Consider the following 57,671-nt stretch of genomic DNA (forward strand, 5'->3'; position numbering starts at 1 on the left):
TTTTTATTTGTCTCAACCTAGGGGGTCAGTCCCCTTATAGTGCCTCGCTTTTCTGATTTAGATCTCTTCATTGGTTGTACTTGTTTTCATACTTGTCGACTTTGAGTTATCATTTTTCTTTCTCAAGAAGAAAGCCAAAATCAAACCGATTGCCGATAGAATAACAGCTGCGATAAATGCAGCACCCATGCCAGTCACTTGCGCATCAGCAGGATTAGTAAAGTCACCATACTTAATTGTGTTGGTCATGATGGTAATCAGAATCGCTGTTCCAATTGAACCGCCGACTTGACGGAATGTATTGTTCATTGCTGTCGCGTGCGGAATTAAGTGGTTTGGCAGTGCGTTGATTCCGGCAGTGGTGAGCGGCATCATAACAAGTGCTGTACCAGCCATACGCAATGCGTAGATAACGATGATGAACGTAAGGGATGTATCCAGTTCAAGAAAAGCGAACGGAACAGTTGTCACAGTCATCAGTAGAAACCCAACGATGGCCAGCAATTTCGCGCCAATTTTATCAAAGATAACGCCGACGAATGGAGAAAGAATACCCATTACGATCGCACCTGGTAGTAGCATCAATCCAGAATGGAATGCACTGACGTCACGCAGGTTCTGCGTATACAACGGCAGGATAGTTTCTGTCCCGATCATCAATCCGAAGACGAGCATACCCATAATAGTTGTAATTGTGAAGGTGAAGTTCTTGAACACCCTGAATTCCAGTAATGGTTTTTCCAGCTGCAGCTGTCTGACGATGAACAAAATTAATGACAGTGCACCTACGCCGAGTGTCCCCATTACTTCCCAATTCACCCAACCATTTGTGCCGGCAGAGCTGAATCCATAAAGGATACCGCCGAACCCGATAGAAGAGAAAATTACAGATAGGACATCGATTTTAGATTCGCGCAACGTTGTTACATTTTTGAGAATGAAAATTGCTAATATCAAATCGATTACTGCAATCGGCAGAACGATATAGAACAAGTAATGCCATGAGAAACTGTCGACAATCCAGCCACTAAGCGTCGGTCCAATTGCTGGAGCAAACGCGATAACAAGTCCGAACATCCCCATTGCTGTACCACGTTTCTCCGGAGGGAAGATTGTCAGAAAGACAGTCTGCATGAGCGGCATCATAATACCAGCACCGATTGCCTGGATAATACGGGCAACTAGCAAGAGGCTGAAACTAGGCGCAACCGCTGCAATCAGTGTACCGATGCTGAAAGTAATCATGGCAAACAGGAATAATCTCCGCGTTGAGTATTTTTCAATTAAGAATGCCGTTATCGGAATGAGTATCCCGTTTGTCAGCATAAAAGCCGTAGTCAGCCATTGGCCTTGATCTGCGGTTATATCAAAATCTTGCATGATATGAGGCAGGGCCGTAACTAATAAAGTCTGGTTCAAAATCGTTACGAAAGCACCGATGATGAAAATCGTTACCGTTGCTTTTCGATTTATCTGAGCCGTCTGGTTAGCCAATTGTATTCCTCCTTATAGCAGTAGCCGAATTGCTCGAATACTTTCTTTCAAATTGTTATGTTGATCTAGGTAAGTTAGCAGCGCGTCAGTTAGATAGGCAGCAGGCGCTTCTTTAGCTAGTTCTTTCTCCAAATGATCTACAGCTTCTGTCAGCGAACTGTCCTGCAAGTCGTTTGCGGTTATCTCGCGCATTTCCAGCATGATTGTATGAAGCAGTTCCTCTTTTCCAGGAGCATCTGGTAAATCAGCATGAAAATGCAACTGGATATGCTTTTCATTTAAAAGGGGAGGCCGAGTTAACTTGTCCGTGACAATAGCATCCATCACTAGCTTCATCTCATGTGCAACCTCTGCAGGATCCCGTAAGATGGCGCCATCTGCCATCATCTTCAGATAAGGGTTCAGCAGCCCAAGCAGGTTCAGCGTCATATCCCATTTGAATGGTTCTACTTTATCTCCATAAAGATTCAACAGCATGTCCTGATGCCACTTGATAAGAATTGCGCGCACATTGTTCATATGCCGCTGCAGCTCCGACGATTCCTTGAAAGGAGGGGAGAACATCAGCATTTGGATGAGATGTTTGTTTTCTTTAAAAGAATCAATCTCCATCACAATCTTCCGCTCAAATCGCGCCTCGGGCGACAAGCTCTTGTCTTCCTCAATCAAGGTAGCCTTATTCGTCAGCTGCTGATGATTATACTGAATGAGCTCATTCAGCAGCGCTTCCTTAGAATCGAACAGTTTATATATAGAAGCCTTTGATATCTTACAAGCTTCCGCAATCGACTGCATCGACACCTGCTGAAACCCAAACTCGGCAAATTTCTGCTTTGCAGCAAGTATAATTTCTGTTTTCCGATCCATCACATTACCTCACTTAAAACTCATGGGTTTTATAAAAACCAATAGGTCACCTTTGGTACTATACGCTCCTTAATTTGGGAAGTCAATGCATTTGTATATGTTACCCGAAAAGACTTTTCCTAAAAGCGTTGACAAGCTCTAATATCTTTAATAGAATAATACAAGACGTTACATTACATATCGATTCCGTAGCTCAGTTGGGAGAGCATTACCTTGACAGGGTAGGGGTCGCTGGTTCGAGTCCAGTCGGAATCACTACATTGAAAAAGCTTGGAATCCTTGGTCCATAGGGATTTCAGGCTTTTTTCGGATCTCAAGTTTCATTCTCGATTTTTTGGAAGGGTATTAATAAATAAGTGGTCACAGTATTAGATAAACTCTAATGCTGTGTTTTTATATTTATGGATAAATAATAATACATAAAGATTCTAAAAACACGCTTTTGTAGATTAATATGTCGTTCGCAAAAGTACACTTATACGGAAGCTATAAATTAAATTAATTAATAATAAAAGAACGTTCAATGGAAGTTTTTTGAACGTTCTTTTTATTGGTCATACTTTTCGGACGATTTAAGAGGAGAGTGACGATATAGTTGAGGTTGATGGAAGTGTAGTTGGCTACAAGTTAACTACACTTTTTTTTATATTACTTAAGCTATAGCGCACCAGCTTATAAATAAACATTAGTTCCGACTTTGAGCTTTGTTACTTGTACTGCGCGTAAGTCTTAACAGAAAAAATTGGTGTTAAGTTTTCTGGTATTTAAATTTAGATTAATTGTTAATGTTAGAACATCAAATTGGAAAGTAGGTATATATAAGTGAGAAAAAATAGATATACTGAATTTAAAGAGCTGCACTATCAAACTGATGTATTGTATCTTTTTAATTGTTGGGACGTAATGTCTGCAAAAATTATCGAGAATAAGGGTGCTAAGGCATTAGCGACAAGTAGTTATGCTGTTTCAGATGCCAATGGATATACAGACGGGGAATACTTGCCTTTTGAAAATCTATTGCAGCTTTCTGAGAAACTTGTTCAAAATTCAAATGTGCCCGTTTCCATTGATGCAGAGGGATTCTATGCAAAGTCTTCAGAGTCACTTCATCAAAATGCACAAAAACTTTTTGGGACAGGAATCACAGGTGTTAATTTCGAAGATCAAAAACCACAATCAAAAGAGTATGCCTTATGGAGTGTTGACGAGCAATCAGAAAGGATAAAAATCCTAAAAAGTGCTGCTGAAGATGTAGATACAGAAATTTTTATTAATGCCAGGACAGATGTTTTCTTCAAAAATAAGAATCATTCAGTTGAACTAGTTAATGAAGCTTTGAATAGAGCGGAAAGGTATGCATTGGCTGGAGCTGATTGTATCTTCATTCCAGGTCTAACTGAGATAAGTTTGATTAAGGAATTCACTAAACATTCTCCGCTGCCAGTTAACATTATGTTGAATTCTTTTAATAGGAGCAGTATCGATTGGAGATCATTAGGGGTTAATCGAGTGAGCTATGGACCGCATTCATATTTCCAAATGAAGGAAACACTGTTAAGTAATCTTGTATTTAAAGTCTAGCAGAGAGAGTGTAAAGCTATGATTAATGATCCATCAAGAATTGATTTTTATTATAAGTTGTTAGTAGAGAAAAACTCAGCGTATGAAGGTACTTTTTATGTTGGCGTTAAAACAACAGGAGTATTTTGTAGACCTACTTGTCCAGCAAAGAAACCCAAAAAAGAAAACTGTGAATTCTTCAGTACAGCAAAAGAAGCTGCATTAGCATCATATAGACCATGCAAGAGATGTCAGCCGCTTAGCTTACCTAGTGTATTGTCACCAGAAGTTAAGAAGTTGGTTATAGCAATAGAAGAAAATCCTCAAAAAAAGTGGACAGATAAGGATTTCGATAATCTTTCTATAAGTGCTAATACAGCAAGAAGGCAATTTAAAAAGCAGTTTGGTATGACTTTCATAGAATATGCGCGATCTCGCCGTCTTGGAATCGCTTTTAATCATATACGAAATGGTAAATCTTTAATTGATAGTCAACTGGACAGTGGATTTGATTCTGGAAATGGATTTAGGGATGCTTTTTATCGAATAATGGGTCACGTACCCAAAAGAACGAAAGATGTAAGACTTTTAAAATCTAAGTGGATTGAAACAAAGTTGGGATCAATGGTTGCTATCGCAGATGATAATGCATTATTCCTTTTAGAATTTGTCGATAGAAGGGGACTGGAGAGTGAAATAAATAATTTGAGAGCCAAGCTTTCAATTGCCATTGTACCTGGGACAAATAGCATATTAGAAAAACTCGAACTCGAATTAAGCGAATACTTCGATGGTGCAATAAATTCTTTTACCACACCAGTCTCTGATGAAATAGGAACAAGTTTTCAAAGGAAAGTTTGGGAAGCATTAAAAAATATCCCCCGGGGTCGTACCATAAGCTATAAAGAATTGGCAGTTCTTGTAGGCAGCCCAACAGCATATCGTGCTGTAGCGAGAGCCAATGGAGCTAATCAAATATCATTGATTATTCCTTGTCACAGAGTGATTAATGCCAATGGAGGCTACGGGGGCTATGGAGGGGGAATCCAAAGAAAAGTCTGGTTACTTGACTTAGAAAGAAATAACATTGTTTTGCCATAGGATAACTTTGTTATTGAATGTCATAATTCATATACTAAGATTGTTCGATAAAGTACAACTTACTGAGGTTACAGAGAACTAGATGATTAATAAAAGAAAGTTTCTCCATACTTTATTAAAATATGGAGAAACTGAAAGATGCACTCTATATGAGTGCACCTTTTGTTTTACGAATTATATATTTCCCTGTTCATATTTACAATATCTTTATTAGAGAGAAGACTAATGTTTGAAACTGATAACCTCTCCATTACCTTATCTCGTAATAGTGGCGCTTTTTCTTTATTTGCCTTTTCTAGTGCTTTCGTTAGTTCATCTTTTGTTAGCTCTGTGCAGTATGCAGGAGTTCCTGGCTGTTGTCTCCAGGAGTCACTTAAAGAACCGCCATCTACAGTATCAAAGCCAATTTGGTTCACTACATCCATGATAATTTGTTTTTGTTCTATGTTATCACCAGCAACCGCCATGGCAATGCGTCCACTAGCACCATCTGGAGTTCCTTCATTTTCTAGAGTATAGGCTAATAAGTTGTTAAAAGCTTTGATGAAAGGTCTGCCTAATTGATTTGAAACCCAAATGCTTTCAACCATCCCGTTCTCAATTTCTTCTATCTTATCGTCTCTGCCAGGATAATAGTTTGAAGTATCGACAACAATTACTTCCTCCCCAACTTTTTCGATAATGTCCCGAACACTTGACAGTGCACGTAAAGGAAGAGATAGTATAAGAACTTCTATATTTGTAATTGCATCCTCTGCACGTACAGGCTTTCCAGCAAGATCTTTTCCTTCTAAGTGTTCCATACCCCGTGCATCCGCAATTTTTACGTCATGTCCGTTCTCAACTAATTTTTTTGAAATAATCGATCCAATTGATCCTGCGCCTATAATTCCAAATTTCATTCTTGTTCCTCCTTAAGAATTTGTATTCCAAAGAATTGGCTAGCTAGCTATAGACATACAAATAGCCAATTATTGAATATATACCTACTTATTTAGATAGTAAAAAGTATTGAGTATTTTTGTTACATATACTAGAATAAAAGCATTTCTCATATTTTTGAAGTAGTCAATAAAAATTGCTGTAGTACATTTTTTCGTACTTAACAGTAGAAAGCGGGTGAAAAGAGTGTCTAGAATTTGTAAGGATGGATTTGATATAGAGTGTATAAAGGGGCAAAGAGAAGTATATGGTATTGCCTATACTCAGAACATACTCTCTGGACGGTGGAAATATCTGATCCTTTGGTATTTGAAATCTAAAAAACGTCGTTATAGTGAAATCAAAGCTTTTTTAGGAGATATTTCACAAGGTTCTCTTACGAAGCAACTTCGAGAACTAGAAACGGATGGCTTAATTAATCGTAAAGTTTATCCAGAGGTTCCTCCCCGTGTAGAGTATTCATTATCCTCTAAGGGGCAAGAATTCATTCCTATTATTGATTTAATGGAAGAGTTCGGGAAGAAGTTTGGGGTACAAATAGACTAACTAGAGCAAGCGTATCAAGGTTAGACTTCAGGGCTATAAATTTACCAAGAACTATTTATCCTTCGTTAAGTACAAAAATATGTACTAAGACAATTATTATTGCCCTATTGAAAAGTTAGAAGAAAATATTATTATTGAATATATAGTTGCAGCGATTCAATTTAGAAGAGAATTCATATTTCTATTGTACTTTTGATTTTTAATCTAGAATGCATTCAGATCGATGTAATGTAAGTTCTCATTAGGTAACTTGACTAATATAATTTCACGGTGTTATATTTAGCTTGCTAAATATATGTCGGGTAGGGGATAGATATGAACGATAATGTTGACTGCGACATTCGTCAGTCTTTAGATAAAGTTTCATCTCAAATGCGTCGGGATTATAGTGAAAGTCTAAGGGAACTTAAGCTTTATGTAGGTCAAGATAATTTACTCGCTCGTTTGTGGCAAGGTGATGGAATAACACAAATGCAACTATGTGAACACCTAAAATGCGAGCCGCCTACGGTAACAAACATGGTTAAGTCCCTGGAACAAAACGGGTTCATATACCGTAAGCGTGATGAGAAAGATGCAAGGGTGATGCGAATTTATCTAACGGACGAAGGCAAAAAATTAGAAGATCCGGTTGACTTCAAATGGAAGCAGCAGCAAGAAAAATTACTGCATTCCATTTCACCGGAAGAACGTTTAATTTTAAGGGATCTAATGAAGCGAATGGAGAAGAACTTATCTTAAGTTTTCTCTAAGTAATTACTTAGTAGGCTAAATAATTAAGAAAGAAGAAGTTGGTATTAACCAATACACTATATCGCGCAGTGGATTATCGTCTTCTAGCCAGTAAGTACTTTAACACTCCCAGCCATCTGCAACATTGCTTACCGAATACAAAGGATTCATTCACAGTAAAAGGAAAACGATAGAGCTGTCTTAAGAATAATCCTCGGTAATTAGTTAGCAAGCTAAATAATTGTTGGTTTTTCAGATACTAAAGCTTAACTTAAATAATCGACTATGAGCTCTAATTTATTATGTGGAGCCTATACAAAATTAAGGAGAAGAAATGAATGAAAAGAAAAGAGATGCAGTTAGCATTACAAATGGTTTCAGGTTACGGAGCTGAATTCAGCGCTTGGAGAATGCCTGGTACCGACCCAGCAGCCTATACAAATACGGATAGTTATGTGGAGCGAGCAAAAATAGCTGAAAAAGGAAAATTTCAAATGATTTTCATAGCTGATACTCCTGCATTGTACAATGACTTAGGTCCTCAAACTCCTATGTTCCCTATGGATCCGATGTTAGCATTGATGGCTGTAGCCAGGGAAACGGAACATATTGGACTAGTTGCTACCCTCTCAACGACTTTCAATTATCCATATAATATTGCACGTCAGTTCAAGGCACTCGATGTTATAAGTCATGGTCGTGTAGGGTGGAATGCGGTCACCTCGTCCCATCCGTTAGCAGCGGCAAATTTTGGTGCTCAGCTTGCCAGTCGAAAAGAAAGATATGAGATGGCTCATGAAAGTATACAAATTGTCCAAGCATTATGGGGGAGTTGGAAACCAGACGCTTGGACGTTAGATGTAGATGCTGGAAAGTTTGCCGACATGGATAAAATTCAGCCCATCAATCTTAAAGGGCAGTATTATGCATCTCGTGGTCCTTTGCCAATCCCGCCTTCTGAACAAGGCCAGCCAGTTATTTTCCAGGCAGGCGGAGGGGATGAAGGGTTGGAATTGGCGGGGAGGTACGCTTCCGGTGTTTATGCAAACCCATATGATATAGAATCTGCACGTGAACACAGACAAGCTCTTCGACAAAGTGCTGCCCGTCTTGGTAGAAACCCTGATGACATCAAGATGTATGCAGGGTTTATGTTTTCCATAGGCGCAACGGAAGAAGAAGGTTTGGAACGGCGAAGACAGCTGATGAGTTTCAATCCTGAGGAGATTCCAAGCAGAGTAAGTTACCTTGGCACCATGGTTGGCTTACCACTATCGGTGAACACGGTAGATATTGATCAGCCTTTAGAAGCGGAAATGTTGAAAAAAACATATGCCAACCCAATGGATCCACGTTCTGCCAGAGCTTTACAGCTGCTGAAACAAGGGCTATCCATTCGTGATGTGCTTGCCCATGGAGTCATTAACTATCATCCGGTAGTTGCAGGTACCCCCGTACAAGTTGCTGACTTTTTGGAAGAATGGTTCTTGGCCGGTGCATGTGACGGCTTCTCGGTAGTTCCGGATATAGCCTATGATGGCGTTGCTGATTTTGTGAATCTTGTTGTCCCCATCTTACAGGAACGCGGTTTGTTCCATAAAGAATATGAAGGAAATACATTACGTGAAAATATGGGAGTTCCTTATCAATACGGACGACTTGAAAATTAAAAAAATCAATTGAGGAGAGGATTCAAATGAACAATACTGTTGAATTACTTCATAATCATACATCTATTCGCTCTTTTACAAATCAACCACTGACCGAGGAACAACGAGATGCGATATTTAAGGCAGCTAATCAGACATCTTCTTTCAGTCTTCTACAGGCCATTTCTATTATTAGGATTTCAGATCCTGATCTTCGGAAAAAAGTGATGCAGCTGTCTGTTAATCAACCTTATATTGAAGAAGCAGCGGAATTTTGGATTTTTTGTGCAGATTTTAATCGGAACCATCAAATTGCCCCCAAAGTAGACCTAGAGTATATGGAGTATCTTTTAATAGGAACATTTGATGCTGGGTTAATGGCTCAAAATGCATTAACTGCAGCAGAATCAATGGGGTTAGGTGGAGTTTATATCGGCGGAGTAAGAGCTAATATCACAGAATTAACCGAGATATTAAATTTACCGAAGTATGTGATTCCTCTAGTGGGACTATGCATTGGACATCCTGCTGGGGAGAAGCCTGGAATAAAACCACGTTTGCCACAATCAATGGTAATGTTTGAAAATCAGTATCAGCCTCTAGATGCAGATGAATTAGCAGCTTACGACCAGAAGATGCTTGAGTATTACCAGGATCGTCCTGTCAAAGCGCCTTTCACAGTGAAGAAGGTAAAAGGATGGAAAGATCATATTGAGGATCATCTTGAAAGAAGCAAACTGCCTTTCATGCTTGAGTATTTAAATAAACAAGGATTAGCAAAAAAATAAACAATTTGTGAATTGATTTACAGGGAGAAATACGAATGAAAAAGCAATACAATACGCGTGCCATCTTAATAGCGCTGCTTCTCTGCGGTTTTGTGGGCATGTTCAGTGAGACTTCTCTAAACATAGCAATAACTAATTTAATGGAAGTGTTCCAAATTAATGCTGCTACGGCACAATGGTTAACAACAGGTTACTTACTAACACTTGGGATTTTAGTACCTTTCACTGGTCTATTATTGCAAATGTATACGACAAGACAACTTTTTATTGTGGCAACCGCTAGTTTAACGTTAGGGATTTTTTTAGCAGCTATATCAATCAACTTCGAAATGCTCATGTTTGCACGGGTTTTACAGGCAGGTGGTATGGGATTATTATTACCTCTCATGTTTAACACAGTGCTTGTGATCTTTCCTCCAGAAAAACGAGGCTTAGCAATGGGCTATATTGGGTTAGTCTTATCGTTTGCACCAGCAATGGGGCCGGCAATTAGTGGAACGATCCTACAATATTTATCTTGGCAATTTATTTTCTGGTTGTTACTACCAGTGATAATAATTGGTATGGTATTTGGCGTGAAGAATTTAGAAAATGTAACAGAAGTACGTAAACAACGTATTGATTTTCTTTCAGCCATTTTATCGACAATTGGTTTCGGAAGTATTGTATTTGGCTTTAGCCATGCTGGTGAAGCAGGCGAAGGGTGGTCTAGTCCCCTCGTTTTGACATTGATTATTATTGGTGTGATTGCACTTACCTTGTTTGTATTCCGACAAAATAATGATCAGCCATTACTAAATTTACGTGTATTCAAATATCCGATGTTCGTTATCGGGGTTTTCCTTGTGATGATGTGTATGGTAATTAATATGTCGACAATGATTGTGTTGCCGATGTTCTTGCAAACAGGGGCAGGTCTATCGGTACTTGTTACAGGTTTAATCTTATTACCGGGCAGTGCACTAAATGGTGTTATACAGATGATCGCAGGGCGATTATTCGATAGGTATGGGCCGAAATGGGTTATAATACCAGGCTTAGTTATTGTGATGTTGGTTTTATGGTTCTTCACATCATTAACGCCAGCTTCATCAGTTGGATTAATCATTGCATTGTATATGATTCTGATGGGAGGGATTGCACTAATTTGGCCCGCCTCACAAACCAATGCCTTAAATCAGCTACCATCTGAATTATATCCACATGGCTCAGCTGTCCTTAACACATTGATGCAAGTCATTGGGGCAATCGGAACAGCTGTGGCGATTAGTATTGTATCAGGAGGAATGAACCAGTATCTAGCTACATCATCTACACCCACAATGCCTGATGAAATCGCAAATGCGATTACTGTAGGGGCGCAAAACGTGTTCTGGACGTTGATGACAGTTTCTGTAATTGGATTTATTATTGGCTTATTCATGCGTCGTTCCAATTACAGAAAAGGAAGTAAAGAGCATGCATAAAAGATGATGGTTAGTGCGGTATGAATGCCTGATCAGACGAATGGCTAATTAATTGCCTTAAATCGTTAAGTTGAAAGGATAAAAAACTATGAGTGATATTGTTATTATTTCTGGAAGTCCTTCTGATACCTCAAAAACTAAAAAGGTTCTTGACTATTTGGGGACAATTCTGAAGCGGGACGGATTTTCAATAAAATATATTTCGGTAAGGGATGTTTCAAAAGATGTACTATTCGAAGGCAAATATGATAGTCCTGAAATTCAAAATATCGCTACTTTAATACAAGATGCGAAGGGTGTCATTATTGGATCACCAATATATAAAAGTGCATATTCAGGGGTACTGAAAACGCTAATTGACCTACTTCCACAAGATGTATTAAAACATAAACCAGTGCTTCCATTAATGACTGGTGGTAGTGCAGCACATCTTCTAGCATTAGAATATACGTTTAAACCACTCTTGGCCTCACTAAAAGCACACAATCTAAAAGGGCTATATTTTATAGATTCACAAATTGATAAACAGGGAGAAATCACTATTATTGATGAGGACACTTTAAAACGTACGAAAAAGCAACTTTATTATTTTGAAAAGTTAGCAAAATAATTCACTGATATTAACTAAGTAGGGATGTTAACTTTTTAAGAGCGTTTATAGAACGGTGGAGCTTATAACCAACAGGAGATTGAAAATAATCAAGCAGGAGTGATTTAATAATGAATAATAGAATATGCGAAATATTAAATATAGAAAAACCGATTATTCAGGGACCAATGTCTTGGATCACAAATGCAGAATTTGTTGCAGCAGTAAGTAATGCTGGTGGATTAGGATTTCTAGGACCGAATGCCGGTCAGACTGATGTAACTCGTTCGCCCGAAGTAACTGCCGAAAGAATGAGAACTGAAATACAAAAAACAAAGGCTTTAACGAATAAACCATTTGGAACGACCTTAATTGTAAGTCATGATTTAACTTACACATGGCCAATTCTAGAAGTAGTTATTGAGGAGAAGGTTCCAGTTGTCCTTATAAATGGTATATTAGATGAGAAAATTTTTAAGCCACTGAAAGAAAACAATATTAAAATTGTTTTTAGACCAGGTACTCCTACTATTGAGAATGCAAAAGCCGCTGAAGAATTTGGTGTGGATGTTTATGTAGCAACTGGATTTGATGAAGGCGGTACCGTTCCAGAACGAGTAATCGGAACATTTTCAATTATCCCAATGATTGCCGATGCTATACATATTCCTGTTATGGCAGCTGGAGGGATTGGGGATGTCAGAGGTGTACGTGCAGCATTTGCTTTAGGCGCTGAAGGTGTGTTTGCTGGTAGTGTCTTTATTCCAACAAATGAAAATCCAGCAGCAGAAAACGTGAAACAAATGATTGCAGATGCTACAGCAGAAGATTTACTAATGTTCCGTACACTACCAGCTTACTATCGGTCTTTACCTACTAAATTATCAAAAAAGCTAGTAGAAATGGATGAAGATGGTGCCAGTCGTGAAGAAATAGCAAAAGGTATGGGCGGATCAGGTGGTATGCGTCTCGGTATGTTAGAAGGTAATACAGAGGATGGCTATATATCTGTCGGCACAGGAATTACCCCAATTAAAGAAATCAGAACTGTAAAGGCAGTGATTGATGACTTAATGCAAGATTTTAATTGAATTGCTATACTAACAGCTGTTAACTAGATTAATCGGAATCGGCGTTTATTGAATAAAGAGCTCATACATATTAGATATATCTAATATGTATGAGCTCTTATTTTATCTATATTATTGCCTGGAATATCTATGTCTAAAAACTCTTTAAAACGACTAGTAACTTCATTCATACAAAAGCCAGAAACCCATGTCTTAGAGGAAGAAGGCAAACTTATCGGAACGTTTTCTGCTTCAACCGTCCAAAGATCATGGGACAAACAAATATGGGGATGGGAAAGAAACAGTTAAAGGGAGTTAAGTGAACAAGAAGTTCTTTTTAGACTCTAAGAATATACATATAACATTAAGTGTAAATGGGGGATGTAATGAACTCGCAAGGCAGAGTATGTTTAATTGTTGGTTGGATAACTTTGTTTCTCATGGGTACTGATTTATTTGTAGTATCTCCGTTACTACCGTTCATTTCGGAAGCTTATAATGTTAGTTCAGTGATGACAGGATGGATGGTAACTGTTTTTGCTGTAACATATGCTATTGTAGCACCTTTCTTTGGTTGGGCTTCAGATAAAAATGGAAGAGGGATTTTTATTACGTTTGGGTTATTGTTATTTTCCTTCTCTAATATTTTAACTGCTTTTTCACCTTCTTTTACCTGGTTAATCATTAGTCGTATTTTAGCTGGTTTGTCGGTTGCTGCGATTACCCCATTGATTTATGCCGTTATCGGGGATATTGCACCATCAAATCGGAGGGGAACTTGGCTTTCAATTGTTGTTTCAGGACATCTAACAGCTCTTTGGGCAGGAGCACCAGTCGGTACGTTACTAGAACATTTTCTTGGTTGGCGTTCAGTATTTGTTGTAATGGCTATTATAGGGACTATATTAGCAGTAGTAAATTTCAAAACATGGAAATATGTCCCTAAAAGTGATGCTGCAAGAAATTTATTAGAAGGAAATCTCTTAAGAATACTTGGTTCGGTAAGTGTAACCACCATTTGGGCGATTTCAATGTATGCTCTTTATGTTTACTTAGGTGCGGCTCTTTATTCCGAAAATAGATTCTCTTCATCAGAAATCGCATTAGCTGTCACTTTTTATGGTATTGGTGCTGTTTTAGGAAATCTTATAAGTGGACAAATTACAGATAGGTTTGGATCAAGGAAGATTTCGAAATATTCGCTATTTCTTTTGACTGTAATACTCATTTGTTTAGGAATATTCTTCTCATCTGGGTATTGGATTTATTTCTTTCTGTTCATATGGGCTTTGGTTGGGTATGCAGGATTTACATCATACCAAGCAAGATTAGCAGTCGAATATCCAAGGGAACGAGGAATTGTTATGGCGTGGAATAATACGGCTCTGTATATAGGGATTACCATTGGTTCAATGATTGGTGGTTATGTCATATCTAATTGGGGTTACCCTTTCCTTCCGTATGTTTGTAGCATCGCAGCAATCATTAGTTTTGTCCTTAGTACCAAAAAGGCCCAAGAAACAAAAAAAGAATCGGCTTTCCCAGCGGATAGATGACCTCAGTATGAAGTCTTTTTATTGAACTAACGGTAGCGTTAATTGAACAAAAAAATGAAGATCTTCAGTAATCAAGCGCTTTAGTTGAAGAAGATAATATAAATAGCATTCATAAAAGTACGAAATGCTGAACGTCAGGGAATAAAACACGTTAATCTAGACATCTTACTTTGTCTACCGACTAATTGACATATTTGATTTTTTAGATATATAATGCATCTATGGATACTTTAAATATATTTAAGTCTCTATCTAATGAGGCTAGATTACAGATATTGGAATGGTTGAAAGAACCTCATAAACATTTTGAGCCGCAAGGAGATATTGATTTAGAAGAAACAGGAGTTTGTGTTAGTCAAATTACAGAGAAGCTAAATATGACGCAGTCCACTGCTTCCCAATATCTTTCCACTTTACAAAAAGCTGGTTTACTCCATGCAAAACGTATTGGAAAATGGACTTACTACAAGAGAAACGAAGAATTAATAAAGAAAATTGGTTCATATTTTATAGAGGAATTATAACTATGGAATGATAATTGACTTCCATAGTTATTTTTTTGCCTTGGATAATTGCAATCACTTATAAAACTCCTTTAAGCATTGACATATCGGATTTTAATGATATATTATTCGTATAACATATTAATAATTCTAGATTTGTTTATTTTTTTGCCTATATACATCTATAAATCTTAATATGTAAAAATATAAATGTGTTATTATAGTCAATCACATGAAAGGAATGGATTAGTATGAAAGCTTGGCAGTTTAACGGTTTTGGATTAGAAAATTTAAAAAAGGTCGAGTTACCTACACCAACACCAGGACCAAAAGAAATTCTTGTACGTGTTAAGGCGGTTTCACTGAACTATCGCGATAAAGCAATTGTTGATGGAATTTATTTGCCTGAACTTATGAAGCCGCCATTTGTCCCTGTCGCAGATGCTTCTGGAGAAGTTGTCAGTGTTGGCGCAGAGGTTACAAAATTCAAAGAAGGTGATCGTGTTACTTCGCATATGTTCACAGAGTGGGTTGATGGAAAACCATCCTTGACTCTCGGTGCATCTGCCTTAGGAGGACCTAATAACGGTGGACTAGCTGAGTATATGATTCTTAAAGAGGATACAACTGTTAAAACGCCTGATAACATGACGGATGAAGAAGCATCTACACTTCCAATCGCGGCATTAACAGTTTGGATGTCACTCGTTGAATTCGGGAAAATTAAAGCAGGAGAAACTGTTCTAGTTCAAGGAACGGGTGGTGTTTCTGTTTATGCGATACAAATTGCTTCAGCTCTAGGTGCAAGAGTAATCGCTACAAGTAGCAGCAATGAGAAACTAGAGAGAGTAAAAACGTTAGGTGCTACAGATGTTATTAATTATAAAGAAACACCTGCATGGGAAAAAGAAGTTTTGAAATTAACAAATGGAGAGGGTGTTAACCATATTCTTGAGGTAGTTGGAGGAGAAGGCGTTAACCAATCCATTGAAGCACTTACTCCACAAGGAAATATCTATGTGATTGGTTTCTTAAATGGATTAGAGTCTAAGGTGAATTTATTTGCTTTGCTAGCTAAACAAGCTAAAATCCACGGAATTAATGTAGGTCATCGTCGTGCTTTCGATGATATGTCTCGTGCATTTGAACAGCTACAAATTAAACCTGTAATAGATACAGTTTATAGTTTTGATCAAGCAATTGAAGCATATGAGCACCTATATAGAGGCGCTTTCGGTAAGATTGTTATTAAAGTAGCCGACTAAGTTAAGTTTTACATGCATTACGTGTTGTAACTGATTAATTTACTATCTTTACGTATTGTTACCTTATTACAAAGACTTACTGTAATAACACCCTTTTTTTAGTTATGTTCTACAAAATCTTGAGTGGCCAGTATATGTAAGTATGTAGACTTTTATACCAAAAAAATCTAAAATTGTTGGTCGCTTAAATATTCAGTAATATATATAACGATTGCGTTATTGCAGTAAGATGTTTTAGCTGCCGAAATGAAAGAAGGGTGATTTATGAGATCACCCTTCTTTTTGTTTATGGTCGTCTAATTTTAAACTTACAATAAGTAGTTCGTAAAAGTACACTTTTTTGAACGTTCTTAGTATTAGGTATACTTTTCCGGACTATTTAAGAGGAAAAAAAGTTGAGTGGTAATATTCTGGAGTAATTAATTGTAGTTGATTGAAAGTCATATACATTTTAAAATTCTTAAGCAATGGCGGCCAACTTCCAATCCAATATTTTCATTGCCGAATTGATCTCTTAAGGAGAGTGGTAATATGGAATTAAGCATTAGAGAGTGCTTATAGCACTTTATACAGAGTATCAAAAAGATATATTCCGATAATGGGTAGTATTACATCCGAACTTATAGGTCTAGATCAGGCTCAATTTAATTTTGTTTTGAGTAAGCTTAATGATGCCGGGTTAATTACCAATATTAAAGTTCACTACACTAAGACAACTGCTTACCCATTAATTGTATACCATAATGTTAGCCTAACTCCGCTAGGAATAGCTTTTGTAGAGGAGAAATTAGGTATTAATCCATATGAAGATGGGGAAGAAAAAAGTAAATCAAGAAAATGAAAGAAGCAGGATGTGGCATAAGCCATTTGCTAACGACAATGCTAACGTAATTATTTTTTTGAGCTGATTTTAACGGATTTAATGGACTATATGGACAGAAAAACCCCTTTAAAATACGCTATTTTTGCTCGCAACAAAATTGACAGGGTAGGGGTCGCTGGTTCGAGTCCAGTCGGAATCACTAACTTAAAAAAGCTTGGAATCCTTGGTAAACAAGGGTTCCAAGCTTTTTTTATTCAATAATCGATAGGAAAAAGGTATATAGAGAGGGAACTATTTGATATACCGGATTAAATAAAGGAGAGAAAGTTATGAGTAAATCATTTATTGAACAAGTACATTATATTAGAATTCCTGTAAAAGATTTAGAACTGTCTGCACAATGGTATAGAGATGTATTAGGGCTCCAGTTGCTAAACAATACTAAGGAACTGGCAATTTTAAAAGTAAATGAAGGACCTTTCTTACTTATCTTAGTTCCTACCAAAGATGAAACATTTGTACATTTTACAATTGATAATAAACAAGAATTTAGCATTGGCTTTACGAGTCCGCAATTATCTGAATTTCATCAACACTTAATTGATAATCAAGTTAAGGTCGAGGATATAAAAGAAGATAATGGTCATACCTTCTTCCACTTTTATGACCCAAATGGTAATAAACTTCAAGCACACTGGTAAGAATATAATAAATATATTACCTTATTTACGGAATAAGAACGGGAACGTCCAAATCAGACGTTCCCATATTTTTTGCCTGAAAAACAAAAATACTATGTAACACAGCCTTTCTACTTCTCGGGAATGTAATCAATGTCAACCTTTGCTCTTTTATCTACACTAGGATAGTAATGGATCCTGGTAAAAGGTAATAACTACTTTTTATCCATAACATATCAACCTTATATTTTAGTATAGTATGAAAATGAAAAGAGGATAACTAAGCCCTTAAAATAGACAAATTATCCTCTATATCAACACCCTAATATAATGCGGTGATCAGGGTGGTTCTTCGTATTGCAGTTTTATCTCGGTTTTGCAGGCTATATCGTTTGATTCCTATACTATTAAATTATGATAACACCCATTAAAGTAATAGAGTACAGAAAAGCACAGGAGAGTTTAGTAGGAACTATAACGAAAACTCATACAAAATGAGCGAATAACAATTTATAGGTTCCTAAATTTAGTCTTAAATTTTCAATCTTTCTAAAGATGTAATTTTAAACCTTCATGTGATGGCATAAAACCCAACTTTTCATAGAAATGAAGTGCTTCAGGTCTATTTTTATCTGTAGTTAGTTGAACTATGTGACATCCACGTTTTTTTGCACGTTGAATTGCCCACTTAATCAATTCAGATCCTACACCTTTACCACGTACAGAGGGTGCAGTACGAACGCCTTCAATTGTAGCTCTCGATCCGCCCTGATAAGTAATGAACGGAGTAAAGGTAATCTGTTGAACACCTATAATCTCCCTGCCATAACAGGCTACTATTAACTCATTATTTGGGTCAGAATTTATAGATTTAAATGCATTTATGTAACTATCAGGCAGTGGTTGTTTATAATCTTCTCTCTTACTTCCTAAAACATCATCTGATAGCATATACACTATTCTGTCAAGATCTTGAATTTTTGCTTCTCTAAATATAACTTGATTTAAATCCATTAAGACCACCTTCCAATATAAACATCCTACTTTTTAGTAACCTAGATTCCACTTTCCTTGGACTATGGGGGCATTTAAATAATCTCACTTAGAATATACTTTGATATAAATTATTTGATGTACCATTTCATAGCATTTGTATACAAAATTTTATCAGTGGCTTGATCATCAAATAAACTCTGAACTAATGCAATGTCTTTCTATTCCTACAGGTTTCTCTTAAGAAGATTCGATGAAAATGATTAAGACTCCTTCTAGACTAGTGATGTTAAACAATTTACATATTGAAGCTTAAAAGAAGTTAAATTAGATAATCACCGAGTTACCAACTTTGTTTATTCTTTGCCTGCTTCTTATTCGTATAAAGTCAGTGCTTGAAGCCGATTTTAGTTACCAACTTTATTGTTACTATATTAGAATTACTTATAAAAAATAACTATATGTCTTTTAAATCAAAAAAAGTTGATGTATTATAATCAATATAAACATCAAGAATATTTGATATAAGGAGGTGGAGTTATGGAAACAAAGGAACTTGTACTAAGTGATTATCAGGGAATATTCAAAGCTTTAGCCGATACGAAGCGTTTAGAGCTACTACAGTTATTATCTGAATCACCAGAGGAACCTATTTGTGTTTGTGACCTTACTGAATCGATGGAAATGGCTCAGTCTAAACTGTCTTATCATTTGAAGATTCTTCTCGACGCTGACTTAATTACGAAAGAAAAGCGTGGTACCTGGAATTATTATGGACTAAATCCATCTATGTTGAACCACATACTTTCGGAAGAACTTTGCTGCTTATTCAGAGGTCCAGCGGTGAAAGCAGAGAAATGCTGTACCAACTAAATCAAAGAGGTGGAGTAATATGAGCAATCAATTACCTGTAGTAATTATTGGTGCCGGTCCTGTAGGCTTGGCGGCTGCGGCACATTTAGTGGAATATGATTTACCTTTTGTGATTTTGGAAAAAGGAGAAAGCGTAGGAAGCAACATTCTAGAATGGGGCCACGTTCAACTATTTTCTCCTTGGGAGTACAACACGAATCAAGCAGCTACGAAGCTATTATCTAAAACAGAATGGCAACATCCGGATAAAGATAAGTTGCCAACTGGTCAAGAGTTAGTAAAAGAATATCTAAAACCACTTTCACAGCTACAAGTAATGCAAGAGAATATACGCTTTAATTCCGAGGTTGTTGCTGTAACTAAAGATGGTACGGATAAATTAAAGTCTGATAACCGAAATGAACGAGCATTTGTTGTCCATTATAAAAATGAATCTAAATCAGAGAAAATAAGAGCTTCAGCAATCATAGATGCAAGCGGAACTTGGCAAAATCCAAACCCACCTTATGCTGATGGTGTGTGGCTTGATGCTTCTAACAAAGATTCAGTACATACAAATATCCCGGCAGTGCAGCAGCAACAAGAAGTATTTAAAGATAAGCATACTGTTGTGATTGGATCTGGCCACTCTGCATTGAATACGTTGCTGAGTTTGGCGGAGCTGAAAGAGAATCACCCAACAACGAAAATATCTTGGATTCTTAGAAGAGAATCGCCGGTATCTGCATTTGGAGGAGAGGAACAAGACCAACTTGCAGCTCGAGGTGCATTAGGATCGATTGCACACAAGCTTGTGGATCAAGGTGTTATAGATGTATTCGCTCCATTTAATGTAGAAGCAATTGATTATGACGGATCAAACTATACCTTAAGCAGTAAGGAAGGAAATGTTGCCTCTTCTGTTGACGAAATTGTAGTTAATACAGGTGCACGGCCAGATTTTAGCTTCCTACGAGAAGTCCGGTACGAAATTGATCCAATTGTAGAGAGTACACCAGCATTAGCGCCGCTTATCGATCCAAACTTACATAGCTGCGGAACAGTTCGTCCGCACGGTGAGGAAGAATTGAGACACCCGGAAAAGAACTTCTACGTTGCTGGAGTTAAGAGCTATGGCAGAGCTCCTACATTCTTACTGGCCACAGGATACGAGCAAGTAAGATCCATTGTCGCTTATATTGCAGGTGACGTTGAATCGGCTAAACAAGTGAAATTGAAACTGCCAGAAACGGGTGTATGTAAGACTAATATCGTGAATGCAAAACAACAAAGTTGCTGCGGGTGCTAAGGTAATGAAATCAGTACAAGTACGAGATTTAGATAAAAACGATTGGAAGCGCGTTAGGGACATTTACAAGATCGGTATAGATAGTGGAAACGCTACTTTTGAGACTAATGCTCCCGATTGGGATTATTGGAACAACAGCAAGTTGTCGTTTGGCAGACTGATTGGAGAAATTGAGGGGAAAACAGCAGGTTGGGTAGCATTATCCCCTTATTCTTCACGCCAAGTATATAGGGGAGTTGTTGAAGTGGGGATATACGTTGATCCCGACTTTCAAGGTAATGGTATAGGATCTGTATTGTTAGATTCTGTGCTTAATGTTTGTGAAGAAGAAGGTGTGTGGACTGTGCAGGCAAGTATTTTCCCTGAGAACGTTGCAAGTTTGGCGCTGCACCAAAAGTTCGGTTTTCGTATGGTAGGTAGAAGAGAGAGGATTGCTCAGTTAAATGGGAAATGGAGAGATGTTATGCTGCTGGAGAAGAGATTATGATTATAAATAAAGGTGGAGTATTAAGTGAAGAATACTTTATTTCGTATCTTAGGCTTGTGAAGAACTCACTGAATTGCAGTAATGATGAGGCCTACAACATTACCTTTGCAAGATTATTTAAGAATGATCCGGATTCTTTGGGTAAAAAGAGTTACGAAACTTTTCAGCAAGCCTTTATTTTATTCAATTTAATGAAGGAACTTTCAAATGATGCTGTAAAGATGTCCTAGTTCTTAGAAAATACAATCTGTATCACTTCTGTTTTTCTGTTGTGAGTTTCATATCCTTTTGGTAGACTATATGGACTTATAAGACGTAAAAACCCCTTTAAGCTATTTACGCCCGCAACAAAATTGACAGGGAGGGGGCGCTGGTTCAAGTCCAGTCAGAATCACTAACTAAAAAAGCTTGAAACCCTTGGTACATAAGGGTTTCAAGCTTTTTTTGTTTTTCTGGTACTGAGTGATCCAAATGCTAATTTAATGGCGAATGGTATAAGAGCGAGGTTTAGTTGCTAGTATATAACATGTACTTTGGCGATATTAAGGGAGTTTTTTATTTAAGCAACTTGAAGAATTGTTCCATACTCATAAGTTTCATAAAACGGATGTAGCGGTTGACGGAAAAAGCAGTAACGAACACACACCAGTCTAAAGGTTTTGATTGGTAGATAATACATCTTCAAGGGAATTATCTTATCTACGTTCGATAAGTCATCCTGTTTTCAAAATGGAATGATATTCTATTAAGTTATCGGAATTATATGTTAAAATTCCGATAACTTAATAGAAGTGAGGAGATTGCTTTGTTAATTAGAGAGATAAGAATTGATGATGCAGAAGATTATATGAATCTAGTAAAGGAAGTAGAGAGTAAATCTGATTTTATGCTTATGGAAGCTGGAGAAAGAAAAACCACCCCTGAACAACAACAAAAACAACTAGAACGATTGGAACAACAAAATAATTCAACTATATTTGTAGCCGAAGAAAAAGGTAAATTAGTCGGGTATTTAATTGCTATCGGTGGAACTGTTAAGAGAACAAAACATTCCGCTTATCTCGTTATAGGCGTATTACAAGAATGTAGAGGAAAGGGAATAGGCACAGAATTGTTTGATAAGGTGACTAAGTGGGGCCAAAGCATAACGTATCTAGACTAGAACTAACCGTTATAACTGAAAATAAGGCTGGTGTAGCATTATATAAAAAAAGCGGATTTGATATAGAAGGTACGAAAAGAAATTCGCTTATTATTAATGGTAAAACTTATGATGAGTATTGTATGTCGAAGCTATTGTAGACTTTATACTCCAATTACGGGAATTAACCTCAAGCTATTTTCTTGCTGATTATACTGATAAATAATCCCATAAATATTTGTTTGCTGTGATGTTAATTTTATTGTTATTTAACGTTTACATATCATTTTGTACCTCAAAACGGAATTCATTTGTTTTAACATCATTAACACGATTGTAGTATATTTAACAAACTTTATAATGATACGGATTGTTTCGCGTAGTTTACTTAGTAAAGGATTTTTATTGCATTTGCAACAAAAATCCTTTACTATTTATATAACGAAATATAAATGGAGTTGTATATATGAAGGAGATTCTACGTGAAATAGGAATGATTGCCAGGGCATTAGATTCTATAAGTAATATAGAATTTAAAGAATATGATCTTGCCAGGGGGCAGTATTTGTATCTTGTACGGATTGTTGAAAACCCAGGGATCATTCAAGAAAAACTGGCCGAAATGATAAAAGTGGATCGAACAACTGCAGCGCGTGCTATTAAAAAACTTGAGATCAATGGTTTTATCGAAAAGAGAGATGATGAACATAATCAAAAAATCAAGAAACTTTTCCCGACTGAAAAAGGGGAACATGTTTATCAATTCATAAGAAGAGAAAATGATCATTCCGATAAGGTAGCACTAGCTGGACTGTCCGAAGGGGAAGTGGAAACCATCTACAAACTTCTTCAAAAAGTCAGAAAGAATATTGAAACTGACTGGGAATATGTGAAAAAAGGGAACAAACGAAACTATTGAATATGTGAAGGAGCCATTCATTTATATGACATCTATAATTATTAGAAAATGCAGCATGGAGGATCTACCGATACTTCAAGAAGTTAGCATCGAAACCTTCAGCGATACATTTAAGGACCAAAACTCACCTGAAAATATGAAGGCTTACTTGGAAAAAGCATATGACACGAAAAAGCTGGACATGGAATTGTCGAATACCTCTTCTCAATTCTTTTTCATCTATTTGAAAGAAGAACTTGCTGGATACCTTAAGGTAAACACAGATGATGCGCAATCTGAGGAAATGGACGACGAGTCACTTGAGATTGAAAGGATATACGTAAGAAGCAAATTTCAAAAACAAGGTCTAGGTAAATTCCTGATGAACAAGGCAATAGAAATAGCGGCTGAATTGAATAAGAAGGTCATATGGCTTGGAGTATGGGAAAAAAATCAAAACGCAATAGCTTTTTATAGCAAGAATGGTTTTGTTAAAACTGGATCTCATTCGTTTTATATGGGTGACGAAGAACAAGTGGATTACATCTTGGCTAAAACACTTGAATGATACGGTTCTATACATGATGTATAAAAGAAAGAACAACAAGCACTCAGCTTGTTGTTCTTTTAATTACAGCCTTATTTGTAGTTTCGTAAGTTAGGAAGGTCAGTTTTGCTGCTATTGTTTCTATTAGAGTTTATATAGCGTGCTGCATCTCTTTTGGCTTTTTGAGCAACGGCTGCAGAGATTTCATCTGGAGAATGAAATCGATCTTTAGGAGTGGTGACAGTTATAATGACTACAACAAGCATGCCGATCAAGAGCAATAACATCTTACGTCTCCTTTTGTTTTTTCTAATTATTCTCATTATAAAATCCCCTTGTGTACATTATGTGTTGTCTTGCATTTCTTTTTGAATAAAATAAATATTGACATGAGATCGATTCCAGAATGTATGCTTCAGTCGTATTTATTACAAGTGAAGGAGATCTGATATATGTTAAAACTGGTCGTAATGGAATAGGACGCAAAGAGGGGAGCTTCGCTAAAAAAGCTTTCTGTTGAAACACATAAAGAAAATTGTGTACTGCAATTCAAAATGAAATAAGATACATTTTATACACTATTAAATTAATAAGTTTGGCAAAAGGAGCGTCTCACAATGAAAATTGAGCATATTGCAATCTGGGTGAAAGATATCGAGCGAATGAAGAACTTTTATATGAGATATTTTGGAGCAGAGAGTAACAGTTTGTATGTGAATGAAAAGAAAGGATTTGCTTCTTATTTTCTAACTTTTTCGAGTGGATCCAGATTGGAATTAATGAAGAAAGTGGGGGTCAATAAGGAAGTGCTGTCTAATCAATTGGGTTGGGCGCATGTGGCTTTTTCTGTTGGAAGTAAAGACGAGGTTGATACGTTAACCAAAATGATTAGGGAGGACGGTTACACTATCAAAGGTAATCCTCGCACTACAGGTGATGGCTACTATGAGAGCGTTATAGAAGATCCTGAAGGAAATACTGTAGAAATTACTATATAGGAGGAATGAGCAAGGGATGTATCTACCGTAGAAAGAGAAAATGGTAGCGCGTGATTGTATCTTCAGCAAACAAAAGAATTAGTAATGAACAGATATTTTTCGGATAACAACTATCTGATTTCAAACTTGAAGGCGGTTTTATTGTCTCCTGATTATGGGGATTAGTCCTTATTGGTAAGCCTTTCAGGAGTAACAGTTACTTTTCGAAATTTAGAAAAACACACTCACATACGGGGGAAAAGTCCCTGGGTGTGAGTGTGTTTATTTTTGCAGGCAGTCATTCTGCCTCTTGCATATCTTTAAGCGTATTTAAATATTCTACTCCCCATGAATCCATTTCGGAAATGATCGGGCGTAATGAATTTCCTAATTCACTAAGTTCATATTCCACTCTAGGCGGCACTTCTGCATATGCATACCGAACTAATATTCCATCTGCCTCCATTGCTCGAAGGTTCTGGGTCAAAACCTTTTGGCTGATACCGTCTATGCTTCTACGGAGTTCATTGAATCTTTTTCTTTCCTTTAAAAGCTGCTGTAAAATAAGTAATTTCCACTTGCTACCTATTAAGCCGACTGTCGTAGCAACCGGGCAGACTGGGAGATCTTTTTTTGCTATCAAACCGATATACCTCCATTAGTTTCAAATGGGCTGTTAGTTTAATTAATATCCTTGCAGTCTTATTGTAACTTTACGGATAGAGAGGCTGCAACTACAAAAACCTCACTAAAGGAACGTTGCGAAATAATAGTCTTTGTTGAATCAAAAAGTATTAACTTCAAGATTTTAAAGGAAACGACCATTTCTATCTAGTATATATAAGAGGATTGAGGATTTCTTAAAAATAGAGTTACATGGTTTTATTCTAATTTTGTAAGGGGTTATTTAAGGTGAATTTTGTTTTGAGTAAGGAATGGCTAGAGGAACATTTAAATAATGACCAGATTAAGATAGTGGATTGTCGTTTTGACTTAGGGGATCTGGAAAAAGGAGCCATGCTTTATAAAGAAAGTCATATTCCTGGAGCAGTCTATTTTGATTTAGAGAAACAGTTATCCGCTCCAGTTTCAAAGCATGGGGGAAGGCATCCGCTGCCTGACATAGCTCAGTTTAAATCTGACATTGAGAAAGCCGGAATCGACAATGCAAAAACGGTAATTGCCTATGACGGTGGAGAAGGGTCATATGCTTCTCGATTTTGGTGGCTGCTTCAATTTTTAGGCCATGAAAAAGTATTTGTATTGAACGAGGGCTTCAAAGGTTGGGATGAGGCAGGCTACGTGACGACAAAAGATATACCTGACTATGAAACAGCTGAATTTGAAGTGAACATTAGAAATGAGATGATGGCTTCTTATGAGGAAGTAAAAGAAGTTGTCGAACAAGAGAGAAAGTCTCCAGTACTAATAGATTCAAGAGAGGGACGACGCTACATAGGCGAAGTGGAACCAATTGATAGAATACCGGGCCATATCCCTGGCGCCATCAATAAATTTTGGGCGGAAGGATTCGAACAAGGGTCATTTAAAGATAGCAAGGAACAGAAGAAAAGATTTGCTGAGCTGGATTCTAAAGATCAAATTATCGTGTATTGCGGATCAGGTGTAACAGCTGCTCCCAACTACATTGCTTTGAAAATGGCTGGGTTTGATAATGTAAAGTTATACGCGGGCAGTTATAGCGACTGGGTTTCGTATGAGCAAAATCCCGTAGCGAAGGGGAAAAATCAATAACAAGAAAAACCCTAATATATCATAGATTGGAGATCTTAATATGGACTATCAATACCTTGGTAAATCTGGTTTGAAGGTGAGCAGACTTTGTTTAGGTACGATGAATTTTGGTACTACTACGGAAGAAAAGGATGCATTTCGAATTATGGATGCAGCACTTGATAGCGGTATTAATTTCTTTGATACAGCGAATGTATACGGTGCAGAAAATCGAGGCCTTACAGAATCAATTATCGGAAGATGGTTCAAGCAAGGCGGAGGTCGGAGAGAGAAAGTGGTCTTAGGTACAAAAGTATACGGAAGCATGCATAATGCTGCCGATGGACCAAATGATGAGGCGGGGTTGTCAGCGTATAAGATTCGGCGACATCTTGAAGATTCTTTAAAGCGCTTGCAAACGGATCACATTGAGCTGTATCAAATGCATCATATTGATCCTGCCGTTACTTGGGAAGAGCTTTGGGGAGCCTTTGAATTAGGAATAAACCAAGGAAAGATAGGTTATGTCGGCTCCAGTAACTTTGCTGCATGGCAGCTTGCCATGGCTCAATGTGCAGCCAAAAACCGTCACTTCTTAGGGCTGGTATCGGAGCAGCATAAATACAACCTGAACTGTCGATATGCTGAGTTAGAAGTACTTCCAGCAGCAAAGCATCTTGGCATTGGAATGATCACTTGGAGCCCTCTGGATGGAGGTTTGCTCGGCCGCAATGCACTCAAAAAATTGCCGGGAAGCAGAAGTGATAAGATTGGTGATAAAATCAATGCGCAGCGTGATCAATTGGAACAGTTCGGTCAACTATGTGAAGAATTAGGAGAAACACAGGATAACATTGCCTTAGCATGGCAGCTTGCAAATCCCGCAGTAACAGCGCCAATCATCGGGCCACGTACGATTGAACAATTTGAGAGTACATTAGATGTACTTGAAATCAATCTCGATGAATCTGTTTTAAAACGACTGGATGAGATCTTCCCAGGTCCAGGTGGTTCGGCACCATATGCATATGCATGGTAAAAGGAAAACTCCTGAATCCACTATGGATTCAGGAGTTTTTTTTACTGCCGAAGAGCTGCATCTGCAAGCGAATAAACTACCGCATCATCAGTAGGCGGATTATGTAATCCAGCCCTTACATCACGAAAGTGGCGCTGCAGAGGATTGTTGGCAGACAAACTTCTGGCTCCGACTATACGCATGCAGAGATCCACAACTTCATTAGCTTTATTGGTGACAATATGCTTAGCAGCAGCTAAATCCGGACTCATCTCAGTTCTCTTTTCAGGATGCTCAACCCACTTTCTAGCTGTAGCGTAAAGCACTTCTCTGGCGTTAAAGAGAGCGAGCTCTATTTCACCAATTTTTCTTCTAACCTCTGGGACATCCTTAGTTGGGCCTGGCAAGGAAACAGGCTGAAATTTTGCCGCAAATTGAATAGTATAATCTCTTGCAGCAACAGCTATACCAAGATAAACAGCAGCGATCTGTAAGTACCAGCCTCTTGCTGTGGAGGTGCCTTTGTTTTCTTCTACAAGCAACGCATCCTGATCAACTAGTACGTCTTCTAAAATTAAATCATCACTTCTTGTTCCTCTCATTGCGATGCTATCCCATGTTTCTACTACAGATACTCCTTCCAAGGAGTGATCAATTATAAAGAAGCCTTTGTTTCCAGAAGGAAGTATAGTCGCTGTGGCAATGCTGTAGTCTAAAGCAGCAGCCATGGAAGCAAAGGATTTACGGCCGTTAATTCTCCATTTCGAACCTTCCAGTTTTGCAGTTGTCCTTGGAGCAGCTCCTCTTGAAGGACTTCCAGTGGCGTTTTCTGTTTGAACCAAGTTAAGAAGAATTTTATCATGTATGATTTTGTTGCTAAGATCCTGAAAACTTTGTTCATCCCATTTTCTGCTTTCGGCATTTTCCAGTACAACACCAAGCTGCCAGCCAAATGATAGAGCAGTAGGAGCATCACCTTGGGCAAGTATCTCTTGAACTTGTAAGTACTCTACAAGATTTAATCCTTTGCCTCCATATTCCGTCGGCACAGTCAGCGACAAAAAATCGTTATCTTTTAACGCTTGAAAGTTATCATAAGGAAATTCACCGCTGGCATCGATATGAGCTGCACGTTGTTTGAATTCTTCAGAAAGGGTCTTTGCTTGCTGTATCACTTGATCAAACACTTTTCTTCGGTTTCTCGCATGAACATTCTCCTTATCCAATAAATTAAAAAAACTCTTTCGTGAGAAAGAGGTTAGGTTTATGTATGTATCTCTCTCATCTCTCAGACGTCTCTGTCTGCTGGAATTAGCACCTTACTTGAAACAAGCGGTTGCTGCAGGGTCGTTGGACCAGTTCCTATCCTGACTCTAGATAAGTGTGTTAATTCAGTTGTCGGCATAAATATATGCCATATACGGAATATTGTCAATTATATATTTAATTTAGAAAACTTGATTGACAGGCAATGGACTGTCCTGTATATTGAGCTTTAATTCAATAAGCATTTCTTATCCAGAGAGGTGGAGGGACTGGCCCTTTGAAGCCTCGGCAACAGACTGCTGCAGTACTGTGCCAATTCCAGCAAGCTACTAGCTTGAAAGATGAGAAGAGAGTGGACGTTGTACGCCTGCGTCGACTAAGTAAGACCTCTTCTTAATCTGAGAAGGGGTCTTTTATTTTGTATAAAACGGAGGGGTAAAAGTGGTAAAACAAATCATTCTGAATGCATTCGATATGAATAGTGCGATGCACAATTCGCATGGGTTGTGGAAGCACCCAGAGAGTAAGCGGCATCGGCAATATAAGGATTTGGATTATTGGATTGATCTTGCGAAGCTATTGGAACGCGGCAGGTTCGATGCGATTTTCTTCGCCGATGTGCTGGGTGTGTATGATGTTTACCGCAATAGTAAAGCGCCTTCCATCCGTGACGGCCTGCAGGTTCCCTTGAATGATCCAGCTTTATTAGTTTCAGCAATGGCCAGTGTTACAGAAAATTTAGGGTTCGCGGTCACGGTGAGTACTACATATGAACCGCCATTTGGGAATGCACGACGTTTTTCCACGCTGGATCATTTGACGAAGGGGAGAGTGGCTTGGAATGTCGTGACTTCATACCTTCCGAATGCTGCCCGTAATTTTGGCTTGACCGATATGATCAAGCACGATGAGCGGTATAAGATTGCCGATGAATTTTTAGAGGTTTCTTATAAGCTTTGGGAAAGCAGCTGGGAGGAGGATGCGGTTGTTGAAGATCCGCAAAACCAAGTTCTAGTAAAGCCTGAAAAAGTGCATGAAATCAATCATGAAGGTCATTATTTCCAGGTTGAGGGACCGCATTTGAGTGAGCCTTCTCCGCAGAGAACTCCTGTTATTTATCAAGCAGGTACGTCTGAAAAGGGACGGGAATTTGCTTCTAAACATGCGGAATGTGTATTTGTTGGAGGACCTACGCCTGAACGTATCCGTTATTATGCAGAGGATATAAGGGAAAGAGCTGCCAAGCATGGTAGAAATCCAGATCATATTAAGATTTTCTCTTTCCTAAGCGTTATTGTAGCGAAAACAACGGAAGAGGCACACCAAAAGTATCAGGAATACATGAGTCATTGGAGCTCAGATGCAGCTAAGGCGCAATTTGGTGCAAGCGGCTACGACATTTCCGAATATGAGGAACTAGATCCTGACGAGCCGTTTACATACGGTAAAACAACCGAAGGAGGTCACTATAAAGCAGCCTCGTTGACAAAGGATGCAGCCAAGCAGCTGACAGTAGGCGAAGCATTGAAGCGATTTGATACCCCTGACAAAAGTTTGATAGTGGGGAATCCAGAAGAGGTAGCTGATGCTATCCAGCTTCAATTCGAGGAATCTGGAGTGGACGGGTTTAATTTGAACCACCTTGTTACTCCTGGCGATCTAGAATCTTTTATTGATCTGGTTATCCCGATTCTTCAAGAACGCGGACTTTATAAACAATTCTATAAATCAGGAACATTGAGAGAGAAATTGTTTGACTATGAATCAGGCAGACTGCCATCTGGGCATCCTGCAAGTGACTATCGATTGCCCGAAAATACCAACAGGAGAGGGAGATGAAAGGTGATAAAACTGGAAAACATCACAAAGAAGTACAGCAGCAAAGGAAAAGAAATCGTTGGCGTTGACGATGTGACATTATCCGTTAAAGCTGGGGAAGTATTTGGAATTGTTGGGTACAGCGGAGCAGGTAAGAGTACGTTGCTGCGATGTATTAATTTATTGGAAAAGCCGACGTCCGGGAAAGTCTTTGTTGATGGAGTTAATTTGCATGAGCTGTCTCCAAAGGAATTGCGAAAAGCAAGACAGTCAATTGGCATGATCTTTCAAGGTTTTCATCTAGTCTCCTCTAAAACGGTATTTGAAAATGTCGCATTTGCATTAAGAGCTGCCGGAGCAGACAAAAAACAGATCAAGCAGCGAGTAGAGGAGCTGCTTGCTCTCGTTGGATTGGAGGATCGAAAGGATCAGTATCCAGCACAGCTTAGCGGTGGTCAAAAGCAGCGAGTCAGTATTGCTCGGGCGCTTGCGAACCAGCCGAAGATCCTTTTATGTGACGAAGCTACCTCTGCACTGGATCCTGGTACGACAAAATCGATCCTCTCTTTACTAAAGAAAATAAATAAAGAACTAGGTCTGACCATCGTTGTCATCACGCACGAGATGGAGGTTGTAAAAGAAATTTGCAGCCGTTGTGCTGTAATGCAGGACGGGAAGGTGGTCGAGCAAGGTTCAACCTATGATATCTTCTCCGATCCTTCTAACCCGTTAACAGTATCCTTTATCCAGACTGTACTTAATTTTGATCTTCCAGAAGAGCTATTGGGAGAGATAAACGGAAAGCTGATCAGGCTGCAATTCAAAGGCAGCATTGCTGCAGAAGCAGTTGTATCGGATATGCTTCAGGCTTTTCAGGTACGCGGCAATATTTTGCACGGAAAAGTAGAGTACATCCAAAGCATGCCGTTGGGGATTTTTATCTTGGAATTAAGCGGAAATGAAACGGAAGTGAATAAAGCAATTGCTTATCTTAGAGACAAAGTAAGTAAGGTGGAGGTGTTTGATGATGGATCGCGTAATCGCCATCTTGCCTGAATTGAATCAAGCATTTCTCGAAACACTCTTAATGGTCTCCATTGCCTTGGCTGTGGCCATCTTGATCGGATTACCCTTTGGAATACTATTATTTGTAACAGATCGCGGATTATTTCTAGAAAACGTAGTAGTGAAAAGAGTGGCTGGGCTGGTTATCAATCTCATTCGATCCGTTCCTTTCGTCATTCTGCTTGTCTTCTTACTGCCGTTTACACAATTTCTCCTTAATACGACCATTGGACCTTTAGCGGCTTCTGTATCTCTATCTGTTGCGGCTATCCCGTTTTATGCAAGAATCGTAGAGTCCTCAGCAAGAGACATTGATAAAGGTGTGATAGAAGCGGCTATTGCGGTAGGTGCTTCTCCGTGGATGATTATCAAAAGTATTATTCTTCCGGAAGTAAAGCCTGGCTTGATAACAGGACTAACCATTACTGCCATCAGTCTGATTGGGTATTCTGCCATGGCCGGCACAATAGGCGGTGGCGGAATCGGCGATTTGGCAATACGGTATGGGTACTACAGATACGATAATACGATCATGTTCACCACAGTTATTGTGCTGATTGTACTCGTTCAGGTTGTTCAATACCTTGGCGATCTTATAGCAAGAGTCGTATCAAAAAGATGAATTCTAAGGGGGAACAAAAATGAAAAAAGCTATCTTTTTGTTATTTGCCGCAGTGTTCACAGCAGTCTTAGCAGGCTGTGGTTCTGGAGAAAGCAGGGCCTCATCCGATAAAAAGATCGTTTTAGGCGCAACAATTCCTTATAGCGACATGCTTGAAAAAGGCGTAAAACCGTATTTAGAGGATAAAGGTTATTCAGTCGAAGTAAAGGAGTTCAACGATTATGTACAGCCGAATAAATCGTTGGCAACTGGTTCACTGGATGCCAATCTATTTCAGCATAAAGTATATATGGACGCCTTCGCTGAGGAAAATAATATGGAGCTGACTAGTGTTATCACAGTTCCAACAGCTCCTATAGGAATCTATTCAAATGAATTCAAGTCACTTGATGAAATAAAAGAAGGAAGCACAGTTGCATTAGCTAATGATCCGACTAATCTAGGACGCGGCCTGACTGTGCTAAGAGATAACGGGCTAATAGAAATCGATGAAAATGCCGATCCATTACGAGTCACCGAAAAAGACGTCACAAGCAATCCGAAAAATCTAAAATTCGAACCAGTTGAAGCAGCCCAGCTCCCGCGTACATTAGAGTCTGTTGATTTGGCTGCAATTAACGGTAACTTCGCTATATCAGCTGGCATCGATTTATCAACAGCACTTGCACTCGATGAGTTGCCCGAGGATATCCAGAACCGAGTGGTTGTCTCAACCGAAAACAAGGATGAACAATTTGTTCAGGATATTAAGGAAGCAGTGGAGTCGGAGGAGTTTGCCAAAGTGATTGAAGAAGAGTTTACTGAATTTCATAAGCCGGATTGGATGAAGTAATAATTTTAAAGAGGGGGGATTTCCCTCTCTTTTTTGTGTATGTTTAATATAGGTAATCTTCAATTTTAAATCTGTAGATTGGTTAAAAAGAGGAGGAATAATTGTCTTGAAGAAACAGCAAGCTGTTGAAATTGCAAAGGGTTATGGTTTGGATGTAATAGAAAACTCGATAATATTCAATGAGTCCGGTTTGGATTTTAAGGTTGCTTATGCTGAAGATAACAAAGGGAATGAATGGGTACTTAGGTTTCCAAGACGTGACGACGTCATGAAGAGGACGATTGTGGAAAAGAAAACACTGGATGTAATCAACAAACACGTCGATTTTCAGTTTCCTCTTTGGTTGGTCTATGAAGATGATTTGATTGCGTACAGGAAATTGACTGGTGTTCCAGCAGGTACGATAGATCCAGAGATTCAAAGCTATGTATGGGAGATGAATCACGAAAATGTCCCTGAAACATTTCATCAGACATTAGCCAACACTTTAGCAACCTTACACACCATTCCGATAGATGAAGCATCTAAAGCCGGTTTATTAGTGCATACAGCAGAGGAAGCTAGAAAAACAATGAGAGAGCGTATGGAAAAGGTTAAAGGGACATTTGGTGTAGGAGAATCTTTATGGGCACGCTGGCAAAACTGGATCAATAATAAGGATTTATGGCCAGAAAAAACAGGTCTCATTCATGGAGATTTACATGCAGGTCACACGATGATTGATAAAGATGCCAAAGTAACCGGTTTGATTGACTGGACTGAAGCAAAAGTAACGGATGTAGCAAATGACTTTGTTTTCCAATATCGAACGTTCGGGGAACCAGAATTAGAGAAATTAATCGGCTATTACAAGCAAGCAGGAGGTATCTACTGGCCAAAAATGAAAGAACACATCATTGAGCTTAATGCAGCTTATCCAGTGGCAATTGCTGAGTTTGCAATCATCTCAGACTTGGAAGAGTACAAGCAAATGGCAAAAGAAGTATTAGAAATTAATAATTAATTCTAAAGCTGTTACAACTACCTATCTAACATCGATAAATAAATTTGAGCTGCCCTTTCAATTCCAGTATAGTAACATGTATAGCATTCGAGATTAGAATAGGTGGAATATCTTATGAATACAAACCATGATTTCATGGATGAATGGTTGTCTCTTGATAATTTACAATTGAAAATAAAGAAGGAACTGGAAACAGTTCTGCAAAAAGAATACAATTTATCGATTAAAGAATTTTATGTATTGTACTATTTATCCAAGGCTCCTGAAAAGAAACTTCGTTTGCAGCAGCTCCAAGAATTGATCGGGCTAAGTCAAAGCGCGCTTTCCAGATTGGTTGCGAATATGGAAGCTAGCAGCTGCGGTGCATTGCAGAAGCACGTGTGTACAGATGATCGTAGAGGAACGTATACACAGATGACAGAACTAGGAGAGAATAAACTGCAGGGTGGTCTCCAAACGTTTCAGGAAGTAATAAGCACTAATTTTGCTCAAGTTGACTCTGAACACATACTTAAGCAATTACTGGAGAAATTATAAGATATATAAAAAAGCACCTGATAGGGTGCTTTTTTATATGCCTTTCATTTGACAGAGTTAATTTAAAACGATAAATTAAATGCATGTGTTATGCATATAATTTGTTCGCTAAGGAGTTTTCAACATGCAAAATTTGTTTAGTACTTATAAAATAAAAAATCTAGAGCTGAAAAACAGAGTTGTCATGCCGCCGATGTGCCAGTATTCGGTAGAAAAGAAAGATGGAATTGCTAATGACTGGCATTATCTTCATTATGTAAGCAGAGCAGTTGGCGGTACAGGATTTATTATTGTTGAAATGACAGATGTGGAGCCGGATGGTAGAATCACGGATTATGATTTAGGTTTATGGTCTGATGAACAGGTTCCGGCTCTTGCAAAAATTGTAGAGGCTGTACATAGCCATGGAGCAAAAATCGGCATCCAGATCGCTCACGCTGGACGTAAAGCAGAAGATGCAGCTGAACCTGTGGCACCATCCGCGATACCATTTGACGAGAATTCCAAAACACCAAGAGCCCTTACAACAGAAGAAGTGAAAGGAATGGTCGAGAAATTCCGCTTAGCTGTAAGACGTGCGGTACAGGCTGGGTTCGATGCAATCGAAATTCATGGTGCTCACGGTTATCTTATTCACCAATTCCATTCTCCGTTAACGAATAAGCGTGATGATGAATATGGACAGGACCTTACTAAATTCGGCCGTGAGGTTATCGAAGCAGCAAAAGCAGAAATGCCAGTCGATATGCCATTGATTATGCGAATCTCAGCAAAAGAATATGTTGAAGGCGGCTATGACATCGAGGAAAGTATCGAATTCTCTAAAGCTTACAAAGATGCGGGTGCAGACGTGTTTGACATTTCCTCCGGCGGTGAAGGACAGATTGCTGCCTGGGGAAGACCTGGTACACATGCAGCTTACCAAGTTCCATTAGCACGTCAAATCAAAGAAACACTTCAAGTTCCGGTAATGGCCGTCGGCAGACTAGATGATCCAATATTGGCCAATGCCGTTATCGGAAATGAAGAAGCAGATCTTGTACAAGTTGGAAGAGGAATGCTCAGAAATCCATATTGGACTTTGGAAGCTGCAAAACAGTTGAGAAAAGAAAATATCGTACCGAAACAGTATGAAGCTGGATTTTAAATTTTTTCAATGTGCCCCTATAAAAATAGGGGCATTTTATATATCTGATGATAGATTGTGAACACGAGTAAGAGGAGCAGCTATAAAAATAATAAATGACTATAATTCATTAATTAGCATATTACGTACCTTACGTGGATTGTGACGTAATAACCACTTTTCTGACGCTTCTATCATCCATACTCCCATATCATTTAAGTAAAGGATTAATTCATCCGTATTATGAGTTGGGTTTATTGCATACTGAAGAGCTTGCAGCATCTTCTCTTTTTCCTCAGGATAATATCTTGAGAATGCTTCATATGCTGGATATAGGTCTCGGGTATATTGTTTTTCTTCTTCCATTGCTAATGCTAGCCCAGCCCTAATGATAATTTTCATAATCCAGACACAACAATCTAAAATATCTTCTTTAACCTCATTACCTCTAAGATCCTCTTTTGCTTGCACAATCTGGTCTTTTAAATTGATAATATGCTCATTTGCCAGAATTCTATCAGCTTTATAATAAGGTAATTGATCACTTAGATTTTCACCGAAGGCGCATATACTATGAGTTTTGATCATAAAAGGTATGATGGAAAATGTACTAGTATTACAAATATCATCCAGATAAAAAAAGCTCATTTCAACGCCGTTAACACATTTGAAATCTTTGTTTAATTCTTCTTCTGCACTTTTAACCCATTCTAATTCTATATCACTTATTTTTTTAGTAGTGACGCATATCGTATCTAGATCAGAAACACCTAAAATACCTAAACCACGTGGAATTGAACCTCTGATATATACACTATGTAAGTCAGCTCCCAACTGACGTCTATAAGTTTTGACTACCTTTTCAATTAATGTGTAGAAGGTAGAATCGATTTTTTCTATGCTTGCATCATTTATTATGTAACCATCAGAATCATTCAGACAAAAATGCCCGATATTTTTTATATGTGTCAATGTATTGCTCCTTTTATTATGATAAATTTATTTATAGATAGTAGGAAAATAAGGAACAAAATTTATCAAGAGGGTGATTTACTTGAACATACTTTGGGACTTTGATGGGACCTTATTTGATACATATCCTGCTTATACCAATGTCCTTTCTTCTGTTTTAGGAGAAGGAATTGATAAGGAAGATATTTATAGGAAGTTAAAAGTTTCGTATTCTCATGCAATAGAGTACTATGATGTTTCTATAGACAATGAAGCAGAAATAAAAGGTCGCATAAAAAAGTTATTGCCAAAGGATTTAAAACCATTTGATCATGTTGAAGAGATATTGGAGTATGCGACTAAGAATGTGATCATGACCCATAAGCATAGGGAGGGTGTTTTAGCCATACTACAGCATTACGGATGGGAGAAGTACTTTGCTGACATAGTAACAATCGATGATGGTTTCCCTCGTAAGCCTGACCCTTCAGCGTATAAGCATTTGCATACAAGACATGGTATAGACTTAGTCATTGGTGATAGAGATTTAGACCTGCTGCCTGCTAAAGAACTAGGCATCTCAACTTGCATGTATCAGGGAAAAAGCAGCATAGCGGATTATCATTTACAGAATTACGCTGATTTTTTAAGTATTTTAGCCGCTAAGTAAAGGGAAATCATGTGTTTGAAACACCGGTTTCTTCGTAAGTACGTATTAACTTCCATTCTCCATTTTTTCTCCTAAACGTTTGGAAGAATAGGTTAGATGTATTGATTAATTTTCCTTCAAGAGTCATGGTTGCCCTGACAATAGCCATGACTTCTTTTGAATTGAGCGGCAGGACAGTAATTGGAGTTAAGATCCATTCCATTTCTTTATCCTTAAAATATTCAAAGGCTTGCTGCCATCCTGCAACCGACGCTTTCTTACCATGAGTAGATATGACTCCATCTCTTACTTGAATCCCTTCAAATGTTTCATCAATTACTATTTCCATAAAGTCTAAATCAGCAGCTTTCCACTTTGATAAATACTGATTAATGAAAGAATGAAAGTCATCCAATGTTTCTTCCCCCCAATCTAAGTTTGTTGTAAATGTTCCTGTAGTTTATTAACAGATAGTAAAAATGCTAATTTAATAAGCTGCCAGAACGTAGTCTGTGATAAACTGATTTTATCAGAAATTACCATTTGGTGAATAGCTTCCTGGAACAATTATCAGAGAATCTAGATATAGCTATAATCGCTTAAGAGAGAGAAAAAGTGTCTAAGCCAATAGTTGATTTAAGTACCTATAATGCCACGCGGGAAAAAGAAATTTAAAGTTGAGAGAGAAACCATCGCAGGAGCTGTAGGTCATATTGAAGGAGTGCTATGTATTGAAGAAATATCGGTGGTGGTTCTTAGGGACAGGCGCTGTTTTGTTACTGTTTGTCAGCTTCCCATTTGTAGTCATCTATTTGCTAAACAACGGGAATCCCTACACACGCTATTGGACGGAAAAACAAGTTCCCGCACATCTTGAGGCACAGGGCTATACGAAAGGTGATCTGCTTGAAGATCATTGGGTTTTACCTAACTACCGCATAAACAATGACATTTATACAGATGGTTATATGGTTCGTTTCAAGGACGAACCGACTGTTACTTATACATATGGTGTGAAGCGTCACGGCAAGAACGTTGTTCAATATTGCGAGAAAGAGATAGAAGCAACTGATATACAAGACTCTTTCCTCATCTCATCTGGTCCGACTGAACATAGTGAGAGCACTTGCATTAATCACTTGGAAAATCGATGAGATAAAGAAGGAACCTCAGATGGTTTCCTTCTTTATCAGTTCCAATCTTTAGCCATAATAATAAAATTATAAGAATTTCCTCTAATTGTATTTTCAAATTCTCCTCTCTTTACAAAACCTTCTTTTTCGTATGTTCTTATAGCTCGTTTATTAAAGTCTGCAACTGCTAATTCAAGATGGTCATACTTAAACAGTTCTCTGCCTTGTTCAATGATTGCCTTGGAGAATTTTGAGCCATGACCTTGACCCGTCAGCGAAGGTTTCATTTGTAGTCCGACTACTAAAATTTCATTATCATCTTCTTGCACATTATAAAACTCACAATTGCCAGCTAAATTCCCTTTTTCGTCAATAACAGAAAATGCTTGATCTGAGTGGATACTTTGTTTAAGAGAGTCTATCTTTTCTCGCTGTATATTGTTGTCGTAAAAAGAATAAATTCCTTCGTAAGTCCATGTAATGATCTCATTAATATCCTCAGTTGTTCGTTTTCGAATAGAGAATTCCATAAGAGTAAGACCTCTTTCTAATTATTTCATATACTTAAAACTATGATAGACTAATTTTATATAATATTCCAAAAAATATAATTACTAAATTATCCTTTATTGAAGGGGAAGTTGCTATGAACGAAATAAGAGTAGTTATTGGGGCTGGTCCATACGTGAATAATCCTAATTGGATACATACACAAGAGGAAGAATTGAATTTATTAGACGAAAAAACATGGCAAAGCAGGTTTGGTAAAGGTTCCATAAAGGCAATCTTAGCTGAGCATGTATGGGAACATCTCACTTATGAGGAAGGCTTAGAAGCAGCGAAGATTTGCTTATGTTATCTACAGTCTTCTGGCTATATTCGATGTGCTGTTCCCGATGGTTATTTTCCGGATGAAGCTTACCAAAATATTGTAAAGGTTGGAGGGCCTGGACCAGAAGAACATTCGGCTGCCAGTCATAAAATAGTATATAACTATAAGTCGTTAACAAAGATGTTCGAAGCTGCCGGATTTAAGGTTAAGCTGCTTGAGTATTTTGATGAAGAGGGAAACTTTCATCTAAATGCCTGGGAGGGAGCGGATGGATTCATCTTTCGATCCAAGAAGTATGACCCTAGAAACCAAGGCGAAAAAATAGTTGCTCCTTCACTTATAATAGATGCTATTAAGTTGTGATAGAAGGTAAATTTAAGGTCCAGATAGAGTAGGGTAATGAAAATCTTAAAGAAGACAATATCACCACCAGTAATACATACAATAGACTGGGAGAGAGTACCTATGAATAAAGTGATACATATGAAATCATTGAAATATCCCGATATTCCGCACTATGAATGGAAAGGTCGCTTATTGAAAAGAACGCCAGAGTATGTGATGGTGCTTTGTGAAAGTGGCAGAGAGATGAAACACCATACGAAAAATACAATCTTTACAATAGATGTCACGTCGATTGAGTACTTCTTTTTGAAACAAGGTTTTACAGTAGCCATGGAGATTGAAGAAGGAAAAATACGCTCGTATTACTGCAATATTGCGATGCCTTCTGTTCTTAAGGGTAATCAACTTAGTTTTGTGGATTTAGATTTGGATTTAGTGAAAGGAAGAAATGAAGACTGGATGGTTATCGACGAAGATGAATTTGAGATCAACAGTGTAAAGTATGGTTATCCTGCTGAATTAAAAGAATATGCTTTAAAGTCATTAGATGTATTACAAAAGAAAATAAATGAAAATTCGTTTCCGTTTGATGGAAGTGGACTGGGAATAGTAAAAGCATGTTATCCATTGTAAATACCGGAGGGGAAATATGGATTTAAAACGTTTAGAGAAGACATTACATAAAATCAATCAATTTGGTCATTCAAAAGAGGGAGTAACACGCTTAGCCTATTCCAAAGAAGAGCGACAAGCAGCCGAACTTTTTAGCAATCTTTGTAGACAAGAAGGAATGGATGTTCGAATTGATACTTGTGGAAATGTGATAGCACGTAGGGAAGGCAGTAATCCGGATCTTCCGGTCGTAGCATGCGGTTCCCATTTAGATACAGTAATCCAAGGTGGGAGATATGATGGTACATTAGGTGTTATCGCAGCTCTTGAGGTCATTCGCAGCTTGAATGATAAAGGGATTGAAACAAAACATCCCATTGAGATCATTGCATTTGCATGTGAAGAATCTTCAAGATTCGGTGTTTCTACAATAGGCAGCAAGGCAATGGCTGGTTTATTAGAAAATGATTCTATAGCTGATCTAAGGGATAGTGAAGGGAAATCTATTTCCGATATATTTTCTGAATGTTCCCTTAACTTCAAGGAGATACAAAGAAGTATTCGTAAGAAACAGGACTTTAAAGTGTTCTTTGAATTGCACATCGAACAGGGACCAGTATTAGAAAAGCAATTAAAACAGATTGGCATAGTTACAGGAATTGCTGCGCCTACACGATTTGAAATAAATATAAAAGGACAAGCATCACACTCAGGAACAACACCAATGCACTATCGAAAGGACGCCTTTTTGGGTGCAGCGGAAATAGCATTGCAACTGGAGCAGGCCGCAAAAACAGAATCTGGTAATGGAACAGTGGCAACAGTAGGTGCATGTGAAGTAAAACCTGGATCAATGAATGTGATACCAGATTTAGCGACAATGAAAATCGACATACGAGGAACTTCTCTTGATTCAAAGAATAGAGTTATTGAAAGATTATTTACTTCAATTAAACAAGTAGAGGAGAAGCGCAATATTAGTATCGAATATAAAGAGTTGAGTCATGAGCATCCTATCAATCTTAATAAAGAAGTTATTCAATCCTTGGCTGAAAGCTGTGAGCAAAAAGGATATACATATATGCAAATGTCGAGTGGAGCTGGACATGATGCGATGAATATGGCGATGCTTTGTGCTACAGGATTAATCTTTGTCCCTTCCAAGAACGGCTTAAGTCACCATCGTAACGAATATACAGAAATTGAGCAGATTGGTATAGGCGTTAGCTTATTGGAAATGGAAATTCTAAAATGGGCGTAAGCAGAAAGGAAATTAGTGTTATATGCAGCGGCCGATAGGAACCCAGAACAGGGTTCCTATATTAGATGAGATAGTAAGGAAGAAGAAAGATTTTCACTTTCAATCACAAAAGCAGTAAGCCCATTGTCACTTATCGTCTCATGCCATTCTCCTTTATCCCAAAATACTGCATCTCCTGCACATACTTTTTTGAACATATTTTCATTCCCTTTAACAAAACCTTCTCCATTTATAATAAGTAAAAGCTGAGGAGTAACAGCTTGGTGATTTCCGACATGTCCGTTTTCCTCTAGATGCATACAGCCGATATGGGTATGATTATCCATCTTCACAATTTGAGTCATCGTAAAGTTTGAATCGAATTGAGTGATCTGCTTACCGAATTCTTTTGTATATTTATATATTTTCATTATTCATCTCCTTGTTTTACTATCTCAAGGTTTGGCAGACGCAACATGCCAATGCAGAGGCTTTGAATCTGGAGTTTTTCCGCTTAGTACTTCATAGCAATAAAAATCAGTAGTTATAGAAACCTCTTATTTTTAGATTTTACTAATTCTACCTGAGTCTAAATCAATTTTATCTATTAATCTCTGAAGCTCATTAAGATTATTAATTATGTAGTCAGCATGAGCTAATTCTGTCTCATTTGCAAAATCGAAGTTACAACCAATTGAAACTAATCCATTATCCTTTGCAGCACTAATGTCGGAAATGCGGTCACCTACGACTGCGCCTGCCTTAATGTCATATTTATCTATTATTGATTTGACTAAGTCCCCTTTGTTAAGTGTATGGATTTGTTGAATACTGAATGTCTCTGTTACCCACTTGTCTAGATTGTAATAAGTTACAATGGTCTGAAGATATTCAGTTAGGCCATTACTAGCAATGAAGATATCACAGTCATTCTCTTTCAAAAAACGGAAAATCTCATGCACGTTCTGATATAAAGCACCATTCCCGCTCTTGATATTAGCCACAAGTTTTTCTAGGAAATAAATATCTGTTTGCTTTCTAATTTCATTCGAATGTTCAGGAAGCAGGGTTTCCCATACTGTAGGCAGTGGGACTCCCATAATTTTTCGGTATGTATCAATTGGGGTATCAGCATCCCATAGATTCAATAATCGCAAGTGACAGAATGTCTCATCAAGAGATAATTCTAGTATCTTATTCGTTTGAAAGAGGGTACCATCCATATCAAATATTACTGAGGTTTTCATATTTCTATCACTCCGTGCTCTATATTTTGGAATAGTATACTATAATTGTATCATTCAGGTAGCTTAATGGTTGTAAAAGCCTGAATTTTTTCGTGCTCAAATGTCAGTTTCGATTGCAATAGATGGTATTATATACCAAAAGATATAAGCCTTTATAAGGGGGATTCTCGATGTTTGTTGTCAATGTAGAAGGTGCTATCTATCGAAATGGTAAATGGTTGATGATCAGAAGGAGTGAGCAAGAAGAGCATGCGGCAGGATGCCTATCCATGGTTGGCGGTAAGTGTGACTTGGAAGGCATGTCCTCTGATATATTGGAAAGATCGCTGAAGCGTGAAATCTATGAAGAAGTAGGCATTGAAGTAGATGACCTTATTTATGTGAACAGCTCCTCTTTTGTTACGGGTAAGGGGACACACGTTATTGATATTGTTTTTCTTTGTCAGGAAGTAACAGGTGAACCTTATGCAAAGAGCGAAGAAGAGGTGGGAGAAGTGATGTGGATGACGACACATGAAATTATTTCTCAGAAGGAAACTCCAGCATATTTAAAGGAGAATATTCAGTTGGCAGAGAAGAAACTTGCAGCGAATTGATACTTTATGTTGTTTCAATGGAGGAATCGGAATGAATCTAAGAGAGCTGAAATTCTCAGATGCTAAAGAAGTAGCGCGCTTAACTATTCAGTTGGGATATCTAGTTGAAATAGATGTAATATCGCAGCGTCTAATCTTTCTATTGCAGTCAAGCAATCACAAAGTATTTGTATCGGAGGAAAGTGAAAATAACCTATCCGGATGGGTTCACATCTATGGGAAGCATTTAATTGAATTGCAGTATGCAGAAATTGGCGGTCTTGTGGTAGATAAACATTATCGTAAAAGAGGTATAGGTGCTCACCTAATGAAAAAGTGCGAGGAATGGGCAAGACTTAAAGGATACCAGGAAATAAGGCTTCGTTCTGGCAGCCAACGTGTTGATGCCCATAATTTCTATAGGGGAATTGGTTATGAAAATGTGAATTCTCAAGAGCTATTTGTTAAGTCAACTACATATTAGAATACCCAGTTAATATGTTTGGTTTAGGAGTTATGAGCGTATCCATTTTGTCTAGTCGTCCTGTTTCATCATCACTCAAAAGTGGAACAAGTATCCATGACATAACTTCAGTAAAGGAGACTTGATCATGGAACCAAAAGATATGCAAACAGACGGTACGCCAAAACAGGAACAGGATCGGCAGCCTGGTATTGAAGCACGGATGGAGCCGCTGCCGCATCAGCCGCATAATTACAAAGGAGCAGGTCGGCTGCAGGATAAAGCGGCGCTGATCACTGGCGGCGATTCTGGGATTGGTCGCGCGGTAGCAATTTTGTATGCGAAAGAAGGCGCAGATGTTGCTATCTCCTATCTTGATGAACAAGAGGACGCAGAAGAGACGAAGCGTTTGGTTGAAGCAGAAGGAAGAAAATGCTTGTTGCTGCCCGGTGATATCAAAGATGAAGCGCATTGTGTCGATTTAGTAGAGAAGACAGTTGCGAAGTTTGGCAAGCTTAATATCTTGGTGAGCAATGCAGCTATCCAATATGTAGTTGACGATGTGCTGGATATCTCAAGTGCACAATTTGATGAAGTGTTCCGCACAAACTTCTATCCTTTGTTCTATTTGACGAAGGCGAGTGTCAAACATATGAAGGAAGGTGATTCCATCATCGCGACTTCCTCCATAAATGCTTTTCAGGGCAATGCCATCTTCATGGATTACTCGGCAACGAAGGGTGCTATTACAGCTTGGATCCGCAGTATTGCGCAGAGCCTGGCAAGCAAAGGAATCCGTGCGAATTCTGTTGCACCTGGTCCGGTATGGACACCGCTTATCCCAGCTTCCATACCGGCAGACCATATTGAAAGCTTCGGACAAAGCAACTTGATGGGACGACCAGGTCAACCTTCTGAACACGCATGGCCTTATGTGATGCTTGCTTCTGATGAGAGCTCCTATATGACAGGTCAGACAATTCATATCAATGGAGGACAGTGGACATCATCCTGATTGTATGAAGAAAGCACCAGCTTGCTGGTGCTTCTTTTTTATGCGTTCACTTGTGATCTTTCTGATGGTGCATAGGCATCCAAATAGTTGGCACTCCAATCGTCAATATGCAGCTTCAGAATTTGGTCGATGGCAAGCAGATTTTCCTTGCTGAGAGTCAAGTCCTCAACACCTGTGACTTCATCCAGCTGATCTGGCGTATATGCACCCCAGATAGCTACATCTACCCCGTCCTGTTCAAGTACCCAGCACATCGCTAATTGAGCGATTGTCTTATCACGGCTCGCGGCGAAGTTCTTCAATTGCTCGACCGCATCAAGGACTGCTTCGTATCTGCCACTTTCAAATAATGGGTGTGAAGAACGGAAGTCATCTTCTGAAAATGTAGTGGACTTCGTTAGTGCCCCTGCCAGCAAGCCATGTGACATTGGTTCCCAGGCTAAACCGCCGATATTATGCTGTTTTGCGTAATCAAACCAATCCCATAGGCCGCGCTGCAGCATGTTGAACTGATTTTGCGTGACATGAAGTGGTGCTTCTTGCTGGAAGGCCTCCATTTCCTGTGGTGTAAAATTACTGACTCCGATAGCTCGAATTTTACCTTTTTTGTGTAAGTTGTTCATAACGCCGGCGAGCTCTTCCATAGGAATTTCATGGTCAGGCCAATGCACTTGATATAGATCCAGATAATCAGTTCCTAAACGCTTCAGGGTCAGATCCAGTTCCTTTTCCACATTTTCTGGACGCATATCACGGAACAGTTGCTTGTCATCAGTCCAATTGACTCCAGGCTTTCCGGCCAGGACGAGCTTGTCACGAGGTATGCTTGATTCCTGCAGTGCTTTGCCGATAAATTCCTCTGATCTTCCGAGCCCATAATCAGGGGCAGTATCGATTAAATTGATGCCTTGGTCGAGTGCAGCATGGACGGTATGTTTGGCACTGTCCTCATCTGGTTCACGCTGCCACAAATATCCTCCCATGGCCCATGTTCCTAAAGCAATTTGTGTTACTTCCAAATCACTTGTTCCAAGTGTCACTTTCTTCAAGTTAAGTCATTCCTTTCTCATGTGCTTTTGGAAATTGTGTTCCCGTCTTTTGGAAAACAAAACACATGAGCAAGGTTATCATTTAGGGCCAAAACGCCGGAATAGTGAGCGGATACCGAAATAGATAGTACTGCCAATTGCTAAGATTATAATCAAGAGTGTGATCGTATTTCCCATAGATTTTCTCCTTTTCAAGGTCCGATTTGGAATAAACGCAAAATGCCGCGGCCGATCCATAGGAGTAGGCGAAAAGGCAAAAACAGTAGCTCTGGTACCCAAAGCAGAATATCGAGAATATCCCATTTGTGATTCGGATCAGCTTCCCTTTTTCGTTTTCTCCGTCGTTCCCGCAGTGTCAACAGTCATCTCTCCCTTTTGGAAAAAATAGGTTATATTCATCTTATCATAATTTACTAACAAAACGTGTTATTCAGAGCATGTTCAAGCTAACTCACCTTGACAAATGTTAAGATCCGGAACACTATAAAAGAAAGCGCTTTCCAATAAGGATCAAGCAGAGACTTGATAAAGGGGTGTCATGCATTTTGGATACAAAGGGATTGTGCAGGACATTAATTGTCGATGATGAAATTCTTATCCGACAAGGTATCAAACACTACCTGAATTGGGAGAAGGAAGGGTTCACAATAGTAGGGGAGGCTTCAAACGGAAAAGAAGCTTTGGAACTGATCGAATCGCTGAACCCACATATTGTTATTACAGATGTCGTCATGCCGATTATGGACGGAGAAGCTTTGACGAGGATTGTAAATGAAAAATATCCGCATATCGGACTGATCGTATTGAGCAGCTTCAGTGAATTCGATTATGTAAGAAGTGCTTTTCAGAACGGAGTTATCGACTATATTCTTAAACCAAAGCTGAATGCAGAAGTGTTGCTAAAGGCTCTGCGCCTTGCGACAGGACAATTGGAAGGGTTTCATCTCAGCAGTGAGGGAGAGCATGAGCAAACATTAAAGGATAAATTAAGATGTCTTTATGAGGGAACAGATGTCTCTTTTGAGGAAGAAGAAACATCTTATTTTCCATATAAGTATTTTCAAGTACTAAGCTATAGTCTTGAAGCTGATAAAACTGGTAAGCCGTTCCATGAATATATTGCTAATCAAGATGGAAACCTGACATCAATTTTAACAACTTCAAATCTACATATTTACTTGTGGAATGGCAACCAAATGTTTAGTGAAGATGTAATTTCACGATTACCTAAATCAAGTTCTGTTTGCAGTACACGAGCTTTCGATGACCTTTTAGAACTGAAAGGAAAGCAAAAGGAAATCGAAAAGTTGGAGAGTTATCGGTTCTTCTTTCCGGAGAAGTTGTATCTGTCTGAAGCTATCTTGCCGCTTCCGCCTGGTGAGAGAAAGGTGTTTCAATTAGATCGCTTTATTGAAGAGTGCAAAAGGGACAATTTTCAAGAGGCTTTTTCTTATTTAGAGGAACATATCGGGCAGATGGTGCTTGATTACCAACAAGATATCGTCGAATATAAAGCATTTCTTAATAATATTATGTTCAATTTAATTGTACTGCTTGGCAATATGAATTATCAGACAGAGGAGCTGGAGAAAAAGAAGTATACGTATTTCCAACAAGTTGGCCAGTCAACTGATGTTTATGCAGCCAATCAGACGGTTGAATCATTCTTGAAGGAAGTAAAGCGGATTGTGGAAACAGAAGAAGGACAGGGACATATGCGGAAACTGACAGACTATATCAAGGCGCATTATCATGAATCGTTATCATTATCTGATATTGCGAACCATTTCCATTTCAGCCCTTCTTATTTATCTAATTATTTTTCCACGAATAGTAAGGAGGGGTTCAGCGAGTATCTTAATCGTGTCCGGATTGAGGCAGCTATTACCTTGCTTAGACAAAACGATATCCCTATCTCAAAGATAAGTGAGCAGGTCGGTTTCTCAGATCATAGTTATTTTTGTCGTGTTTTTAAAAAGCAAACGAGCTATTCTCCTTCGCAATACCGGCGAAAACGGATAATGAGCTGAGGAGGAATAGCTGATGAAGATTAAAGACCAGCTTCAGCCTAATGGCCTGTTTATGAAGATGTTCCTTATAACAGTTGCACTTATTATTTTAGTAGCTATCACCGTAATACTTACGACTATTCGAATGGCTGAACAATTCTTCGTTGAGAAGTTCAGCATCACCAATTCGCAAATAATCGATCAAATTCAATATGATTTCGAGGAGTTGAATTACAGCATTGTAATGGCTGCTACTGATATCGGTCAGAGCAGCACAATTGAGGCTTATTTATCAGAGAAGGAGCCGGATAATGAGCGTATCATGAGTCTTTACCTCGTGATGAGCCAAATTGATCATCTACGGGAACAGCTAGGTGATCAAAACGTAGAAATTGCAATCGCTGATCAGGATGCAATCTCATACAGGACGAACTTTACGTATTGGCCTACTAATCCAACAGATATTCGTAACCATGACATTACGGAAACGATTATCAAGGAGCCGAACAAGCTGCTTTATTTTCAGGATTCACGAGAAGCATCTGATAATTACGTGATCGCGGCGAAGGCTCTACTTGATCGGGAAACAGATCAATCCTATGGTGCGGTGTACTTTCCGATTAAAGAGGGGCAGCTGCGTTCCTTTTACACAGACTATGTAAAGCCGGGGAATGATTTTTATGTGCTGGATCAAAACGGCAAAGTGGTCTCAAGCAGTTTAACGAATGTAATTGGACAATCGCTTCCAGAGCTTAGTCAGGAAGCGGAGAATATGCAAACTGACGGAGAAACATACCGGGAGGTCAAGTTTCAGGATACAAATCAAATTATGCTGGCAGAATATCTGCCTTATTTTGATATGTACCTTATAAATATGGTGGATAAGCAGACCGCTGTAGGCAATCTGATTGATACAAAGCAAATTGCATTATTGCTTATAGGTGTTGTTGTTCTTGCTCTAATCATTGTTTTCCTTGTTACGAAGCGGCTGACCAACTCCCTATCGAAACTTGTTAAAGACATTGAAGCAGTACCACAGAAAGGACTCAAGCGGCGCCTCGTATATGAAGGTACATACGAAACAAACCAAATTGGTCTTGCTTTCAACAGCATGATGGATGAACTCCAAGTGTATGTAGAAAAACTCATCGAAGCGCAAAAACAGCAGCGCCATGCTGAGCTGGCTGCATTGCAGCAGCAAATTAATCCGCATTTCCTCTATAATACAATGGCTTCCATCAAGTTCCTGGTCATGATGGGGGAAAGAGAAGAAGCTGAAAAAACGATTGATGCATTCATTACTCTTTTGCAAAATACAATCGGCAACGTTGATGAATCAGTTACCGTAGAGTTGGAACTACAGAATTTAAAAAACTATGTGCTAATCAATCAAAAAAGATACGGGGATAGGATTCAGGTACAGTTCATGGTGTCTCCTGATTGTTTGGACTATCTTATTCCGAAGCTGATATTGCAGCCTTTTATCGAGAACTCATTTTTCCATGCTTTCAATAAAAAGGCTAAAGGTACAATTTCGGTGCTTGTATGGAAAGAAGCAGACGATCTTGTATGTGAAATAGCCGATGATGGCGATGGGATGGCAGCTTGTAAAGATCTGCCCAATACGAACCGCAATCGACAACTGTTTTCCGGTATAGGAGTTAAAAATGTGCATGAACGAATGCAGCTTCTATATGGGACAAATTATGGTGTGTCCATCACCAGTGAGACAGGGCAGGGTACGAAAGTGAGGTTAAGACTGCCTGCAGTAAAAGAAGATGAAAGAGATGTAATTTAATCCCATAGCTGGCCGTCTATACTGTCGACTTTAGAGATCGGTATAAGAAAAAAACAAGAGAAAAAATACAAATAACAAAAAATAATCCTAATTCATCATAATGAAAGCGTTATCAATATAGAGATTAAATCCTAGTTTGACTCAATAAATTCCTAACAGAAGATAGCGGACGCATGCTAAGATTTAACCAGAAAGACAGCGCTTACAAAAATGAGGGGGTAAACACGATGAAGAAGTTTTTAGCACTTTTATTTGTTAGTTTGCTCGTTCTGTCTGCGTGTTCTTCGGGTTCCGGCTCGGAAGCAGATGCAGATACGAACGATATCAAAGTTTGGGCATGGGATCCAAACTTCAATATAAAAGCAGCGGAGCTTGCGAAAACAGCTTATCAAGAAGAAAACAGTGAGCTGAATGTGGAAATTATCGAGTACGCACAGGATGATATCATCCAAAAGCTGAACACAAGTCTCAGCTCTGGGACAACGAAAGGTCTTCCGAATGTCGTTTTGATTGAGGACTATCGTGCACAAAGCTTCTTGCAGTCTTATCCGGATATGTTTTACGCGGTAGACGATGCAATCTCAATCGATGACTTTGCAAAGTACAAACAGCCGCCAACTAGCTTCGAAGGCAAGCAGTATGGAGTTCCTTTCGATTCTGGTGTAGCTGGTTTGTATGTACGAACTGACTACTTGGAAGAAGCAGGCTACAGCATCGATGATCTACAGGATGCTGATTGGGAGAAAGTGATTGAAATTGGTACAGCAGTCAAGGATGCTACAGGCAAGCAAATGATCACGCAGGATCCAAAAGATCTTGGTCTATTGCGTATGATGATCCAGACAAGTGGTGCGTGGTATTTGGAGGAAGATGGTGTAACACCGAATATCGCTAATAATGATGCGCTGAAAGAAGCATTCCGTCTATATAAGGAAATGATCGATGCAGACTTGGTAAAACCGCATGCAGACTGGAGTCAGTATATTGCCACGATTAATAATGGAGACATTTCCATGCTGCCAAGCGGAAACTGGATCACACCTTCCGTTAAAGCGGAAGCATCCCAATCAGGTAAATGGGCCGTAGCACCGTTTCCTAAGCTCCCTGGCATGGAATCAGTAAATGCATCAAACTTGGGCGGTAGCTCCTGGTATGTACTGAACATCCCAGGTAAAGAAAAAGCAGCTGAATTCTTAGGGCAGACATTCGGTGCCGATGGTGATTTCCATCAGCAGTTTGTTGAAGAAGTAGGCGGTGTCGGAACCTATCAGCCTGCAGCAGAAGGAGATGCTTACCAAGCAGAAGATGAATTCTTTGGCGGTCAGAAGATAATGTCTGATTTCGCAGCTTGGACAGAAGAAATTCCACAGGTCAATTACGGTCTTCATACGTATGTGATCGAGGATATCCTTGCGAATGAAATCCAGAAATATTTGCAGGGCGAAGATTTAGATACGGTGATGGAAAACGCACAATCGCTGGCAGAACAGCAAGCGAAGTAATCCAAGTGCCCTGGGATGCCGCGAACACATGCTGCCTCCCGGGGCTTCTTTAGAAAGGAGTCCAAATTTATGAACATCCCTGAAAAACTCGGACCGGAAAAACTTGCAAAAAAACCAGCACCGCGTCCAGCTCGTTCTCTCCGACTAAAAAATACATTGATCGGCTGGTCATTCGTTGCCGTAGCCTCACTGTTAATTGGAATCTTCTATTTCTACCCGATGGTGCAAGCATTGATAATGTCGTTCCAATCTGGAACAGGCGTAAATCTGTCATTTGTCGGATTCGAGAATTATATCCGACTATTCCAGGATCCTGTGTTTCTGACAACGGTAAAGAATACGGTCATCTATTTGATCATCCAAGTACCAGTCATGATTCTACTGGCATTATTCCTATCTGTTGTGCTGAACAATAAGACACTAAAATGGAAAGGTTTTTTCCGTACCGCCATTTTCTTACCTTGTGTAACGTCTCTTGTTGCTTACTCAGTTGTGTTCAAGTACTTGTTTGCACCAGATGGCATCGTGAATATGACGCTGATGAAAATCAATCTTGTCTCTGAGCCTGTCCAGTGGCTGACCGATCCGTTTTGGGCGAAAATCACTATTATATTGGCAATCACATGGAGATGGACTGGCTACAATATGATCTTTTATCTATCTGCTCTTCAAAACGTGGATCAATCCATTTATGAAGCAGCAAAAATTGATGGAGCTTCCGCTATTCAGCAGTTCTTCAAAATAACCATTCCGATGCTAAAGCCAATCATATTATTTACATCCATCACATCGACTATCGGAACACTGCAATTGTTCGATGAGGTCATGAACATAACAGCCGGCGGACCAGGAAATTCAACCATGACCATTTCCCAATATATTTATAACTTGTCCTTTAAATATACGCCTGACTTTGGTTACGCTGCTACTGTATCTTATGCCATCGTAATCCTGATCGTTATCTTCTCGATCATCCAATTCAAAGCGGGAGGCGAAAAGAAATGAAACTATCCAACAAAGTAATTGGTTATCTGTTCCTTAGCATCTGCGCGATCATTTCTATCTTCCCGTTTTACTGGATGGTTGTCAGCATGACAAACACATCTTCTGACGTAACAAGGGGGAAATTGCTGCCGGGTGGACATTTTATTGAGAACCTTAAGAACCTGCTCCAAACAGTTGATTTGGTACCCGCATTAACGAACTCTGCCATTATTGCAGTTGCTACAACAGTTCTTAGCTTGCTGATTGCGTCTTTGGCGGGGTACGGATTTGAAATTTACCGCAGCAAAGCAAAAGATATCGTATTCAATATCTTGCTGCTGTCCATGATGATTCCATTTGCTGCCTTGATGGTGCCCTTGTTCCGTATGTTCGGTAGCATCACACCGGTATTGCCGTTTATCGGAATTGATACTTTATCGGCGGTTGTTTTGCCGACTATCACCACGGCATTTCTGATTTTCTTCTTCCGACAAAGTACAAAGATGTTTCCAAAAGAAATTTTGGAAGCGGGCCGGATTGATGGATTGAAGGAGATTGGCATCTTTTTCCGAATATATGTACCGACGATGAAGACGACATATGCAGCTGCAGCCATTATTACATTTATGGCTAGCTGGAATAACTACCTCTGGCCACTAGTTGTCTTGCAATCTCCTGAAAACCAAACGATACCATTGCTCATTTCTAATCTTGGTTCCAGCTACTCGCCGGATTACGGCATGATCATGATGGCAATCGTTATTGCTACAATGCCAACAGCGATTATATTCTTCTTTATGCAGAAGCATTTCGTAGCAGGAATGATGGGTTCCGTGAAGTAACAGATAAAGAGGGAGGAAGAGAATATGACAATCAATACAACTGTAACTCCAAGTTTGGATTGGCTTTCGGATACGAGTGTGTTCGCGGTGAATCGTGTGCCTGCTCATTCGGATCATGTGTATTTTGAATCGTTGGAACAGGCTAAGGTAAAGAAGGATATGCCTTGGCGCCAGAGCTTGAATGGGAAATGGAAATTCCATTACGCTCAGAATCCTAGTGCTCGGCCTGCGGATTTTTACAATGCATCATACGACTGCAGCCGATGGGATTCCATCTCCGTTCCAGCTCATATGCAGCTGGAAGGCTACGGAACACCGCAATATGTGAACACGATGTATCCATGGGATGGTATTCATGATATTCGACCGCCTCAAGTACCGATGGAGGATAATGCTGTCGGCAGCTATGTGAGACATTTCACCGTGCCAAAGCATATGGAGAACATGCCACTGTATATCTCGTTCCAAGGTGTGGAGTCTGCATTCTACGTTTGGCTGAATGGTCAATTTGTCGGCTATAGCGAGGATAGTTTTACACCGGCTGCGTTCGACCTGACATCTTATCTCCAGTCTGGCGAGAACAAATTGGCGGTAGAAGTGTACCAGCGCAGCACAGGCAGCTGGCTAGAAGACCAGGATTTCTGGCGCTTCTCTGGTATTTTCCGTGATGTGTATCTCTATACAACACCAGAGCTTCATGTTTTTGATCTGTCTGTACAAGCGAGGTTGGATGATTCGTATTCGAAAGGTTCTTTGAAAGCAGCGATGCTATTCCAAGAGACGATCCCTGCGGGTGCGAAGATAACAGGAAGTCTATATGACAAACATGGCAGCTTGGTGCAGGAAGCAGAAGGATTGTTCCAAGACCAGACGGCTGTCGTTGCGTTCAATGTTGAAACACCGGAACTATGGAGTGCGGAAGATCCTAATCTATATTCCCTTTACCTGCAAGTTTTCAATGAGGAAGGACAGCTTGTCGAAGTCATACCTCAGACCGTCGGCTTCCGCCGTTTCGAGATGATCGACAAAGTGATGTGCTTGAATGGTAAACGAGTTGTATTTAAAGGTGTCAATCGACATGAATTCAATGCACGATCAGGAAGGGTCGTTACCGAAGAAGATATGCTGTGGGATATCAAAACGATGAAGCAGCACAATATCAATGCTGTTCGGACTTCTCATTATCCAAACCAGACTAGATGGTATGAGTTATGTGATGAGTATGGTCTATACGTTATTGATGAGATGAACTTGGAATCGCACGGTTCTTGGCAGAAGCTTGGACAGGTGGAGCCTTCCTGGAACGTCCCAGGCAATTTGCCTGAGTGGCAAGATATCGTTATGGACCGTGCTGTATCTATGTTGGAACGGGATAAAAACCACCCATCAATTCTAATCTGGTCCTGCGGTAATGAATCATATGCTGGAGAAGTCTTCGTCAATGTGGCGAACTACTTCAGAGAAAAGGATCCGAGCAGGCTTGTACATTATGAGGGTGTGTTCCACGCGCGGGAGTATGACGAAGCAAGTGACATGGAAAGCCGGATGTATGCCAAAGTTGATGACATTATAGAGTATCTGGAAAATGATCCGGAGAAACCATTTATCAGCTGTGAATATTCCCATGCCATGAACAACTCGTTAGGCGGGATGTACAAATATACGAATTTGGAAAATGTCTATCCGATGTACCAAGGCGGTTTTATCTGGGATTACATGGATCAGGCATTACTGAAAAAGAATCGTTACGGGCAGGAATTCTTAGCTTACGGCGGTGACTTCCATGACCGACCGTCGGATTATATTTTCTGTACAAATGGCATTGTCTTTGCCGATCGTAAACTTTCTCCGAAAATGCAGGAAGTGAAATATCTTTATCAGAATATCAAGCTGGATATAGATGATAAGAAAATAGTGTTGCACAATGAAAATCTCTTTGCTGATACAAGTGCTTATGAGTTGGTATTGACAGTGCGAAGAGAAGGGGAAAGCTCTTATGAACAGAGCATTGAACAGAGTGTTCCGGCTGGTCAACAAGCAGAATACGAGATAGATATTCCAGCGAGCGTTCTAGCAGAACCTGGGACATATACAATCGATGCCAGCATGAGACTGCGTGAAGCAGCATTATGGGCAGATGCAGGATACGAGATTGCATTCGGGCAATATGTTTGGGAAAGTAAAACAAAAACCCCTAAAGTTACGGGTAAACTCCGCGTCGTCGAAGGTGATGTGAACATCGGTGTACATGGTGATGACTTCAGCGTTCAGTTCTCTAAAGCTGCTGGCAGTTTGACGTCGCTTCGTTATGACGGAGAGGAACTAATTGAGACACCACCTCATCCGACATTCTGGCGTGCAAGCACGGATAATGATAATGGATATCAGCAGAGCTATACAGCCGGAATCTGGCTGGCAGCCAGTGTAGCAAGGAAGTGTACGGATGTAGCTTTGGATATCGGAACAGAACAAGTGGATGTGACATTCACCTATACTTTTTCAATAGCAGAAAAGCTGCAAGTACAGACTATCTATTCTGTGTTCCCAGATGGCGCTATCCGTGTGAAAGCAGTGTACCAAGGGGCAGAAGGTCTACCAGATCTGCCGACATTTGCCCTCACTTTCCGTACGTCTGCAGCATATAGCAATCTGGACTGGTTTGCACAGGGTCCGGAAGAGAACTATGCAGATAGAAATCACGGAGCGAGGCTCAGCCGCTTTCAGAATACTGTTCAAACGAATGGTACTGCATATGTCCGACCACAGGAATCGGGCACAAGGACGGGAGTTCGCTGGCTTAAGCTTACGAATGAAAAAGGCAGCGGGATAGAACTGGATGCTGATAATATGCCGATTACATGCAATGCATCTCCTCATACAGCATTGGAGATTGAGCAAGCGAACCATGCTTATGAACTTCCGCCGGTACACTATACTGTGCTGACTGTTTCCGGTAAACAGATGGGTGTAGGGGGAGACGATAGCTGGGGAGCTCCGGTACATCCTGAACATACGCTAACCTCTGATGGAGATCACAGCTTCACTTTTACCATCAAAAGAGCATAAAGAAACCCCCTCTGCTCAGGCAGAGGGGGTTTTGTATTATGCGAAGCTTGCTTCTTCATATTGCAGTAATGTTTTCGTCATGACTGGTGCTGGATCTTTGTCTTGTTTCTCTTTACGCATAGCACGGTGCTCTGCGACATGAGACTCACGAGAAATCCATGCTACGAAATCAGCTTTTTTATCCCATTTCGTAACGATAGCATAAGCGACTGTATCACTTTTTTTTGTATCTTTGTTCCAGCATTCGGCTGAATACAAGCCAGCTACATCAGTCAGCTCCTCCATCGTATGCTTTACTTTATTTATAATTTTATCTTGGGCGTCGACTGCACCTTCGAAAATAACTTGATTGACAAACATAGGAATTCCTCCTCATTAAAACTCGTTCTTCTTTAAAGTTACCAGAAAGCAAGGTGACAGTCAATGAGAATGATTATCAGTAATGGGGAGGGCTCTGTTTGCATGGAATTGAGATTATATAGAAGCTGAAGCATTGGCTCAGAAAGCTGATTGACGCGTCAACTGTATGGCCCCATGAAATGAAAAAGGGCTGTCGGATTAACTCGACAGCCCACATTATCAATATACTTTATCACCATTGAAGATGCTATTTTTTACAACAACATAATCAACGTTACGAATTGCTTCTAATTTCGTACCGCCAGCATAAGAGATGGAAGACTGAAGATCCTGTTCCATTTCTGTCAAGGTATCCTGAAGAGATCCTTTGTGCTCAACGAACATTTTCTTGCCTTCGACGTTGCGCTTTTCACCTTTTTGGAATTCAGATGCAGAACCGAAGTATTCTTTGTAAAGCTTGCCGTCTTTTTCAACCGTCTCACCAGGAGATTCCTCATGGCCGGCGAACAAGGAGCCGATCATGACCATAGATGCTCCGAACCGTACTGATTTTGCAATGTCACCGTGTGTACGGATACCGCCATCAGCGATGATTGGTTTGCTTGCTGCTTTCGCACACCAGCGCAATGCTGCCAGCTGCCAGCCGCCAGTTCCAAAGCCTGTTTTGATTTTTGTAATACAAACTTTACCTGGCCCGATTCCTACTTTTGTTGCGTCCGCACCAGCGTTCTCAAGCTCTCGAACGGCTTCTGGTGTACCGACGTTTCCAGCAATAACAAAGCTCTCAGGCAAATGCTTCTTAATATGTTGAATCATACGGATAACAGCATTGGAATGACCGTGTGCGATATCAATCGTAATAAATTCAGGTATCAAAGCTTTGCTTGCAAGTCCTTCAACGAAAGCATATTCTTCTTCTTTAACGCCGACACTAATGGAGGCAATCAGATTCTGTTCCTGCATCTTTTTGATGAATGCTTCTCTTGTCTCAGGTTCAAATCGATGCATTACATAGAAGTAATTATTTTCAGCCAAATAAGTGGCAATATTTTCGTCAATGATAGTCTGCATATTTGCCGGTACGACTGGCAGACGGAATGTATGGTTTCCAAGTGTAGCAGTCGTATCACATTCTGAACGGCT

Annotated in this window: 62 protein-coding genes, 1 tRNA gene, 1 pseudogene and 2 riboswitches (1 of these 66 running past the window's edge); of the genes and pseudogenes, 47 read left to right on the forward strand and 17 right to left on the reverse strand. The window is 39.2% G+C overall.

Annotated elements, in window-relative coordinates:
* Positions 1–57: 57 nt before the first annotated feature.
* A complete protein-coding gene (locus tag CHH48_RS00005) occupies positions 58–1,500 on the reverse strand; it encodes an MDR family MFS transporter (protein ID WP_095217319.1) in 1,443 nt (480 codons plus the stop codon).
* 6 nt (positions 1,501–1,506) lie between these two features.
* A complete protein-coding gene (locus tag CHH48_RS00010) occupies positions 1,507–2,361 on the reverse strand; it encodes a TetR/AcrR family transcriptional regulator (protein WP_095217320.1) in 855 nt (284 codons plus the stop codon).
* Positions 2,362–2,543: 182 nt separating this feature from the next.
* Between CHH48_RS00010 and CHH48_RS00015 the strand changes: the two genes are divergently transcribed.
* The 3 genes from CHH48_RS00015 (at position 2,544) to CHH48_RS00025 (ending at position 5,022) form a co-directional block, all read left to right on the forward strand.
* Positions 2,544–2,616, forward strand: a tRNA-Val gene (locus tag CHH48_RS00015).
* 567 nt (positions 2,617–3,183) lie between these two features.
* Positions 3,184–3,942, forward strand: coding sequence for an isocitrate lyase/PEP mutase family protein (locus CHH48_RS00020; protein ID WP_095217321.1), 759 nt, complete (start codon positions 3,184–3,186; stop codon positions 3,940–3,942).
* A gap of 18 nt (positions 3,943–3,960) precedes the next feature.
* On the forward strand, positions 3,961–5,022 hold the full coding sequence (locus tag CHH48_RS00025) for a bifunctional transcriptional activator/DNA repair enzyme AdaA (RefSeq protein ID WP_095217322.1): 1,062 nt from the start codon (positions 3,961–3,963) through the stop codon (positions 5,020–5,022).
* A 167-nt stretch (positions 5,023–5,189) separates the two neighbouring features.
* On the opposite strand, the gene CHH48_RS00030 is transcribed toward CHH48_RS00025, so the two are convergent.
* Positions 5,190–5,924, reverse strand: coding sequence for an NADPH-dependent F420 reductase (locus CHH48_RS00030; protein WP_095217323.1), 735 nt, complete (start codon positions 5,922–5,924; stop codon positions 5,190–5,192).
* A 226-nt stretch (positions 5,925–6,150) separates the two neighbouring features.
* Here CHH48_RS00030 and CHH48_RS00035 point away from each other — a divergent pair, with 226 nt between their 5' ends.
* From CHH48_RS00035 to CHH48_RS00090, 12 genes are all read left to right on the forward strand, one after another.
* Positions 6,151–6,510 carry a winged helix-turn-helix transcriptional regulator gene (locus CHH48_RS00035; protein WP_176466486.1) on the forward strand — a complete coding sequence of 120 codons (360 nt, stop codon included), beginning with the start codon at positions 6,151–6,153 and terminating at the stop codon, positions 6,508–6,510.
* A 315-nt stretch (positions 6,511–6,825) separates the two neighbouring features.
* Positions 6,826–7,251, forward strand: a complete 426-nt coding sequence (locus CHH48_RS00040; protein WP_095217325.1) for a MarR family winged helix-turn-helix transcriptional regulator — start codon at positions 6,826–6,828, stop codon at positions 7,249–7,251.
* A gap of 329 nt (positions 7,252–7,580) precedes the next feature.
* Entirely contained in the window at positions 7,581–8,912 is a 1,332-nt protein-coding gene (locus CHH48_RS00045; protein ID WP_095217326.1) for an NtaA/DmoA family FMN-dependent monooxygenase, read from the forward strand.
* Positions 8,913–8,938: 26 nt separating this feature from the next.
* Entirely contained in the window at positions 8,939–9,679 is a 741-nt protein-coding gene (gene nfsA, locus CHH48_RS00050) for an oxygen-insensitive NADPH nitroreductase (protein WP_095217327.1), read from the forward strand.
* 11 nt (positions 9,680–9,690) lie between these two features.
* Entirely contained in the window at positions 9,691–11,145 is a 1,455-nt protein-coding gene (locus CHH48_RS00055; RefSeq protein ID WP_428848892.1) for a DHA2 family efflux MFS transporter permease subunit, read from the forward strand.
* An 88-nt stretch (positions 11,146–11,233) separates the two neighbouring features.
* Positions 11,234–11,755: an NADPH-dependent FMN reductase gene (gene ssuE / locus CHH48_RS00060; protein ID WP_095217329.1), complete on the forward strand. Its 522-nt coding sequence runs from the start codon at positions 11,234–11,236 to the stop codon at positions 11,753–11,755.
* A 110-nt stretch (positions 11,756–11,865) separates the two neighbouring features.
* Entirely contained in the window at positions 11,866–12,825 is a 960-nt protein-coding gene (locus tag CHH48_RS00065; RefSeq protein ID WP_095217330.1) for an NAD(P)H-dependent flavin oxidoreductase, read from the forward strand.
* A gap of 365 nt (positions 12,826–13,190) precedes the next feature.
* Positions 13,191–14,360: an MFS transporter gene (locus CHH48_RS00070; protein ID WP_095217331.1), complete on the forward strand. Its 1,170-nt coding sequence runs from the start codon at positions 13,191–13,193 to the stop codon at positions 14,358–14,360.
* A 221-nt stretch (positions 14,361–14,581) separates the two neighbouring features.
* Positions 14,582–14,884 (forward strand): ArsR/SmtB family transcription factor, encoded by a 303-nt coding sequence (locus CHH48_RS00075; RefSeq protein ID WP_095217332.1) that lies wholly within the window; start codon positions 14,582–14,584, stop codon positions 14,882–14,884.
* 230 nt (positions 14,885–15,114) lie between these two features.
* Positions 15,115–16,128, forward strand: a complete 1,014-nt coding sequence (locus CHH48_RS00080) for a zinc-dependent alcohol dehydrogenase family protein (protein ID WP_095217333.1) — start codon at positions 15,115–15,117, stop codon at positions 16,126–16,128.
* Between the two features lie 598 nt (positions 16,129–16,726).
* Positions 16,727–16,969: a hypothetical protein gene (locus CHH48_RS00085; RefSeq protein WP_095217334.1), complete on the forward strand. Its 243-nt coding sequence runs from the start codon at positions 16,727–16,729 to the stop codon at positions 16,967–16,969.
* 311 nt (positions 16,970–17,280) lie between these two features.
* Positions 17,281–17,652 carry a VOC family protein gene (locus CHH48_RS00090; protein WP_095217335.1) on the forward strand — a complete coding sequence of 124 codons (372 nt, stop codon included), beginning with the start codon at positions 17,281–17,283 and terminating at the stop codon, positions 17,650–17,652.
* 528 nt (positions 17,653–18,180) lie between these two features.
* Here CHH48_RS00090 and CHH48_RS00095 read toward each other — a convergent pair.
* Both CHH48_RS00095 and CHH48_RS19245 read right to left on the reverse strand, forming a co-directional pair.
* Positions 18,181–18,645: a GNAT family N-acetyltransferase gene (locus CHH48_RS00095; protein WP_095217336.1), complete on the reverse strand. Its 465-nt coding sequence runs from the start codon at positions 18,643–18,645 to the stop codon at positions 18,181–18,183.
* Between the two features lie 110 nt (positions 18,646–18,755).
* A pseudogene (locus CHH48_RS19245) lies at positions 18,756–18,842 on the reverse strand (amidohydrolase family protein); the annotation flags it as partial.
* A 322-nt stretch (positions 18,843–19,164) separates the two neighbouring features.
* Here CHH48_RS19245 and CHH48_RS00100 point away from each other — a divergent pair.
* From CHH48_RS00100 to CHH48_RS00130, 8 genes are all read left to right on the forward strand, one after another.
* Positions 19,165–19,497: an ArsR/SmtB family transcription factor gene (locus CHH48_RS00100; RefSeq protein WP_095217337.1), complete on the forward strand. Its 333-nt coding sequence runs from the start codon at positions 19,165–19,167 to the stop codon at positions 19,495–19,497.
* A gap of 19 nt (positions 19,498–19,516) precedes the next feature.
* On the forward strand, positions 19,517–20,785 hold the full coding sequence (locus CHH48_RS00105; RefSeq protein ID WP_095217338.1) for an NAD(P)-binding domain-containing protein: 1,269 nt from the start codon (positions 19,517–19,519) through the stop codon (positions 20,783–20,785).
* A gap of 4 nt (positions 20,786–20,789) precedes the next feature.
* Positions 20,790–21,272 carry a GNAT family N-acetyltransferase gene (locus CHH48_RS00110; protein ID WP_095217339.1) on the forward strand — a complete coding sequence of 161 codons (483 nt, stop codon included), beginning with the start codon at positions 20,790–20,792 and terminating at the stop codon, positions 21,270–21,272.
* Positions 21,269–21,502 (forward strand): hypothetical protein, encoded by a 234-nt coding sequence (locus tag CHH48_RS00115; RefSeq protein ID WP_095217340.1) that lies wholly within the window; start codon positions 21,269–21,271, stop codon positions 21,500–21,502. Before CHH48_RS00110 ends, CHH48_RS00115 begins: the two co-directional genes overlap by 4 nt.
* A 575-nt stretch (positions 21,503–22,077) precedes the next feature.
* Positions 22,078–22,434, forward strand: a complete 357-nt coding sequence (locus CHH48_RS00120; RefSeq protein ID WP_428848893.1) for an N-acetyltransferase family protein — start codon at positions 22,078–22,080, stop codon at positions 22,432–22,434.
* Positions 22,404–22,574: a GNAT family N-acetyltransferase gene (locus tag CHH48_RS19990; RefSeq protein ID WP_428848894.1), complete on the forward strand. Its 171-nt coding sequence runs from the start codon at positions 22,404–22,406 to the stop codon at positions 22,572–22,574. The genes CHH48_RS00120 and CHH48_RS19990 overlap by 31 nt, the downstream gene beginning before the upstream one ends.
* 305 nt (positions 22,575–22,879) lie before the next feature.
* Positions 22,880–23,332: a MarR family winged helix-turn-helix transcriptional regulator gene (locus CHH48_RS00125; protein ID WP_095217341.1), complete on the forward strand. Its 453-nt coding sequence runs from the start codon at positions 22,880–22,882 to the stop codon at positions 23,330–23,332.
* Between the two features lie 25 nt (positions 23,333–23,357).
* On the forward strand, positions 23,358–23,879 hold the full coding sequence (locus CHH48_RS00130; RefSeq protein ID WP_095217342.1) for a GNAT family N-acetyltransferase: 522 nt from the start codon (positions 23,358–23,360) through the stop codon (positions 23,877–23,879).
* 71 nt (positions 23,880–23,950) lie between these two features.
* Here the strand turns inward: CHH48_RS00130 and CHH48_RS00135 are convergent, their stop codons facing one another.
* Positions 23,951–24,181, reverse strand: coding sequence for a hypothetical protein (locus tag CHH48_RS00135; RefSeq protein ID WP_095267081.1), 231 nt, complete (start codon positions 24,179–24,181; stop codon positions 23,951–23,953).
* Between the two features lie 294 nt (positions 24,182–24,475).
* Between CHH48_RS00135 and CHH48_RS00140 the strand changes: the two genes are divergently transcribed.
* On the forward strand, positions 24,476–24,856 hold the full coding sequence (locus CHH48_RS00140; RefSeq protein ID WP_095217344.1) for a VOC family protein: 381 nt from the start codon (positions 24,476–24,478) through the stop codon (positions 24,854–24,856).
* 277 nt (positions 24,857–25,133) lie between these two features.
* Here CHH48_RS00140 and CHH48_RS00145 read toward each other — a convergent pair whose 3' ends face one another.
* Positions 25,134–25,478, reverse strand: coding sequence for a winged helix-turn-helix transcriptional regulator (locus CHH48_RS00145; protein ID WP_095217345.1), 345 nt, complete (start codon positions 25,476–25,478; stop codon positions 25,134–25,136).
* Positions 25,479–25,747: 269 nt separating this feature from the next.
* Here CHH48_RS00145 and CHH48_RS00150 point away from each other — a divergent pair, with 269 nt between their 5' ends.
* On the forward strand, positions 25,748–26,590 hold the full coding sequence (locus CHH48_RS00150; protein ID WP_095217346.1) for a sulfurtransferase: 843 nt from the start codon (positions 25,748–25,750) through the stop codon (positions 26,588–26,590).
* A 40-nt stretch (positions 26,591–26,630) separates the two neighbouring features.
* A complete protein-coding gene (locus CHH48_RS00155) occupies positions 26,631–27,608 on the forward strand; it encodes an aldo/keto reductase (protein ID WP_095217347.1) in 978 nt (325 codons plus the stop codon).
* A 41-nt stretch (positions 27,609–27,649) separates the two neighbouring features.
* Here the strand turns inward: CHH48_RS00155 and CHH48_RS00160 are convergent, their stop codons facing one another.
* Positions 27,650–28,813 (reverse strand): acyl-CoA dehydrogenase family protein, encoded by a 1,164-nt coding sequence (locus tag CHH48_RS00160; RefSeq protein WP_255212152.1) that lies wholly within the window; start codon positions 28,811–28,813, stop codon positions 27,650–27,652.
* A 52-nt stretch (positions 28,814–28,865) separates the two neighbouring features.
* Positions 28,866–28,971, reverse strand: a riboswitch (SAM riboswitch).
* A gap of 127 nt (positions 28,972–29,098) precedes the next feature.
* Positions 29,099–29,201, forward strand: a riboswitch (SAM riboswitch).
* A 93-nt stretch (positions 29,202–29,294) separates the two neighbouring features.
* Between CHH48_RS00160 and CHH48_RS00165 the strand changes: the two genes are divergently transcribed.
* The 7 genes from CHH48_RS00165 to CHH48_RS00195 all read left to right on the forward strand — a co-directional run bounded on the left by CHH48_RS00165 (position 29,295) and on the right by CHH48_RS00195 (position 35,877).
* Positions 29,295–30,692: an LLM class flavin-dependent oxidoreductase gene (locus CHH48_RS00165; RefSeq protein ID WP_095217349.1), complete on the forward strand. Its 1,398-nt coding sequence runs from the start codon at positions 29,295–29,297 to the stop codon at positions 30,690–30,692.
* A 3-nt stretch (positions 30,693–30,695) separates the two neighbouring features.
* Complete coding sequence (locus tag CHH48_RS00170) at positions 30,696–31,727, forward strand: methionine ABC transporter ATP-binding protein (RefSeq protein WP_095217350.1); 1,032 nt, start codon at positions 30,696–30,698, stop codon at positions 31,725–31,727.
* A complete protein-coding gene (locus tag CHH48_RS00175) occupies positions 31,696–32,358 on the forward strand; it encodes a methionine ABC transporter permease (protein WP_371809643.1) in 663 nt (220 codons plus the stop codon). The genes CHH48_RS00170 and CHH48_RS00175 overlap by 32 nt, the downstream gene beginning before the upstream one ends.
* Before the next feature lie 19 nt (positions 32,359–32,377).
* On the forward strand, positions 32,378–33,190 hold the full coding sequence (locus CHH48_RS00180) for a MetQ/NlpA family ABC transporter substrate-binding protein (protein ID WP_095217352.1): 813 nt from the start codon (positions 32,378–32,380) through the stop codon (positions 33,188–33,190).
* 100 nt (positions 33,191–33,290) lie between these two features.
* Positions 33,291–34,193, forward strand: coding sequence for a macrolide 2'-phosphotransferase (locus CHH48_RS00185; protein ID WP_095217353.1), 903 nt, complete (start codon positions 33,291–33,293; stop codon positions 34,191–34,193).
* Positions 34,194–34,307: 114 nt separating this feature from the next.
* The gene (locus tag CHH48_RS00190; protein ID WP_095217354.1) at positions 34,308–34,730 is read left to right on the forward strand and encodes a MarR family winged helix-turn-helix transcriptional regulator; all 423 of its coding nucleotides are present in this window, start codon (positions 34,308–34,310) and stop codon (positions 34,728–34,730) included.
* Positions 34,731–34,854: 124 nt separating this feature from the next.
* Positions 34,855–35,877 carry an NADH:flavin oxidoreductase/NADH oxidase gene (locus CHH48_RS00195; RefSeq protein ID WP_095217355.1) on the forward strand — a complete coding sequence of 341 codons (1,023 nt, stop codon included), beginning with the start codon at positions 34,855–34,857 and terminating at the stop codon, positions 35,875–35,877.
* 99 nt (positions 35,878–35,976) lie between these two features.
* Here CHH48_RS00195 and CHH48_RS00200 read toward each other — a convergent pair whose 3' ends face one another.
* On the reverse strand, positions 35,977–36,828 hold the full coding sequence (locus tag CHH48_RS00200) for a nucleotidyltransferase (protein WP_095217356.1): 852 nt from the start codon (positions 36,826–36,828) through the stop codon (positions 35,977–35,979).
* Positions 36,829–36,910: 82 nt separating this feature from the next.
* Between CHH48_RS00200 and CHH48_RS00205 the strand changes: the two genes are divergently transcribed.
* Positions 36,911–37,477 (forward strand): HAD-IA family hydrolase, encoded by a 567-nt coding sequence (locus tag CHH48_RS00205; RefSeq protein ID WP_095217357.1) that lies wholly within the window; start codon positions 36,911–36,913, stop codon positions 37,475–37,477.
* Between the two features lie 7 nt (positions 37,478–37,484).
* Here CHH48_RS00205 and CHH48_RS00210 read toward each other — a convergent pair whose 3' ends face one another.
* Entirely contained in the window at positions 37,485–37,871 is a 387-nt protein-coding gene (locus tag CHH48_RS00210; RefSeq protein WP_095217358.1) for a hypothetical protein, read from the reverse strand.
* Between the two features lie 316 nt (positions 37,872–38,187).
* Between CHH48_RS00210 and CHH48_RS00215 the strand changes: the two genes are divergently transcribed.
* Positions 38,188–38,610, forward strand: coding sequence for a DUF3139 domain-containing protein (locus CHH48_RS00215; protein ID WP_176466488.1), 423 nt, complete (start codon positions 38,188–38,190; stop codon positions 38,608–38,610).
* Between the two features lie 35 nt (positions 38,611–38,645).
* On the opposite strand, the gene CHH48_RS00220 is transcribed toward CHH48_RS00215, so the two are convergent.
* The gene (locus CHH48_RS00220) at positions 38,646–39,119 is read right to left on the reverse strand and encodes a GNAT family N-acetyltransferase (protein ID WP_095217360.1); all 474 of its coding nucleotides are present in this window, start codon (positions 39,117–39,119) and stop codon (positions 38,646–38,648) included.
* 116 nt (positions 39,120–39,235) lie between these two features.
* Between CHH48_RS00220 and CHH48_RS00225 the strand changes: the two genes are divergently transcribed.
* The 3 genes from CHH48_RS00225 (at position 39,236) to CHH48_RS00235 (ending at position 41,639) form a co-directional block, all read left to right on the forward strand.
* Positions 39,236–39,784: a class I SAM-dependent methyltransferase gene (locus tag CHH48_RS00225; RefSeq protein ID WP_095217361.1), complete on the forward strand. Its 549-nt coding sequence runs from the start codon at positions 39,236–39,238 to the stop codon at positions 39,782–39,784.
* 102 nt (positions 39,785–39,886) lie between these two features.
* Complete coding sequence (locus CHH48_RS00230; RefSeq protein ID WP_245840418.1) at positions 39,887–40,399, forward strand: DUF402 domain-containing protein; 513 nt, start codon at positions 39,887–39,889, stop codon at positions 40,397–40,399.
* A 16-nt stretch (positions 40,400–40,415) separates the two neighbouring features.
* Positions 40,416–41,639: a Zn-dependent hydrolase gene (locus CHH48_RS00235; protein ID WP_095217362.1), complete on the forward strand. Its 1,224-nt coding sequence runs from the start codon at positions 40,416–40,418 to the stop codon at positions 41,637–41,639.
* A gap of 56 nt (positions 41,640–41,695) precedes the next feature.
* On the opposite strand, the gene CHH48_RS00240 is transcribed toward CHH48_RS00235, so the two are convergent.
* Positions 41,696–42,049 carry a cupin gene (locus CHH48_RS00240; RefSeq protein WP_095217363.1) on the reverse strand — a complete coding sequence of 118 codons (354 nt, stop codon included), beginning with the start codon at positions 42,047–42,049 and terminating at the stop codon, positions 41,696–41,698.
* 132 nt (positions 42,050–42,181) lie between these two features.
* Complete coding sequence (locus tag CHH48_RS00245; RefSeq protein WP_095217364.1) at positions 42,182–42,865, reverse strand: HAD hydrolase-like protein; 684 nt, start codon at positions 42,863–42,865, stop codon at positions 42,182–42,184.
* Positions 42,866–43,035: 170 nt separating this feature from the next.
* Here CHH48_RS00245 and CHH48_RS00250 point away from each other — a divergent pair, with 170 nt between their 5' ends.
* The 3 genes from CHH48_RS00250 (at position 43,036) to CHH48_RS00260 (ending at position 44,918) form a co-directional block, all read left to right on the forward strand.
* On the forward strand, positions 43,036–43,461 hold the full coding sequence (locus CHH48_RS00250; protein ID WP_095217365.1) for an NUDIX hydrolase: 426 nt from the start codon (positions 43,036–43,038) through the stop codon (positions 43,459–43,461).
* A 31-nt stretch (positions 43,462–43,492) separates the two neighbouring features.
* The gene (locus CHH48_RS00255; RefSeq protein ID WP_095217366.1) at positions 43,493–43,924 is read left to right on the forward strand and encodes a GNAT family N-acetyltransferase; all 432 of its coding nucleotides are present in this window, start codon (positions 43,493–43,495) and stop codon (positions 43,922–43,924) included.
* Positions 43,925–44,051: 127 nt separating this feature from the next.
* Complete coding sequence (locus CHH48_RS00260; RefSeq protein ID WP_095217367.1) at positions 44,052–44,918, forward strand: SDR family oxidoreductase; 867 nt, start codon at positions 44,052–44,054, stop codon at positions 44,916–44,918.
* Positions 44,919–44,956: 38 nt separating this feature from the next.
* On the opposite strand, the gene CHH48_RS00265 is transcribed toward CHH48_RS00260, so the two are convergent.
* Both CHH48_RS00265 and CHH48_RS19375 read right to left on the reverse strand, forming a co-directional pair.
* Entirely contained in the window at positions 44,957–45,958 is a 1,002-nt protein-coding gene (locus CHH48_RS00265; RefSeq protein WP_245840420.1) for an aldo/keto reductase, read from the reverse strand.
* A 200-nt stretch (positions 45,959–46,158) separates the two neighbouring features.
* Entirely contained in the window at positions 46,159–46,326 is a 168-nt protein-coding gene (locus CHH48_RS19375) for a hypothetical protein (protein WP_176466489.1), read from the reverse strand.
* A gap of 186 nt (positions 46,327–46,512) precedes the next feature.
* On the opposite strand from CHH48_RS19375, the gene CHH48_RS00270 reads away from it, so the two are divergent.
* The 6 genes from CHH48_RS00270 (at position 46,513) to CHH48_RS00295 (ending at position 56,168) form a co-directional block, all read left to right on the forward strand.
* The gene (locus CHH48_RS00270; RefSeq protein ID WP_095217369.1) at positions 46,513–47,997 is read left to right on the forward strand and encodes a response regulator transcription factor; all 1,485 of its coding nucleotides are present in this window, start codon (positions 46,513–46,515) and stop codon (positions 47,995–47,997) included.
* 13 nt (positions 47,998–48,010) lie between these two features.
* Positions 48,011–49,774, forward strand: a complete 1,764-nt coding sequence (locus CHH48_RS00275) for a sensor histidine kinase (protein ID WP_095217370.1) — start codon at positions 48,011–48,013, stop codon at positions 49,772–49,774.
* A gap of 227 nt (positions 49,775–50,001) precedes the next feature.
* Positions 50,002–51,276 carry an ABC transporter substrate-binding protein gene (locus CHH48_RS00280; protein ID WP_095217371.1) on the forward strand — a complete coding sequence of 425 codons (1,275 nt, stop codon included), beginning with the start codon at positions 50,002–50,004 and terminating at the stop codon, positions 51,274–51,276.
* Positions 51,277–51,345: 69 nt separating this feature from the next.
* A complete protein-coding gene (locus tag CHH48_RS00285; protein ID WP_095217372.1) occupies positions 51,346–52,281 on the forward strand; it encodes a carbohydrate ABC transporter permease in 936 nt (311 codons plus the stop codon).
* Entirely contained in the window at positions 52,278–53,102 is an 825-nt protein-coding gene (locus tag CHH48_RS00290) for a carbohydrate ABC transporter permease (protein ID WP_095217373.1), read from the forward strand. The genes CHH48_RS00285 and CHH48_RS00290 overlap by 4 nt, the downstream gene beginning before the upstream one ends.
* 24 nt (positions 53,103–53,126) lie before the next feature.
* Entirely contained in the window at positions 53,127–56,168 is a 3,042-nt protein-coding gene (locus CHH48_RS00295; RefSeq protein ID WP_095217374.1) for a glycoside hydrolase family 2 TIM barrel-domain containing protein, read from the forward strand.
* 36 nt (positions 56,169–56,204) lie between these two features.
* Here CHH48_RS00295 and CHH48_RS00300 read toward each other — a convergent pair whose 3' ends face one another.
* Both CHH48_RS00300 and guaC read right to left on the reverse strand, forming a co-directional pair.
* Entirely contained in the window at positions 56,205–56,528 is a 324-nt protein-coding gene (locus CHH48_RS00300) for an antibiotic biosynthesis monooxygenase (protein WP_095217375.1), read from the reverse strand.
* A gap of 219 nt (positions 56,529–56,747) precedes the next feature.
* Positions 56,748–57,671 carry the 3' portion of a GMP reductase gene (gene guaC, locus CHH48_RS00305; RefSeq protein WP_095217376.1) on the reverse strand. Its footprint extends 60 nt past the window's final position, so 924 of the gene's 984 nt are visible here — the last part of the coding sequence; the start codon falls outside the window, past its right edge; its stop codon occupies positions 56,748–56,750.

Source organism: Terribacillus saccharophilus, assembly GCF_002272075.1.
Lineage (GTDB): Bacteria > Bacillota > Bacilli > Bacillales > Amphibacillaceae > Terribacillus > Terribacillus saccharophilus_A.

What these genes read in the sequence shown, in the direction of transcription:
- CHH48_RS00225 (WP_095217361.1), top strand. Translation starts at nt 39,236, where the DNA reads ATGAACGAAATAAGAGTAGTTATTGGGGCTGGTCCATACGTGAATAAT.
- ssuE (WP_095217329.1), top strand. Translation starts at nt 11,234, where the DNA reads ATGAGTGATATTGTTATTATTTCTGGAAGTCCTTCTGATACCTCAAAA.
- CHH48_RS00240 (WP_095217363.1), bottom strand. Translation starts at nt 42,049, where the DNA reads ATGAAAATATATAAATATACAAAAGAATTCGGTAAGCAGATCACTCAA.
- CHH48_RS00025 (WP_095217322.1), top strand. Translation starts at nt 3,961, where the DNA reads ATGATTAATGATCCATCAAGAATTGATTTTTATTATAAGTTGTTAGTA.
- CHH48_RS00300 (WP_095217375.1), bottom strand. Translation starts at nt 56,528, where the DNA reads ATGTTTGTCAATCAAGTTATTTTCGAAGGTGCAGTCGACGCCCAAGAT.
- CHH48_RS00030 (WP_095217323.1), bottom strand. Translation starts at nt 5,924, where the DNA reads ATGAAATTTGGAATTATAGGCGCAGGATCAATTGGATCGATTATTTCA.
- CHH48_RS00045 (WP_095217326.1), top strand. Translation starts at nt 7,581, where the DNA reads ATGAAAAGAAAAGAGATGCAGTTAGCATTACAAATGGTTTCAGGTTAC.
- CHH48_RS00255 (WP_095217366.1), top strand. Translation starts at nt 43,493, where the DNA reads ATGAATCTAAGAGAGCTGAAATTCTCAGATGCTAAAGAAGTAGCGCGC.
- CHH48_RS00140 (WP_095217344.1), top strand. Translation starts at nt 24,476, where the DNA reads ATGAAAATTGAGCATATTGCAATCTGGGTGAAAGATATCGAGCGAATG.
- CHH48_RS00175 (WP_371809643.1), top strand. Translation starts at nt 31,696, where the DNA reads ATGATGGATCGCGTAATCGCCATCTTGCCTGAATTGAATCAAGCATTT.
- CHH48_RS00135 (WP_095267081.1), bottom strand. Translation starts at nt 24,181, where the DNA reads ATGAGAATAATTAGAAAAAACAAAAGGAGACGTAAGATGTTATTGCTC.
- CHH48_RS00220 (WP_095217360.1), bottom strand. Translation starts at nt 39,119, where the DNA reads ATGGAATTCTCTATTCGAAAACGAACAACTGAGGATATTAATGAGATC.
- CHH48_RS00100 (WP_095217337.1), top strand. Translation starts at nt 19,165, where the DNA reads ATGGAAACAAAGGAACTTGTACTAAGTGATTATCAGGGAATATTCAAA.
- CHH48_RS00040 (WP_095217325.1), top strand. Translation starts at nt 6,826, where the DNA reads ATGAACGATAATGTTGACTGCGACATTCGTCAGTCTTTAGATAAAGTT.
- CHH48_RS00245 (WP_095217364.1), bottom strand. Translation starts at nt 42,865, where the DNA reads ATGAAAACCTCAGTAATATTTGATATGGATGGTACCCTCTTTCAAACG.
- CHH48_RS00065 (WP_095217330.1), top strand. Translation starts at nt 11,866, where the DNA reads ATGAATAATAGAATATGCGAAATATTAAATATAGAAAAACCGATTATT.
- CHH48_RS00075 (WP_095217332.1), top strand. Translation starts at nt 14,582, where the DNA reads ATGGATACTTTAAATATATTTAAGTCTCTATCTAATGAGGCTAGATTA.
- CHH48_RS00125 (WP_095217341.1), top strand. Translation starts at nt 22,880, where the DNA reads ATGAAGGAGATTCTACGTGAAATAGGAATGATTGCCAGGGCATTAGAT.
- CHH48_RS00280 (WP_095217371.1), top strand. Translation starts at nt 50,002, where the DNA reads ATGAAGAAGTTTTTAGCACTTTTATTTGTTAGTTTGCTCGTTCTGTCT.
- CHH48_RS00080 (WP_095217333.1), top strand. Translation starts at nt 15,115, where the DNA reads ATGAAAGCTTGGCAGTTTAACGGTTTTGGATTAGAAAATTTAAAAAAG.
- CHH48_RS00180 (WP_095217352.1), top strand. Translation starts at nt 32,378, where the DNA reads ATGAAAAAAGCTATCTTTTTGTTATTTGCCGCAGTGTTCACAGCAGTC.
- CHH48_RS00095 (WP_095217336.1), bottom strand. Translation starts at nt 18,645, where the DNA reads ATGGATTTAAATCAAGTTATATTTAGAGAAGCAAAAATTCAAGATCTT.
- CHH48_RS00275 (WP_095217370.1), top strand. Translation starts at nt 48,011, where the DNA reads ATGAAGATTAAAGACCAGCTTCAGCCTAATGGCCTGTTTATGAAGATG.
- CHH48_RS00190 (WP_095217354.1), top strand. Translation starts at nt 34,308, where the DNA reads ATGAATACAAACCATGATTTCATGGATGAATGGTTGTCTCTTGATAAT.
- CHH48_RS00285 (WP_095217372.1), top strand. Translation starts at nt 51,346, where the DNA reads ATGAACATCCCTGAAAAACTCGGACCGGAAAAACTTGCAAAAAAACCA.
- CHH48_RS00235 (WP_095217362.1), top strand. Translation starts at nt 40,416, where the DNA reads ATGGATTTAAAACGTTTAGAGAAGACATTACATAAAATCAATCAATTT.
- CHH48_RS00110 (WP_095217339.1), top strand. Translation starts at nt 20,790, where the DNA reads ATGAAATCAGTACAAGTACGAGATTTAGATAAAAACGATTGGAAGCGC.
- CHH48_RS00105 (WP_095217338.1), top strand. Translation starts at nt 19,517, where the DNA reads ATGAGCAATCAATTACCTGTAGTAATTATTGGTGCCGGTCCTGTAGGC.
- CHH48_RS00155 (WP_095217347.1), top strand. Translation starts at nt 26,631, where the DNA reads ATGGACTATCAATACCTTGGTAAATCTGGTTTGAAGGTGAGCAGACTT.
- CHH48_RS00010 (WP_095217320.1), bottom strand. Translation starts at nt 2,361, where the DNA reads ATGGATCGGAAAACAGAAATTATACTTGCTGCAAAGCAGAAATTTGCC.
- CHH48_RS00115 (WP_095217340.1), top strand. Translation starts at nt 21,269, where the DNA reads ATGATTATAAATAAAGGTGGAGTATTAAGTGAAGAATACTTTATTTCG.
- CHH48_RS00130 (WP_095217342.1), top strand. Translation starts at nt 23,358, where the DNA reads ATGACATCTATAATTATTAGAAAATGCAGCATGGAGGATCTACCGATA.
- CHH48_RS00260 (WP_095217367.1), top strand. Translation starts at nt 44,052, where the DNA reads ATGGAACCAAAAGATATGCAAACAGACGGTACGCCAAAACAGGAACAG.
- CHH48_RS00290 (WP_095217373.1), top strand. Translation starts at nt 52,278, where the DNA reads ATGAAACTATCCAACAAAGTAATTGGTTATCTGTTCCTTAGCATCTGC.
- CHH48_RS00295 (WP_095217374.1), top strand. Translation starts at nt 53,127, where the DNA reads ATGACAATCAATACAACTGTAACTCCAAGTTTGGATTGGCTTTCGGAT.
- CHH48_RS00195 (WP_095217355.1), top strand. Translation starts at nt 34,855, where the DNA reads ATGCAAAATTTGTTTAGTACTTATAAAATAAAAAATCTAGAGCTGAAA.
- nfsA (WP_095217327.1), top strand. Translation starts at nt 8,939, where the DNA reads ATGAACAATACTGTTGAATTACTTCATAATCATACATCTATTCGCTCT.
- CHH48_RS00090 (WP_095217335.1), top strand. Translation starts at nt 17,281, where the DNA reads ATGAGTAAATCATTTATTGAACAAGTACATTATATTAGAATTCCTGTA.
- CHH48_RS00250 (WP_095217365.1), top strand. Translation starts at nt 43,036, where the DNA reads ATGTTTGTTGTCAATGTAGAAGGTGCTATCTATCGAAATGGTAAATGG.
- CHH48_RS00070 (WP_095217331.1), top strand. Translation starts at nt 13,191, where the DNA reads ATGAACTCGCAAGGCAGAGTATGTTTAATTGTTGGTTGGATAACTTTG.
- CHH48_RS00085 (WP_095217334.1), top strand. Translation starts at nt 16,727, where the DNA reads ATGGGTAGTATTACATCCGAACTTATAGGTCTAGATCAGGCTCAATTT.
- CHH48_RS00230 (WP_245840418.1), top strand. Translation starts at nt 39,887, where the DNA reads ATGAATAAAGTGATACATATGAAATCATTGAAATATCCCGATATTCCG.